This is a genomic window from Cyanobacterium sp. uoEpiScrs1 (assembly GCF_947331815.1).
Classification (GTDB): Bacteria; Cyanobacteriota; Cyanobacteriia; order Cyanobacteriales; family Microcystaceae; genus Rippkaea.
The window spans coordinates 2191512-2249182 of the sequence record NZ_OX373462.1; the positions used below are offsets into that span (position 1 = coordinate 2191512).

The following is a 57671-nucleotide window of genomic DNA, read 5'->3' on the forward strand; positions in this document are numbered from 1 at the left end:
AGAGTGGCAAGGACTTTCTACGAGAGAATACAAAAAACAAAAAGAAAGAGCCACTAATAACTTAATTGAAAGGTTAGAAGCGATTTTTCCAGGTTTAACACTAGCCATAGACTACCAAGAAGTGGGGACTCCCCGTACTCATAGACGGTTTTTAGGACGAGATGACGGAACCTATGGACCCATTCCAAAGCAGAAGTTGGCAGGGTTATTGGGAATGCCTTTTAATAAAACGGAGGTTCCTGGACTTTATTGTGTAGGAGACAGCACTTTTCCTGGACAAGGGCTAAATGCAGTTGCCTTTTCGGGATTTGCTTGTAGCCATCATATTGCTGTTGATTTAGATTTGTAATATATTTCTATATTTGGTCATGAGCATGATCAAAGTATGAATGTAATTGAATACAACTGAAAATTTATCAGCAGAGCAGATATTTAATTAAAATGAATGGAGTAAAAATTATTTAAAGTCATCAATTACTCGTTAGTCAATGGCAAACATTGATTTATTACATTAACAATAGAAAATCAAACTATAAAACATTAGCTCTATTATTATTCAACTTATCAAGTAGTAACTATTCTAGTTTGTTATCCTATTTACTAGGAGTACACCTCAAGCCTCTCAAGATATTCTATTATGCTTAAAAATCTTGGATAAACAAACTAACTAAAATACTTAAACTGAGAATAATCACTCGTTTCTTTATGAGGAAGTAATAAAAGAAGTAATTACTATTGAATAGTAATTACTTACAGTTGATTTATTTAAAATAATCTATTGTTATTTATTTATATGATTCGATAAGTTAATTATTAACTGATAATACAAAAATTGCAATAATATATTAAAAATGGTAAGCACTCAATTTAATAAAACAAAAAATAGGAGTTTGATTTTAACTTTATAAATAAACATTAATATTTTATAAAAGTAAGCGATTTAACAACAAACTTAGATATTTATTAAGTATAAAAAATAAGTTTTTATATAGTTTTAAAAAAATAAAAACTATATAAAAGTACTTTAGAATATAATTGATTTACTAAAATCAAACCGATATTTTTGGCATAAATTATTGTTTTTTGGGTAAATGTAAGCTTTTAATCTCTATTTATAGATAAATAGAGATTAAAAGCTTATATTTACATCTACTTTACTAAATTAGAGTGGTCATGTACTAAGAATAAGTAGGATAGTTACTTGATTACATAATTTAAAGAACTTATTGACTAATAGGTGATCTTGAATACAGTATAATTACTGTAGGATTAACAATTTTCGACCACTACTTAATAGCTATCCTCAAGTTTTATGCTTACCCAAAAGGTATTGTCTAAATCACCACGTTGGCAACGATCTAAACTTTCTCCTATAATGCGCCAATGGGAAATTTTTGGAGTTAGTTTTAAATTTTTTCTAGGGTTAGGGTGGGATAAACTAATTAAGAAGAATTCATCTAAACGTAGACACAAACGGGCAAGATGGTTAGTTAAGAATTTGTTAGAATTAGGTCCAACATTTATTAAAATCGGTCAATCTCTTTCTACTCGTGTTGATCTTATTCCTTTTGAATATATTCAAGAATTGAGTCAATTACAAGATCGGGTTCCTCCTTTTAATTCAGATGAAGCAATCAACGTGATAGAAACTGAACTAGGTAAGACAATTGATGAGTTATTTAAGAACTTTGAATCAATCCCTCTAGCCTCAGCCAGTTTAGGACAAGTTCATCGTGCCCAATTATATACAGGGCAAGAAGTTATTGTTAAAGTTCAACGGACTGGATTAGAGAAAATTTTTAATTTAGATTTTGAAGTATTACATCGTTTAATTCGTTTACTTAACCGCTATCTTTCTAATTTTAGACAATATCAGCTTGAAACAATTTACAAAGAGTTTTTTGAGCTTTTATTCCAAGAAATAGATTATATTCATGAAGGCAAAAATGCAGAGAGATTTAAAAAAAATTTTAGACAATACTCGCAAATTAAAGTTCCCAAAGTTTATTGGAGATATACAACTAAAAAAATATTAGTATTAGAATATCTCCCGGGAATTAAAGTAGATAAACCTAACAGTTTAAAGGATAATGGAATTGATTTAGATAGTATCATTCAACTAGGAATCTGTTCCTATTTGAAACAGTTGTTAATTGATGGTTTTTTTCAATCCGATCCTCATCCTGGAAATATGGCTGTAAGTAAAAAAGGGGAGCTAATCTTCTATGATTTTGGCACTATGGCGGAAGTCAAATTGATGGACAAAGAACAAATGAACCAAGCCTTTTTTGCTGTTTTAACAAGAGATACAGATAAAGTTGTCGAAACTCTAGTCTATATGGGGTTAATTGAACCCTTGAAAGATATGAGTCCTATCAAACGAATTGTTGGATTCGTTTTGGAAAATTTTCGAGATAAACCAGTAGATATTAAAGCATTTGAAGCTATTAGTAATGAAGTATATTTAATGTTTAAAAAACAACCCTTTCGGTTGCCTCCTCAAATGACATTTGTTATTAAATCTTTAACAACTCTCGACGGTATTGCTCGCACACTAGATCCTCAATATAATTTGTTAGTAGCAAGCCGACCTTTTGTTAAAAAAATTGCACTAAGTAATCGACAAGGACTAGTTCTTGGTGCCGCAGCTCAACAAACAAGAGCCTTTATCAAAAAAACTTGGCAAAACCCAAATTCAACTAATCGATTAATGAGAAAGCTAGTCCAAAAAATCGATCAAGGAGAACTTCAACTTAGTCTTTATTCTCTAGAAAATAAAAGAAACTTTAAACTTATTAGGTTAGGAATTAAATGCTTGATTTATACGTGTTTAACAGGATTTACTTTGTTACTAACTCTCCTACTAATTACCACAACATATTTTAAATTTGCTATAATCGGTTTTGGATTATCCGGACTATTTAGCTTGTTTTTGTTACATTCTATAATTGTTTTGATGAATCAGGAAAGAAAAAATAATTCCTTTGATAAAAAAAGTTAACCCATCAACTTTTTCTTTTTTTGTTCTTTATATAGAAAAAGAATTATTCATGCCAACTAGAACGCCAGGCAGTCTCGGCCTCCACTTTTGTATATTCCTGCTGTACTTGACGATAACTTTGGTGTATTTTTTTTAACTTTTCTAAAAACTTGCGAATCTCTTTACGTTTTAGACTTAAAGTCGCATTAGCAAAGACAATTTCTGATAGTTGTAACTGAATAGCAGAAAATCTAGTAACTTCTGATTCAGATTCTTCTTCTTTCTCTTTTTTTTCTCGATTAGTCTCTACCAAAAAATTAATAATGTTAGGTGTTCTTCCTGCAGATAATTCTCCTTCTTCAGCTTTGAAAGCCATTTCTAATAACTGAGGAGGCAAATTGGAAGGGATAATTTGAGATTGTTGCAAATAATTATTAGCTTTTTGAGAAAGACTTTCTAAAGTACTATTAATTCTCTGTTCTATTGTTTTACACCAGTTCACCAACTCTGCAGGATTTTCAATTGTTAGAATTTTAGATTCTAAATCTACTTCTGAATTATCTATCTTGTCTGAATTATCTATCTTATCTGAATTATCTATCTTATCTGAATTATCTATCTTGTCTGAATTATCTATCTTATCTGAATTATCTATCTTATCTGAATTATCTATCTTATCTGAATTATCTATCTTATCTGAATTATCTATCTTATCTGAATTATCTATCTTATCTGAATTATCTATCTTATCTGAATTATCTATCTTATCTGAATTATCTATCTTATCTGAATTATCTATCTTATCTGAATTATCTATCTCATCTGAATTATCTTCCAACTCGGATAATTGGTAAACTATTTGCTCTGGAACAGTAGAAGTGGGTTTTAAATAAAATAAAAGTTGGTCTTGAACCCCTTGACCTAATTGACGTAAACTGTTTTGTAACTTCTCTCTTTTACTAAAAGTTAACTTTAAAAATTGTTTAGGATAAATTTGAGTACAAATATGATAACAGGCTAAGATCAATTGTTGTTGAACTGATTGACTTAAAGATTCCAGGTAATCAATATAAAGTCGATTTAATTCAAGTGCAAGTTCCTTGGTTTTATTTTCAATAACTGTCATATCCTGTCGAAGTTGTTGGAGAGATTTAGCCATAATTTAATATCGATTGAGATAACTTTCTAACTAACAGTTTACTTAGTAGATTGATAATTAATATCAAAAAGGCAAAAGTATAGCAATACAGCTCTTTCTTTTGCCTTTGACATAGAATCTATACAAGAAAAAGAGTATCTTTTCTATTCTCTTGTTTGCAGAGAACCGTCGAGATATTCTAGCTTTAGAAGCTTTAGCTTAAAAGGAAACTCCTTCAACTTCAACTTATGACTTAGAATCTATTTGTCCAGTTTGTTCTGCCACTTCTTTTGCAAAATCAGTTTCCACCTTTTCGATCCCTTCTCCAAGAACAAACCGAATAAAACGGCGGACTTGAATATTTTCCCCCAACTTAGAAATGGTTTGTTTAATCAACTCCTCTACATTAATGCTCTGGTCACGAATATAGGGCTGATGCATCAAAGATAATTCTTTAATCCGTTTTTCAATACGTCCTTGAACAATTTTTTCCTTGATATTGTCAGGTTTGTTATTTAAATCATCCCGTCCCATCTCGATTTCTTTTTCCTTAGCAAGGACAGATTCTGGAATATCTTCTCCCTGAATATACTCTACATTGGGGCAAGCCGCAATTTGCATAGCTACATTGCGGACAAGATTTTTAAATTCATCTCGGCGAGCAACAAAGTCAGTTTCGCAGTTGACCTCTACGAGGACACCGATGCGGCCTCCCGTGTGGATATAACTTTCTACCAATCCTTCTGCCGTTTGTCGTCCAGATTTTTTCTCGGCTGATGTGATACCTTTTTGCCGCAGCCATTCTATGGCTTTAGTCATATCAGCTTGACTCTCTAGAAGTGCTTTTTTGCAATCCATCATGCCAGCACCCGTTTTTTCTCGAAGCTCTTTAACCAGTTTTGCTGAGATTTCCGCCATGTTAACTTTTAAGATTAGATTCCACTAAGATTTAGATTGTAGTTGCTGTCTTAGATTCTTAGCAACATCACTTCTAATACACCCTTTTTATCGAATTAATGTTACGATATATTGGATTTCTAGGCTGAACTAGATTCTTCTGAACATCTTTGCTAAATTACCCTATTGGCTCGACTGTTAAGCCTGACTTGTTGATTTACCCTCAGTAGGCGTTACATCACCTATTTTAGAATCCTATCACAAGTTATACTCCACAATCTCCCTTTAATCAAAAGTAAACTTCGTATTGATTGTTTTTATTTAGCTAGAGTGACGGGATATCTAAAATATTAGATATATATCCCATCAAATTAGTCCCAAAAAGGGGTCTATTTACTCCTCTTCGTGAGGTGTTTCAGCCGTGACTTCTTGTGAGTCTACATTTTCGATCTCATCCTTTTCTTCTTCATAATCATCATAGTCCTCGTAATCATCCCCTCCGAAGTGTTCTTCAAACTCCTCGTACTCTTTTTGGGAATCAAGTTCACCATGACGACCTTCATAAATAGCATCAGCTAACTTACCTAGAATTAGCTTAATTGAACGAATAGCATCATCGTTAGCCGGAATAGGAATATCAGCAAAATCAGGATCGCAGTTAGTGTCTAGAAGAGATATAATGGGAATTCCTAGCTTTTGACACTCAGAAATAGCATTATATTCCCGTCGCTGATCGACAACAACAACTATATCGGGTGGCTTACGCATGGTTTTAATCCCACCTAGATATTTATCGAGCTTGCCTAGTTCTCTTCGCAACATTGATCCCTCTTTTTTGGGACGGCGACCTAGATTTCCACTAGCTTCCATAGACTCTAATTCTTTGAGGCGTTCAACTCGGGTCCTTATAGTTTCCCAGTTGGTGAGCATTCCTCCTAACCAACGCTGGTTAACGTAATTTGCTCCACAACGAGAGGCCTCTTGAGCAATAATCCCAGCTGCTTGACGCTTGGTTCCTACAAAAAGAAACCGCTTCCCTTTGCTTGAAGAGATACGTACATATTGGTATGCATTTTCTATTAACTGGGCGGTTTGTACTAAGTCTATAATATGAACCCCATTACGGGCTGTGTAAATATAAGGGTCCATTTTTGGGTTCCAGCGGCGGGTTTGGTGACCGAAGTGAACTCCAGACTCTAGCAATTCTGCAAGGGAAACAACTGACATTTTTAATTTTCTCCTATTCGGGTTTACCCTCCATTCAGGTGTATTTCTCACAAGAAACACCCGAAATCCTGAATGTGCGATATGTGATATTCATTTTGACTATATCACATCATTATATCTAAAACTCTAAGTGCACTCACAAAATTCAATCTTATTCTAGTAGTGTTACAGATTAACAACAAGACTGATTGGGATATCAGTTCGTAGCTGAATTTAATTCACTAAATTTTAAAAATAGCTTCCAATAAATAAAAAATACTAAACAGGTAAATCACTAGAGGTCGATTATACAAAACAGTTTTTTTACTCACGATATAAAGCAAAGTTTAATAATTACTTAACTATTCTACTAATTGTTTTTCTAGCAATTATTTTTTTAATGTCAACATACACGATAGCAAGTATATCTCAAGTTCTCTTGTTTATTTATAAATTAATATCTCTTATTCAAAAAGATGTTAGGATGAGAGATTATCTGTCTAATTGCGAATAGAACTGATGGGAGAAACAATTACCTTATTATCGAAACGGGAAATAGAAAAAATGCGACGGGCTGGACGTTTAGCGGCCCAGTTATTGGATCATTTAGCCCCAATGGTGAGGTCAGGTGTAAGTACCTTATACTTGAATGACGAAGCAGAACGCTGGACCCAATCACACAATGCTACTAGCGCGCCCTTGGGCTATCATGGCTTTCCTAAATCAATTTGCACTAGCATTAACGAAGTTATTTGTCATGGTATTCCTAATGCAAAGCAAATTCTTAAAGATGGAGATATTATCAATATTGATGTTACACTTATCCTTGATGGTTACCATGGCGATACTTCCCGTACTTTTTTTGTCGGAACCCCTTCCTCAAAAGCTCGACAATTGGTAGAGATTACAGAAGAATGTTTAAAAAGAGGTATTGCTGCAGTTGTTCCTGGAGGAAGAATCGGGGATATTGGAGCTGCAATTCAAGAATGCGCTGAGCCCTGCGGTTTTTCGGTGGTCAGGGACTTTGTTGGTCATGGAGTGAGTCATATTTTTCATACGCCTCCTCAAATTCCCCATTTTGGACAACGGGGTAAAGGCAAACGAATCCGTCCAGGAATGGTATTTACTATTGAACCGATGATTAACGAGGGAACCTGGGAAGCAGTAGTCTTAGATGATGGTTGGACAGCAATTACTAAAGATGGTAAGCTCTCAGCTCAATTCGAACATACTCTAGCGGTAACAGAAGCTGGGGCAGAAGTGTTAACTCTACCTGATTAACAGTTTTACTTAGGGTTTTATATCTTATTTAAAATTAGCTAGTTTAAGAAAACAACATCAGAATGATATACAACCAAAAGAATGATATACAACCGAATAAGATTTAAATCTGATGTTAACTATCTATTGCTAACTGTATTCCTTTTATTTTGTTTAGTTTTGGGTGCTATAGACTAGGTTATGCTAGACTGTCGCGGACGTAGACTTAGGTTTTGAGGAGTGGTCCCGTACAAACTAAGGTTATCTGTGTAAATAAACTATTAATTGAGTCGGCAGGAATGAGTTGTTCCTATAGAAATCAGGCTTTAATTTTTTATCGGTTAGTAGTTGAATATAGTAAATGTGGTAAGAACGTTTTCATGCCAGTGTAAGGTATCAGTTCCAATTATCATATGGCATTTTCTCTTATGGTTACTATAAACCTTGAGCAAAAGTTAAATTTTACCTACAATTCTTGGCCTAATCTCCTAATCTCTGTTTTTTTGAACGTTATGCTTTTCAGATATTGCGATTATGGTTAGGAATTTTCCGTCCTAAATTAAGTCATCAAGAAAAGAGCTTCAACTTTATTAGAGGTATTATGAATCTCTGTTTAGAAATAGGGAACCTAGAAACAGTGATCGTTTAAATGGCTAAATTCAGTTATCTGATTCTATTACCATTGCTTATAACAGCAAGGAAATCTATGCTGATTACACTACAGGAAATCGACTGATATAATATCAATCTATTTCCTGGTTAATTATACAAATTACTCTCTAGATTAGATCATAATTAATGCTAATAAGTAAATTTAAAATTCTATCTAAAATCACTCCCTATTTATTTCTATTGCCGGCTGTTTTAGTGTTGGGAATAACTGTCCTCTTTCCAGCATTGCAAGCTTTTATACTAAGTTTTACCCAGTATAATTATGATATTACCCAAGCACCAAAATGGATTGGACTGGAAAATTTTCGACGTTTGACTAGAGATTCTGTTTATTGGAAAACCCTCTACAATACTTTTTTATACTTAATAGTTGTTGTTCCTGTTTTAGTAACTTTTCCTCTAGGATTGGCCATATTGGTTAATAAAAGAATTCGAGGTATTGGTCTATTTCGAGTCGCTTTTTACACTCCTGTCGTCATCTCTATGGTAGTAGCTGGTATTGCGTGGAAGGCCCTTTATCTTTCTGAGGGGTTGCTTAACCAATTTCTCAAAGAATTTGGGTTTTCTGAAAGAATCTCTTGGCTAACAAGTCCCCAGATTGCTATTTTTAGCGTCATGATAGTTACTATCTGGAAGGGATTAGGTTATTATATGGTTATTTATCTGGCTGGACTACAATCGATTCCTAATGAATTATACGAGGCTGCTGCTATCGATGGGTCAGATGGTTTGCGTAAACACTGGGATATAACTATTCCGTTAATGCGTCCTTATGTACTATTGGTTGGAATCATCTCTGCAATAGCAGCGACTAAAGTCTTTGAAGAAATTCATATTATGACTCAAGGAGGACCTAGAAATAGTTCCAAAACTGTTGTTTATTATTTATATGAGAGAGCTTTTCAAGATTTAGAGATTAATTATGCTTGTACCATGGGATTAACCGTATTTTTAGTAATTCTTATTCTTTCTATTATTAATTTAAAATTTTTTCAAAATCCCACTTTGTGAGAATTAATACTTTATCCAAACCTATCAAATATTGACAATTTATTTAAAGCATCTTGGGCTGCGGCTTTAGTAGCTTCCTGTTTTCGGCGACCTTTTCCAGTTCCTAATAGTTGTTCATTAATCTGTACTCCAAAAATAAATTCCTTTGCATGATCAGGTCCTAATTCCTCAATCAAAAAGTATTGAGGAACCTTTTTGTAGTTTGCTAATGACCATTCTTGAAGACGATTCTTAACATCAATAATTTTACTAGAAACCTTTTTTGATTCGGGGATTATTAGAGTATCAATTGCATCTTTAAAGAGTGACTGCACAAACTTCTGTACTGCCTCTATTCCTGCATCGAGGAAATATGCTCCTACTATAGCCTCAAAAGTATCACTTAATAAAGCAGGATTGTTTTGTCCTCCATCTTTGATTGCCCCTTGTCCAAGATACATAAATTTCCCTAAGTCTAAAACCTTTGCAAATCGAGCTAATTGGGGTTCATCAACTAATTTTGAGCGCAAACGAGTCAATTGTGCTTCACTTAATTCTGGATAGTGTCGATACAGTTCTTCACTCACGACAAGTTGTAAGACTGCATCACCTAAAAATTCCAAACGTTCATTATGTTCTTTAACTCCAGGATGTTCGTTGACGTAGGACCTGTGAGTTAACGCGCATTCTAATAACGCTTGATTTTTAAATCTAAGAAATATAGTCATAATTAAATGTTAACTATTAACTAATCATCCTAAGTTTTTAGGAAGTATTCTAAAATCACTCTCAAACTATTAAAATAGATAAACTGCCAAAGAATATAAATAATAAGACTTTTTAAAAGAATTAATGCTCAATTCCTTTTTTTAGAGAATAGTCTCTTTTTTCAGATGAGCAATAATTCTTTAAATTCTTCTTGTAGACTTTTTCTTAAAAAGAAATATCCTGTAAAGTATTATCGGGTTTACACTTCGCAAATTCGTTGGTAGTCCTCTTTGAGTTCTATAAGAGATAATTATGTGTTCTTGAAAACTTCTTCAAAAATCTCCATACGCCCTTCTGCTTGATTTGTGTTTTTGCTAACCAGCTGTGCAATAATTTTATATCCTCTGATTCTAAACTCTAGATTTTCTATGTCTCGAACTACTCAAGTTTCCAATCATGAACAAGCTCTAACTAGCAATTCCCTAGAACTTGCCAAGAAATTAACCGAAAAACTTACTATTACACCAAATAACTGGCATAGTTTTAAAAATAACCGTAAAGCACAAGCTCAGCAACAAATAGCTTCAGCACTAGTTTTTTTACTCAAAGGGAACGAGCAAGAAGCCCTAGACTGTTTAAATCAAGCGGTAGGTTGGTTAAACCGTTCTATTTCTGGTCTTCCTTGTCCAGATCATGAGACTTCAGCTCACATCCGACAGGAAAAATCATCCAAAGATTTAAGGTGATAATAGTTCAGTTGTTTTGTTTAATTACCTGCTTACATAATTTAACTCGAGTTCCATGTTGATCCCAGTAAACTTGATCAAAAATTTCGTGGAGTAGACATAACCCTCGACCGTGTTCTGCTTCTTCTGGTGGTAGATGTTGAGGAGTTAGGTTTTGACAATTGCACCCATGGGAAAATCCTAAACCTTCGTCTGAAATAACCCAAGAATAACCTTCTTCAGTTACCGAAAAGTTCACGACAATTGACTTACTGGGATCCAATTTATTGCCGTGTTTAGCAGCATTAACCAAAGCTTCCTGCAGACCTAATCTAATTTCTGGTCTTAAATAAATCGGGATATTAGTTAATAACAAGTCAAGTACTGGACATAAATAAAGAGTGGATGTAAAGCTCATTGTTGTACAGCTTTTCTTTCTTGGAGGCAGTGAAATAGAGATCACGTGTCTTACCTCAGTTGTTAATTTTTTAAAGGTTTTATCTACTTGAAATTTCTATCTGTATTATAGTTTAGCCCTTTGCTAATTAAGTTCTAGATAGAGAAACTTGATAAATATTAAGTCAAGTTTTTGGAAGTATTTAATTTGCAAATCAGGATGTAATTTATATAAATAATGCTTAAGGATTAGGAAAAATCAACTAACACAAACTTCAGAAAGTATCATTGCTATACTTCTTCTATCGTAATGGTAATTAGCTAAATATTTTCCGGACAATTTTTTAAAAAATAAAAGGTAGTCATTTCTGCAATTAACTCTTGGTTCATGGTTATTTAAAATCAATTGGTTTAATTAAGGTTGCTATATAATGATATTTAATCAAAGATTCAATGGTCTTAGAACTGACAACTATAGAAATGCAGATTGGGACTACTGACCACTATGGAAAAATGGATAAGAAAACTTTCATAGGTTAAAGCTCTCACGGTTATCATAACACACTTAAGAATTGAGTCTTAGCAAGGCTGCACATTCAACATGGACAGTTTGTGGGAAAAAATCACTCGGTTGTGCCCAAATTAGTTCATAGACCTCTTCTTGACATAATCTACGGAGATCTCGTGCTAAAGTTGACGGTTGACAGCTAATATAGACGACATAGGATGGTCGAGTGTTTCTAAGTATTTCAATAACTGATTGATCACAGCCTTTACGGGGAGGATCAAGAATTACAACATCGGGTAAAAATGGAAGTTTGGGTAATAAACTTTCGACAGTTCCCACTAGAAACGAAACATTATTAATTTCATTAAGTTGGGCATTTTTCCGCGCTTGAGTAACTGAATTAGAGTTCACTTCTAAACCGATAACTTTTTGTACCTTTTGAGCTAGAGGCAAAGTAAAAGTACCTATGCCACAATAAGCATCAACTAACTGTTCAGTTCCCGTTAGGTTAAGTTGTTCAATAATTCTGTTGATTAGTATTTCGGCTGCTTCAGTATTAACCTGAAAAAATGTATCGGCTCTTAAGTGTAGTTCTAGCCCTGCAAAAATTTCCCGTAGATAGGAACAACCAGCAATAGTGAGAGTTTCTTGTCCAAAAATAACATTGCCCCTATCAGGATTATAATTCAGGGAAACTCCGACTAAATTAGAATACCTTTTTAACCATATTTGTGCCTGTGCATCAACGTTTTGTAGTTTTTTTTCGGCACTGACCAAAGTCAAAAGAATTTCTCCAGTGTACCGTCCTATTCTTAGAGAAAGATGGCGAAGTCTTCCCTGATGATGTTTTTCATCATAAATAGACCACCCCTGTTCTTGAATATCTTTTTTTACCTCGGCCAGGAGAGGATTGAGACGAGAGTCTTGAATAGGACACTGATTAAGGTTAACAATTTGATGACTATTTTTGCGAAAATAACCTCCCTGGACGTTTCCTGCTGCTGAACGTCCTAGAGTATAGGTAGCTTTATTGCGATAGCCCAGCACTGTTTTCTCTGTCAAAATAGGGGCAACAGGAGGATTTTTAAATTTACCAATACGTTCTAAAGATTCTACGACATGGTTGTGTTTAACGATATGCTGGTAGGTCTCATTGATATGCTGCCATTGACAACCTCCACACTTATCAGCAACGAGACAAGAGGGACGAAGGCGATGTGGAGAAGGAGAAAGAAGTTGCTGTAATTTTCCGTATGCGTATTGCTTTTTGAGGTGAACTAGTCGAACCGAGACGCGATCACCTGTCACCGTGTCAGCGACAAAAATAGCACGCCCTTCAAAGTGTCCAACACCGTCACCACTGTTACTAATATCAGTAATTTCTAACTCAATGAGACTTCCTTGTTGGTAGCCTTGGTTCATAGAATGGAGATGAAACGTTTAACTTTCGCTAAAATTTTGAACAGTCTAATTCTAGCCTGTCCTCTTTCACTTTTGAAAAAAAATATTTAACTTTATCTGAATGAGCGCATTTAGATACAATCGGGTCTTAACTAATTAACCTTATCCTCAAAAGAATGTCTTATCCCCCGAAACTAAAATATGATCGCGGAACCTTGATTCTTCATCCTCCCCCTAGAGGAAAGGCTTGGATCGAATTGGCAACCTGGGATGATCGCATCGGAAAATTCCGTATTCAAGCCATTCACTATCGCCTTTTGGTGGAAACCCTGCAAGCGGACAGAGTTCATTTTATTGATGAAGCGAAAGCCTTTATTTCGTTAGAATTAAATCCTAATTTTCAACGAACTCCCTATCCCCATCAACTTGAAGCTCTTGCTGCTTGGAAACAACATAACCGTCAAGGGGTAGTTGTTCTTCCCACAGCAGCAGGAAAGACTTATCTAGCTCAACTAGCCTTGGAGTCTACTCCTAAAACCGCTTTGATTTTGGTTCCTACCTTGGATTTAATGCACCAATGGTATGTTAAGATTATTGGCGCATTTCCTAATGTAGAGGTAGGTTTATTAGGGGGGGGGTCGCGCGATCGTACTCCTATTTTAATCGCTACTTATAATAGTGCTGCCATTCACGCGGAAACTCTGGGAAATCAATATGCTTTTCTAATTTTTGATGAATGTCATCATTTACCGACAGATTTTTTTCGAGTCATTGCCGAATACACTATTGCTCCCTACCGGCTAGGATTGACAGCAACACTAGAAAGGGCTGATGGTAGTCATCGGGATTTGGAAACTCTTATCGGTCCTACTGTTTACTATAAGAAAGTAAAAGATCTCGCAGGAGAGACCTTAGCGCAACATCAAATTGTTCAAATTAAGGTTAAACTATCTGAATTAGAGCAAGAGAGATATGAGCAAGCAATCATCACTCGTAACGAATTTTTAAAGAGGTCGAATATTTCTTTGGGAAGCTTAAATGGTTGGCACTCGTTTGTTAAAATAAGTGCTAGATCTTCTTCAGGAAGACGGGCGATGTTGGCTCATAGGAAGTCCAAAGAAATTGCAGCAGGAACTGATGGGAAGTTAAGAGTACTAACGGACTTAATTTGTCAACATTCTGAAGAATCTATTCTTATTTTTACTAATGATAATGCCACCGTTTATCGCATTTCCCAAAAATTTTTAATTCCCGCCATTACTCATCAGACTCCTGTAAAAGAACGTTACGATATTTTGAATCGATTCCGAGAAGGAATTTACACAACTTTGGTCACTTCTCATGTTCTTAATGAAGGGGTAGATGTTCCCGGGGTTAATATTGCAATTATTCTATCGGGAACAGGTTCTACACGGGAGTATATCCAGAGATTAGGTCGAATTTTACGAAAAGGAACTAGTAAAAAGAAAAATACATTAGCTATTTTGTATGAGGTTGTAGCTGATGAAACAAGTGAAGAAAGAACGTCTCAACGACGACGAGGAGAAAATTAATATATATCCGAACTAACTGAATAAAGTCTCCGACCAATCCTAAAAGTTAGAATTACCCCAATAGTCACCCCTATAATTACATCTCCAACAAGTGCCATGAAGTGATGTAATATAAACTACATCTTGACGGTAATTTCCTCTGATTGAACGAATTAATTTAAATAACTTTTTTTCGTAACGTGTAAAATTTTAAGGAGCTAGGCGGTCAATCTCCCAAGTTTTATTGTCACGTAAACTATAGCAAAAGCGATCATGCAATCGATTAGGTCTACCCTGCCAAAACTCAAAATAATGAGGAACAATTCTATAGCCACCCCAAAATGAAGGGATAGGAATTTCTCCTTGATCGAACTTACGTTGCATTTCATTAAATTTAATTTCTAAAAGCTGTCTTGAAGAGATAATAGAACTCTGGGGAGAAGACCAAGCACCTAGTTGACTTCCTCTTGGTCTAGTAACAAAGTATTTAAGAGATTCTGCAGTTGAAACTTTAAGGGCTTTTCCTTTTATTTTGACCTGACGTTCTAGAGGAAGCCAAAGAAACAAAAGAGCAACGGAGGAATTTATTTCTATCTGTTTAGCCTTATTGCTTTTATAATTTGTAAAAAAAACAAAGCCTTGAAGATCAAAGTATTTTAAAAGAACGGTTCTTAATGAGGGTTCTCCTTTAGCCGAAGCAGTTGCCAAACTCATAGCGTTTGGTTCAGGCAGGTCAGCCTTAACAGCTTGTTTAAACCAGATCTCAAATTGTTTGAATGGTTCAGTCTCAAGGTTTTCACGAGATAAACCGTTATGGGTGTATTCTTCTCTTAAGGATCCAATGTCCATTAATCTTTGAAAATGCTGATAGTCAATAGTTCATTCTAGACTAATAACTCAGCAAATAACCATTGATGCTTACAATCAATTTTAAAATATTAGAGTGCTAGAATTGCCAGATGCTAGATAATTTATTACTTTTAATTGCCAGTGGTTTGTTTTCGGGTTTATTGGCTGGACTGTTAGGCATTGGGGGAGGAACTGTATTAGTTCCTCTATTAGTAACCTTGGGATATGTTCCTGTACAAGCTGTTGCCACAAGTAGTTTAGCCATTGTTATTACTTCCTTATCAGGAAGTTTTCAAAATTGGCGTATGGGTTATTTAGACTTACAGCGTGTTATTCTCCTAGGATCTCCGGCTTTGATCACAGCTCAATTTGGAGTACATACTGCTAATTTACTTCCCGATTATATGTTGTTAACTATTTTGGGCTTTTTGCTTATTATTAATATTTTATTGGGAAATTTGCGTCAACGGTTAGCCACTCGACGAACTTCCACTTCTACTAAGACCAGCAAAATATTTCCGATAATAGCTCGTTTAGGAACTGGAGGAACCGCCGGATTTTTAGCAGGTTTATTTGGTATTGGTGGGGGAGTAATTATGGTTCCGTTACAAGTTTTATTCCTAAAAGAAACCATTAAAGTCGCCATTCAGACGAGTTTAGGAGTTATTGTCATTACTGCCCTTTCTGCTACCGCAGGACACGCCCTACAAGGAAATGTTTTGTTTCCTATCGGGCTTATATTAGGAGCCGGAGGATTAGTCGGCTCACGAATAAGCACCAGTCTTCTGCCGAAGTTACCAGATAGATTGGTTCGGTTGTGTTTTTATGGACTTTTAGCTATGTTAGCAGTTTATACTTTTTGGCAAGCCTGGCAAAGCTATAGCAGAATGTAGGATTTGGAACAAACAATATTCTAAATTTAGTTAGTTTATTGATTACTTATTATTAGCGTAATGAATTTCCAGATTCTACCACTGTTTGAGCCTTAGTTCTATCTAACTTAAGAATCAAAACCCCTAAGGGCGGTAAACATAAATCTAGGGAACAGGGAAGGCTATGAAATGACCATCTATCAGTCCACTTACCGCCTAAATTTCCCATATTGCTGCCGCCGTATTTCCTAGCATCACTATTAAATAACTCAGTATAAAATCCCTCTTCAGGAACACCAATACGGTAATGACTATGAGGTTGAGGGGTGAAATTACAAACAACAATCACAAAATCTTTAAGTTTTTTACCCCATCGAATAAAGGAAACTACACTGTGACGGTTATCACTACAATCAATCCACTGGAATCCTTCTTCTTCAAAATCACGCTCATAAAGAGCAGATTCTCTTTGATAAAGGAAATTCAGTTCAGCAAAAAAACGTTTAAGCTGTTGATGTGGGTCATATTTCAATAGATGCCATTCTAAATCTCCCCAAACATTCCACTCACTCCACTGTCCAAATTCCATGCCCATAAACATAGTCTTTTTACCAGGATGGGTAAACATATAGCTAAATAACGCACGTACATTAGCATACTTTTGCCATTCATCTCCTGGCATTTTCCCCATCATATTACTTTTACCATGTACTACTTCGTCGTGGGACAACGCTAGCATATAGTTTTCACTGTGGTGATACCACATACTAAAAGTGATATTATTTTGGTGAAATTGACGGAGCCAAGGATCTATTCCAAAGTAGTCAAGTGTATCATGCATCCATCCCATATTCCACTTGAGGTTAAACCCCAATCCCCCAACATAAGTAGGCCAAGAAACCATTGGCCAGGCAGTAGACTCTTCAGCGATGGACAATACCCCTGGAAAATAGCTATACAGCACACCATTCACTTGTCGTAAGAAATCAGCCGCTTCTAGGTTTTCTCTGCCCCCATATTCGTTGGCTATCCATTCCCCATCTTTTCGTAGATAATCACGGTAAAGCATGGAGGCAACTGCATCTACCCGAATACCATCAATATGATACTTGTCGAACCAAAACAGAACATTAGCTACTAAAAAGTTACGAACTTCGTTACGGCCATAGTTAAAAACAAGGGTCCCCCACTCTTTATGTTCTCCTTCACGAGAATCAGCATGTTCATAGAGGTGAGTGCCATCAAAAAAAGCTAACCCATGACCATCTTTTGGGAAATGACCAGGCACCCAGTCTATAATGACTCCAATGTTATTTTCATGACACTTGTCGACGAAATACATGAAGTCTTCGGGACGGCCATAACGCGAGGTGGGAGCATAGTACCCTGTAACTTGATATCCCCAAGAACCATCAAATGGATGTTCAGCAATGGGTAATAATTCAATATGGGTGTACCCTAATTCCTTAACATAGGCAATCAGCTGATCTGCAAACTCATAATAGCTAAGAAAGCGCGCCTCTTTATTCCATTCTGAGACTGGTACAGGCTCTAACTCTCCGTTAAGGACAGAAGTTTTTTCTTTTGAAGAAGCGTGTAACCACGAACCCAAATGAACTTCATATATTGAAATAGGTTGATTGAGAGGATCTTGAGTACTACGTTTTTTTATCCAATCAGCATCTTGCCACTGATAACTTTCGAGATCGGCAACAATAGAAGCAGTTTTGGGACGAACCTCTTGAAAAAAACCATAGGGATCAGATTTTTCATAAATATGGCCTTCCCTGTTTTTAACTTCGTATTTATAGTGGGTTCCCTCGCCGATTTCGGGAATGAATAATTCCCAGATACTATTAAGACGTTTACGCATTTGGTGTTGACGTCCATCCCACTGGTTAAAATCTCCCAAGATGGAAACATTACGAGCATTGGGAGCCCATAAAGCAAAATGAACTCCTTTTACTCCGTTAACCTCAACTAAATGTGCCCCCAATTTTTCATAAATGCGGTGATGGTTGCCTTCAGCAAATAAATGTAGATCAAATTCAGTTAAGTGAGGGAAATAGAAAGAATAAGGATCATATATGATTCGCTCATTGTTTCCTTCTTTTACCCTTAGTTTATAATTGTTTAATTGAGAAGTTTCAATAATAACTTCAAAAAAGTTAGGGTGATGAACTGCTTCCATCTTATATTCTTGGTGTTCGGTAGAACAAACTATCCAAGCAGACTGAGCATTTGGTAAATAAGCGCGGACTACCCATCGGGGAGAAGAGCTATCACTGTTGAGAGGATGGCAACCTAACACTTCAAATGGATTATGGTGCAGGTTGTAGACAATTTGATTAACTTGATCAGGGGAAATAGTTGGGATCATTCAGTTACCAATCTTAACAAACTCCAAAGACAAAACTGTCCTAGTGAATCTTACTACTTACTTGACAATTAGCTGTCAAAAAAGCATACCAGTTCTAGGCACACTAATATGATTTGTTTCGATAAGGGAAGGGCTATCAGATAGTTTGACATGCTCCTTTTTAAGTAAATTGTTTTGGATTCACACATAAAGACCACTGACCTCTCCAATCAGACTAACCATCTTTACTTTCACAGAAGTTAGTCAGAGGCGAGATTTCCTTAGTCGTTTGTCCGGTTAAACTTAGTTTATGGACATTTTAGCGAAATCTGTATATGGTATTTAAGTGATCAACTCAAGTATAATAGTGGACGACCAATCTAAAATAATTAGTTTTTTAAAAGTTGAGGAGTTTTGATAGTCGCCGCTTTACTTTACTAACGTAAGGATCACCGGTCAACAATTTTGATAAAGCGCGACGATAGTCTGCAGTTGCGCAATTCCAATCTCCCCGAAGATAGTAAGTATACCCCCGTTCTCCATAAATTCTTCCCTGAAAAAATTTTCCAATCACTAGGCAAAGAGTAAAAGTCTCTAATGCTAGATCGTGCCATTCCAATTCTCGTAAGGTAATTCCTTTGTTAATCCAGGCTCTTTGATTATAAGGGTTTAATTCTAAGGATATTTCATAGTCTTCTAATGCTTTAACCAAATCGCCTAAATAGGCATAACAGTTACCTCGATTGTTATAAGCCTTGTCAAGGTAAGGATTAAGGGAAATGGCTTGTTCAAAGTCTTCTATAGCCCTGAGACAGTCTCCTTGTTTGCAGTACATTAATCCTCGGTTATTGTAATCTATAGCACTGTTGGGATGGCGATTAATTAATTGGTTAAGAAGAGTGATAGCCCCTCTATAGTCTTCTTGTTTAGCTTTTTCTCTAATACAGTCCCTTAACCCTTGATCCGAGACTTTCTGATGTTCTATTGAACGACCTAGAATTACAGAACACCAGTGATTCTCTTGAATTTGTATTGATGATTCAGATCTCCTTGAATTAGAGTTATAAACTGTATTAATTTCCATGATTTACTCTCTTTATCTTAACATTCACCGTACTTGACAACTTTTCTGAATAACTAGCTAAATTATGTCAATCTAACAATTGTCTCCAGTCAATTTATTAACTGTCGCAGAATAGACATAAAAATTACAGTAAATAATACTTGTAACCATCGCTTTGCAATGCTTACAAGACAATGACAATTAAATTCTTAAGTGTATAAAGTTACTTATAACTTTTTAAAAAGCCAGGATAATAGTCTTATTAGTTATTGGTCACTAATTTATCATACTTGGACTATAAGAGCCAATATATTTTTAAGTGAAATACTTTTTAAAAAACATTAGCCTCTTTAAAGATTTGATAAAGATTTTTCAAAAATCTATTTAGTTATATATATTTACAAATAATAGGGGAACAGAGAAATAAAAATTATATATCATATAGGATGATGTTGACTTTAGCCTTTATTTACTTATGTTATCATGATTAGTCTAGATTAATATTATAAATAAATAGTAACCAAATCATGTATAAATATTACTTAACTATAGTCGTCAACTTATTGTATAATATATAGTTTGAATTCTAATTGTATAGAAATGTAAAAATATAATTTACTTTGTACAGATTCTTTTATGTATAAAAACTGATAACTACAATTGATAAATTATTTTTTGTATTATTAATATGTAATTTAACAAAAAATTCTATAAAATATTAGGATATACTTTATAGACTAAACTTATTCAATCAAAGCTTTATAACTTTATCTTTTTGATTATGCCTTGTTCTATATGTTTTATAGTCATTAGGTATAATATATAATTATAGAAAATCATTACTAATAAATAGTATCTACTTAATATTGTTTAGTTATTTATCTTTATTCATTTAAACTAAAAATATAATTTGTATTAGACCATATTTATAGTACATGCTCTCAAAAATAGTCTATTTTTTTTAAATTTATATAAAGCATGTAATAAATGTAATATTTCTACATAAAAAAAGTCGTTCTTAGTTACTGGACTACTTTAAAAAGATAACCAATTAATTTAATTTAACATTAAAATATAATAAATTCTAAAAAAAGATTTTATATTACAGTAAATCAGCATAAAAGTTTATAGTTCTAATTAGAATAGATTAACTACCATGATAAGCTAGATAGCTATATATATACAATGACGTATGTGTTGATTTTTAACAAAAAAAAATCAACATGATTCAATTATACAAATAAATATAAAAGATCGGACTTAATATGTTAGACCATTCCCCAAAATCTATATAAGCATGGAAAATGACATAATAAAAACCTTCCGTATAATTTATCGCGTCGCAATAATCAATTTAATCCTTAAAAGTCTGCCTGAGACATCATAAAATATAGTGGCTACTCACAATCTCCTTAATTGCAACTGTTAACCATTATTTAGACTTGGTATTGTCTGCTCTACTTCTTACACTTATTCTTCTTACCTCCTAATCGTTTTCAAATAAATTCTAAAGAACTATTAACCAGAGCTAATAAAGGTCCGGTTTGTTCGGTTCCTTTTACGTTAAGATCACTGTGACACAAGATTATTTTTTCTTCAACGCGTCCTAACAGGTCCTTTAAAATTCGCTCCAAACGGGCTTTATCAGCTTTAAGTTCATCTTCGGTAGACAATGATCTTCTTGTCCATTCTCGCGCAAATAAAGGGGCGCCAAATAAAACTGATGCTCCTCCTTTTTCCCATAAAACTGAAGACGTATCTAACCAAAATTGCCAACGATGAAAATGACGTAACGAACGGTATTGAAAAATAGTTGCCAATGTAACAAAACCATACGTTTTGCCCAAATAATGAACTGGTTGGGAATTGGCTGTAATGGTTCCCCGACGTAACAATTGAATAAAATTTATTAAGGTCTCTCTGTGCGATTGAGGCGTAATATTTTCTTGATATAGACGGTGGTCAACTTCCCAAAAATGTTGGGCAGTTTCCATCAGTTTTCGTAGTGCTGCAATTTGATCATAAGGTATGTGACGTCTTGTCGTCACAAAGTGTTTAATTGCCTGATCTAATATAATTACTGGAATAGTTAATGGTTTTTCCTTTAACAAAGTCTGACTGTCGGTGATCCACTTGCGAATTGCTTGATAGGCTTTGGCCGCACGAGATCCTAGGCGATCCCAACCATGAAAAGTTTCAATAGACAATAATTTAGGGTATTCAGGATCAATATAGTAACAATAATCTGAGATCAAGCCTGCTCTAACTGGATCGATCACAGAAACTGAAGTTTTAGTTTCATCTACAGTTTGTTGACTCAATACTGTTAACATTTGGGCAATATCATCAGTCAACACTAATCTTCCTAACCCTGGATATACCAAACCCAATAAGGATAATAAAGCACGGACTATAGGATAACTAATTAAAGATCTTTGTTCATTTAGGAGTTGAATGGGAATTCCAGCGCCTGAAATAATTGAAATCAAGGTATAACGAGCAATTTCATCTAATCCAGGGGCAATAACTGCAATTTCTTCAGGATTAGCTCTATTATCTTTAATTAAGTCAATAATTAATTGTGCCGTTTTACGTAATAAGTCCGCACGGGAGATAGTTTGAATTGATGAAATACAACTAGGTAGATTACTCCTTGTTGAAGGATCAGTGGTTAATTTCACTAATAATTCCCCACATTTGGCAGCTAGTCCTGAAGGGGAGTGTAACACTTCTACCCGGCAGCGAGAGGCTAATTTAGATAGATATTTAGGATCAGCATCGAGTCCTAGACGAATTTGTCCATCATAATTATAGGTAAATACTCCAAATACTCCACTATCAAGTAGACAGTCGAATAGACTTTTAGTTATTGCAGGATAATCGTCAACGTCATCGGCGAAAATACATTGATAGCGATTAATTAAATGTTGTTGATATTTAGGGTTAGGAAGAAGATATCGCCAATAAAGAGTATAAACCAACCCATAAGTAAGTAAACCTTTATCTAAACACCAATTTTGCCATTTTAAAATTAACTTTTCTCTTAATTGCCAATCTAATTCTAACGGAGACTCCAGGTTATTTAAGGAATTATTATAGTGATCACCTTTAAGGAAACCCTGTTCTAAAATGTAGGGAATATCTTCGATAGGAATACCACTAGCCCCTGTAAGCTGTAATAAATCTAAGGTTTGACGTACAAAGCGAGACTCACTAGTTTTTGTTCGTTGAGCGTTGGTTTTCTCTAAATATGGCTGCCATAACCGAAGAGCTAATTCCTGTTCTGTTTCTGGACGCAATAATAAAGGAAATTGAGCCTTCAAGGTTAATTCCTCAAACAGAATTGGCCAAAAAAGAGTCACTTCCTTGGTAATAAATCCAAGAGGAGTTTTACAGATGATTGGATGACTGCCCTGAATAGATAAAGAGAGTTTATTTGCAAGTTCTCGGCAATTATCGCCATTTGCTGATAATACTAAAAGTGAAGATGCTAAATTTTGAGAGACGAAATCAGTCATCGAAATCGTTTGAAGAAAATCGTGTTTTTGGTTAATCCAATAACAAAATTCCTTAGTAAGATAAGTTGTTTTTCCACTACGGGTTGTTCCTTCAATCCAAAGGGGTTTGCTATCCACACAGACTCCTTGATTTAATTTGTTAGCATATCATACACAATTTTTTTATTTTAAGAATACAAGTTCCTATTCCCATGAAACTTAAATCTTTTATTCAAAATACTTCAGATTGGTTCTTAACAATTCCTGACAAATCATTAAGTAGCGCTTATAAATCTGCTTTAAAAATTAAGGAAATTGAGAACAAACATTTCGGAGGAAAAAAAGTATCTATAGAAAATTCTGACTATGGAACAAGTATCGTCACATATTTCGAAACAGAGGTTAACGGGCATTTACAAAAAATAAACACTGGATTAGCTTTTTTTAAGGCTAGTAGTTTTTTTTTAAATATATCCGATTTGCAAGATAAACAACCTCACCTCAGGAATCAACAAGATCACCAATGTCAAGATACAAATACTTCTATTATTTGTGACAAGCTTAAGTTTATTGATGAGATAACAAGCCACTATCAAGTTTCTAATCCTAATTTAGGAACAGACTCTGAAAATGAGAAAATAACTCCTGAAGAAAATATAGACAAAAATAAGTTAGCTACTACAAATAATGAAAACTTTAATGAACTTAAAAAAACTTCCCTTAGTCAGAAGAAAAATAACAATAATTCTAACTTAGCCTCTGCGTCAAAAAAGACCGGAGTACTTCCAAGATCCTTTATTAATACTCTCAACCGAATTAAACAGGAAATTGACCCTAAATCAGGAGAAACTGAAGAGGAGGTTTTAGTCAAATATCGTAAATCTCGTTACCGAACTGCTTTATCAATTAAGTTTATTTTGTTGTTGATTATTGTCCCTTTACTTACTCATCAATTGACTAAAACTTTTTTCTTGACACCTATTGTTGAAGGATATTTTACAAATCATGAACAAATTATATTTATTAACAGAGATTTAGAGGAAGAGGCACTAAGTGAATTACAACATTATGAAGAAACTTTAAGATTTAGAGGGCTTATTGGATTAGGTCCAGAATTTACACCTGAAAAAATGAGGGAAGAAGTCAGACACAAAGCTGAGGAGATAACCTACGAATATAGACATCACGGAATTGATTCTATTGCCAATATCTTTGCTGATATTTTTTCTTTTATTTCTTTCTTTATAGTCATAGTAACCAGTAAAAAGGAAATAGAAGTTGTTAAGTCTTTTCTTGATGAAATCCTTTATGGATTAAGTGATCCCGCTAAAGCTTTTTTAATTATTCTCTTTACTGATATGTTTGTAGGATTTCACTCTCCCCATGGATGGGAAGTGATTTTACAGGGAGTTTCTCGTCACTTTGGGCTCCCCGAAAATCAAGAATTTAATTTTCTATTTATTGCGACCTTTCCCGTGATCCTAGATACAGTATTGAAATATTGGATATTTCGTTATCTCAATCGTATATCACCCTCGGCAGTAGCGACCTATAAAAACATGAATGAGTAACAGCAATTTTTAAAAATTTTTTCGTAAAAATAGTTATTTAAACTATAGTTTAAATCAATTATAAATAAAGCATTACTATTAGCAAAACTCGTAATATATATTGCGAGTATAGCCAGCTAGCTACTCAATGAAATTCGAGCTTAAAATATAATTAACAAGCGAATATCTTTACAGAAATAGGTTAGATTAACAGAACAATCAGTTGAATTAGAGAATAAACAATGACAGTCGATCAACTCGCCTTGCTAATAGCCTTACTGTTCCCTGGAATTCTGTTATCTGCTTTAGTTATGGGCAGTTTTGCAAAGGGAGGATAGGTCAGTTATCAGTCAGCAGTCATCTGTAAAAAAACTTATATCTGTTGACTGTTGACTGTTTAACTATGTGACTATAAAGAGTCTGTATTAGACAAGTTAGCTTCTAAGTTTTTACGTTGTTCCATCTGTCCCAAAAAATAGCCTGTCATCATAGCAGAAGCTAAAAGATTAGCCAAACTTTCCCGATCTGTTGTTACTTGAATGTTAAAATCCTCAGAGGGAAGCATTCCCACTAATCCTTGTACGTTTTGGGTGATAATCTGCCTAATTTCGGGACTGGCAGATTGGGCGATGCGAGCTAATGCCTCAGGATGTTGTTGTCGTAGGTATTGGATAAGGGCGTTAGCGTCTTGTTCTCCTTGTTCAGAAGCAAAAAAATCAAAGTTGAATGCCATTAGAACTCCAAAAATGGGGGTTGCCTGTTTTTCAGGGTTACATGTTCTCTACTTTAACACTCTTAGTGATTACACGTCAGGGACTAATTACACGCTAGGGGAACTAGAAACTTAATAATTATCTATGTCTGGTTTTTTGATCTGTCAATTACCAGTACAATGAAGTACGGTCTATAAAGTCTGATTAAGGAGAAATACTGTGATTGAACCCCTACTGTTAGGTATTGTTTTAGGATTAATCCCTATCACCTTGGCTGGTTTATTTGTTTCGGCTTATTTACAATACAAACGCAGTAATCAATTTAATCTCGATTAATTTAATTTAAATAATGTGTAAAAGATCTTTAGGGTAAGCTAAAGATGAAAGTAGGGGTCAACTAGCCGTTGCCCCTGCCGTTGATCGACTGTATTAGCATTTTATTTTATTGGCTCAGCCTTCTAATAACAAACCTAAGCTTTCAAAAAAATTAGCTGAAAGGTGATTCCCTATCTCCTTCAAGACAGCTTGACGCCTGCTTAGTTTAGGTAGGTTGATCAACTGAATCTCCAAGTAATCTGATGGTTGATAGATAAGCCGTTGTGCCCATTCGATTGCAGTAATTCCTGGAGGGACTTCTTTCCCTTCCCAATAAAGTTCGGGATATAACCTCTCAATCTCTTGTAATTTGAGACGATATAAATCCATGTGATACAATTGCAGCCGTCCTTCAGTATATTCGTTTATGAGATTAAATGTAGGACTAACAATTGGTTCTGCTATGCCTAATCCTCTCCCTATTCCTTGTACTAAGGTAGTTTTTCCTGCTCCCAAATTTCCTCTTAAGAGGATAACTGTTCGGGCTGATAATAATTTTCCTAATTGCTCTCCTAGGTGTAGGGTCGCATCTGTTGAGGGTAACTCAATAATCACTATTAATTAATACTACTTGCTACCATACCAACGTAACAAAACTTTAGCTAATCGCTGAGGATCATGACTAACTTTTCCAGTAATTTCATCTTCGTCCATCACGTTGCCTAAGATAATACGACAACCCAATTTAGCTACCTCTTCACGATCAGGAAAAACAGGATGACAATTTTCTAAAGCATAACGCTTTAAGGCTTTCGGAGACGGAAGTCTATGTTGAACCAAAACCGCATCAAATAACCGTTGCTCGCAAACGTAATCAATAGCTTTGAGGTGATCACTTACGGTGTAGCCGTCAGTCTCCCCAGGTTGAGTCATAATATTACAGATATAGATTCGAGGAACTTTCGCTTTAATCAAAGCTTTTCTAATATCTGGAACTAAAAGATTAGGAATCACACTTGTATACAAACTCCCAGGCCCGATAATAATATAATCCGCATCTTTAATAACATTTACAGCAGCAGGTAAGGCTAAAGGATGAGCAGGAATGCAACCAATACGCTCAATTTTTCCCCTAGCCTCGGTAATATTAGATTCTCCTTTAATGAACCGTCCATCACTTAACTCTGCCCAGAGACGGACATCATTGAGAGTAGCAGGGAGAACTTTCCCCCGTATGGCTAAAACTTTAGAACTGGCTGCAATTGCCTGTTCCAAATCTCCGGTAATATCGGTTAAAGCTGTGAGAAACAAGTTACCAAAACTGTGTCCAGTGAGTCCATCCCCAGCTTGAAAGCGATATTGAAACAATTCCGTTAAAAGTTTTTCTTCATCTGCCAAAGCGGCGACACAGTTGCGGATATCTCCTGGAGGAAGGACACCAATTTCCCGTCTAAGCCGCCCAGATGAGCCACCATCGTCAGTTACCGTGACAATAGCAGTTATATTACTACTATATTGTTTAAGTCCTCTTAAAAGAGTTGAAAGTCCAGTACCTCCTCCAATAGTCACTATCTTCGGTCCTCGATTTCGACGACGATGAGCTAGAAGACGATCAACAAGTTCTTGATTTCCTTCAGGATGCAATGCCTCGGTAATTGATCCTACCGTGCGACTTTGTCCCCAAAGTAATAAAAACAGCCCTAAAAGAATTGCTAATGGACCAGAAATATAATTTGGCACATAAGTAGTCAGGAATTCTAATAAGAAAGAGATGAACTCTAGTAATCTATAAACTGGGGTTAACTTAAGAAAGACAGCTAACCCGAAGAAAGTTAAAATTAGACCAGTGATACTAATAAGTAACCAGCGTTTGACCAAGAGGCCAGGGGATAACCATTTAAACCATCGATTCACCTGTTTAGGCGTATATTGTCCAACAGCCACCCATTTTCGTTGTTTTGACTGAAGTTTATGTATTGCCTGTTTTAAAGGACTCTTGGGCATGAGATAATGACCAAATAAATCTTTTTTTTCGGAATTGTTATTTTAGGCATTGTAACGGATGTCAATACTCAAAAGATATGCTCGTCATTACAGATTCAAGTGACCTGACTTGTATCAGCCTTACTTTTTTTAGAGTATTAACGATGGGTCACTAAGTTAAAATATTCATATAATTATTGACTTTAGGTGTAGTTCAAGAAATATTATTAATAACTAAGTTAGCAAGTAAAATATTTTTAATTCTTTAACAGTTAATATTACCTCATAAATAGCTCGGTTAATTCAGAAATATAATTAAGTAATCTTTGAGAATAGTTAAGTTTTACACAAAGAATAATTACGGACAAAATGGGAGTCTATAGAAAGCGGGCAGATTTTAATCATTTTGATATAACTAGCCTTCTTAATTCGCTATTCACACGGATAGAGTGGTTATTAGAGCATACACAGAAATATTTTGTTTTATTGTCTGTTTTCTATATTTTTTGCAAACTAGGTCTTTAGTCTCTAGCTGTTTTCCTTGAGATGAACACAAAATTATCGTATTTTAGGGAAATATATTAACGATTTTAAGCAACTTTTGTAGTCTGTTACGGATTACATTATTAATGCAAGGAATCCTTAAAACATAAAATTACTCAAAATATAATTTTTTTGTATGGTTCGTAATGATTGAATTTAACGACTAACTCTAATTACTTATAGCTATCTTATCCCTGCCTGCTGTATTTATTCTAAAATAGAAAGGTTTGAGAATAAGATTGGTTTGTTTATCCTAACGGCTAAAATTGACTCTAATGTTATAGCCTAGCAATTACTGGCATAGATTGTTTGTCATACTGCCATTTTGTTTTGATAAATCCCAAATAAAACACCAGTTATTTTTGTTATTTAAATTACGACTACGACTATAAGAAATCTATTTAATTTTACCAAAATTCTATTTAGATAGCTACTCCTTAGTCTGAGGGCTCTGGCTTTGCTGTGTATTAGACATCATAGGTTATAAGAACGAGAAAAAATATTAATAATTATTATTGACAGGGTATAGTAAAAATATAATCAAAGGTGATAGTTTTTCAAAAATTGAAACTAAATTTTTGAGAATATTTAACGCTTAACTGTATGTAAATACACTAATTAATCTCAGGATTTTACCAAAAAGGTTAAATCTATAGCTTGTTTTTTAACTATTTACCTAAAAGTAATTTTCTAAATATTAAGATTATATATTGTTTCTTCTTTTTAATTAGATTAAATAAAAAAATCAAATATGTGAATAATAAAAGTTTATATCTTATATTCTACAATCACAAATAAAGAAGAATAACATGATATCATTTTTTATTTGCTTATTCTTGCCTTCTACTTTTTTTGGACTTATTGTATAATAAAAATATCGACATAAATCCAGTTTATAAAGTAAGTAAACAAAAAATTATGACATTTTCGATTACTCTCAAGAAAGAGCAATACTTAACATATTTTCTCTCAGACTCTGAAGCTATCTCTCAAATAGCAGTTGTTCCTGAACGAGGAGGCATGATTATCCTGTGGAAAGCTCAGGGTCAAGATATTCTTTATTTAGATAAAGAACGGTTTTCCAATCCAGAAATGAGTGTTCGAGGCGGAGTACCTATTCTATTTCCTATCTGTGGAAATATTCATGATAATACTTATAATTATCTCAATAAGACTTATAGTCTTAAACAACATGGATTTGCTAGAGATTTACCATGGGAAATAACGAAACAAGAGACAAGTAACTGTGCCAGCTTAACTACAACGCTAGAAAGTAATGAACAAACTCTCTCAGTTTACCCATTTGAGTTTCGATTAGACTTTACTTATGAATTAAAAGGTAATTCTTTAATCATTCGTCAGAAATATACTAATAAATCTGAGAAAAGAATGCCCTTCTCCTTTGGGTTCCATCCTTATTACTATGTTCCCAATAAAAGCAAAGTTGTTTTTGATATTCCCTCTTCAGAATATCAAGATCAGGCGACTAAAAAGGTTTTTTCCTATGACGGAACCTTTGATTTTGAGCGAGATGAAATAGATATTGGTTTTCAATCTTTGACTTGTTCTTCAGCTACCATGGTTGATAACCACCGAAAATTGAAATTAGTCCTTAGTTGGTCAGATGTCTATTCTACCTTTGTCTTTTGGACTCTAAAAGGTAAAGATTATATATGTCTTGAACCTTGGACGGCACCCCGTAATGCATTAAATACGAAGAAAAAACTAACAGAACTTGATCCTGGTGCAACTTGTGAGGCAATGTTTGAAATGAGTGTCGAATCAATTTAGGCATTTTTTAAAAGTCACAACTTTCTGATGTCTTCTAACTCTAACTTTGTCAAAATTCTAGGAATTTTTAGGCAGGTTCTTCAAAGGGTCTTGCATTTATCTCAAATCACTGTTATTATTGACAGCAGTGTGTAAAAAAGCACTGATGGGTCGCTAGCTCAGCGGTAGAGCACTCGGCTTTTAACCGATTGGTCTTGGGTTCGAATCCCAGGCGACCCACTGGCTCTAGTTTTTATCACAGTTGGCAGGCGTTTACTCCGTCGTCGGGTACTTATTTTTTTGTAATTTCTACAACTATGTGACTCAAATAGTTAAACGCTTGATTCCATGACTCGATTTAATTATATGTGTGCCTCATTTTTATTCTGAATCCGCTACTATTTTAGTCTTAAATTAGAGTGTTTTATTAATTCCAATTATTTATAGTTACTATCATCTTTCGGTAATTGTTATAGTTTTAAGTATTACAAGGGATTTGATTTATCTTCTCTTCTATAAGATAGGAAAGAGAAAATAGGAAATAGATTTTGACTGTTTAGTTTTCCAACAAACTTAATAGTTATTCTATTTTGCTTGAGTGTAGCCCTAACTTTTTGAGATAAAAAGAGAGCAGTTTCTTTACTACGTCAACTAAATATTGCAATATAGAGGAAAATATGACATATTTTCCTCTATATTCTTCTCTACATGCTGCTGCTATATTAGCCTTCATTAATACAGTAATTTTTATCATATTGCACTATATATCAATCTATTGATAGGTTTTTAGTAGAATGAAGGCACTTTTCAGTAAAATTTAGAATCTTTTTGCCATATTTTTAAGTATTTAAAATTATTAATATATTACATTTTTTGATTTTTTCCCTTATACTATTCTCTGTTCCTAATTCCCAACCGTTAGTCTACTGTCCTAAGTTTGACAAAACTGATTTGTATTTAAACCTAACCTATGCCTAATCCTATTTTATCTCCTGTGTATCATATCAGTCCCTTAACTTGGGTAAAGAAGAATCTTTTTAGTACCTGGTATAATATCCTTCTTACTTTTATTAGTATTCTTTTTTTGTACTGGATTGGTTCAGGTTTAATCCATTGGTCTTTTGATCAAGCACAATGGGAAGTCGTTGGGGCAAACCTAAGATTATTTTTTGTAGGAAGATATCCTGTTACTTTGTTGTGGCGCACTTGGTTAAGTCTGGGAATAATCACCACCTTGGCTGGATTTTCTTGGGGAATCCTATACTGTAGAACGAAACTGTTTAATAGAGCTGCTCTTGGTTTAATTTGTCTATTAGCAGTGGGGTTTTCTCTATTAGCCATTCCTGTGAGTGTTAGGTCGAGTCTATCACTTTTGGGATTACTAATTTTATTGATTATCAGTGGTTGGAAGGGACAGAAACTAGGACAAGAATTTCCCGGATTAAAAACTTGGTTAGGATTAACTTGGGTTTCAACTTTTTTTGTTATCCTCTTGGTTCTTCAAGGGGGACTATTCTTCCAAACTGTTAAACTCGACGACCTGAGTGGATTAATGCTTACTCTGTTAACTGCTGTTGTAAGTATTACATTGTCTTTTCCTTTCGGAGTTTTATTAGCTTTAGGGCGACAAAACGATTTACTTGTAGTCCGATGGTTATCTATTGCTTATATTGAAATAATTCGTGGGTTACCCCTAATTGGTATTCTCTTTATGGTTCAAGTTATGTTACCTCTAGTTTTACCTATGGAGGTACGTCTAGATCGGGTTATTCGAGCGATTGCGGGATTAACGTTGTTTAGTTCAGCCTATTTAGCAGAAAATATCCGAGGAGGTTTGCAATCAATTCCCAAGGGACAAATAGAAGCTGCTAGAGCCCTAGGATTGAACACGATCTTTGTATCGACATTAATTGTTTTACCTCAAGCATTAAAAGCTGTTATTCCAACTATTGTTGGTCAATTTATTAGTTTATTTAAAGATACCTCTTTACTAGCTATCGTAGGATTAGTTGACTTGTTAGGCATCTCTCAATCAATTCTGGCGAACCCTAAGTTTATCGGTCGTTATGCAGAGGTTTATTTATTTATTGCTGTAATTTATTGGCTGTTCTGCTATTTGATGTCCTTAGCTAGTCGTCAGTTAGAACAAAAACTAAATACAAGTAAAACTTAGACTTTACTCTTCAACACCGAATCTATAAATATCCTGTTGACATCATTGATTTGACGGGATATTGACAGTAATTATGTCTATGGGTACATTGCATTTTCTTCTTCTTTTGCAAGATTACCCATATCAATAACTCGCTTTCTATCTAATAAAAAATTAAAATAATACCGAAAAGTTTCCTTAGGAATATGAGATTTTGCTTTTATTTGTGTCTTGTAAGTTCGAACTGATATTACAACCATTTCGGTAAAATTGTCGCATAATTTAGCATTACTAGGAAAATATATGGGTTTGTATAATACTTCGTTTTTTCTAATTTATCCTACCGATCTTGTACAGACTAATTAATAATAAGTAAGGATACCTTTTAACATGGACTCTAATGCAGCTGAAGGAATAGGTCCTATTATTTAAAATCCAAAAAATCTCTATCTTCCTTTATATAACAGATGGCTAATTCTATAGAAATTAGATCAAGACCTGAATCATTATCATGTTCATATTTAGGAATCACTGCTTGGACAAAAAACACAGTAATCATCCTTTGAAATGTCAGGTTCGTTAGGAAGTAAAATTACAGTGTCTATAGGCGCGAAGTGAAATCAATTCTGTCAAAAAACAAATCAGACAATATCATCAGTTATTAGCAGTAGTTATTGTATCTTTTAATTCATCTCGCCGCATATAAGGCTGCACCAATTAAGCCAACTTTAGGGTTTAAGACTATATATACGGGAATTTTTTGCATTAACGTTTTCATTCGTCCTTTAGCATGAAATGCTTTAAGAAAGTCTCCCTGTTGCATCAGAGGTAAGATTTTGGTTGCAAAACCTCCAACAACATATAATCCCCCATAAGGTAGTAATTTTAGGGCTAAGTTTCCTGCTTCCGCACCGTAAGCTCCAACGAATAATTGCATCGCTTGCCGACAAAGGAAATCGTCTCTTTCTATAGCTTTTTTAGAAATTTCAGCCGATAAATCAATATTTGCTCCCGGTTCCTCTTGCCAAGAGCGATAGATTTGAGCTAATGTTTTTGATTCTTGATCAGGATAGTGTTCCCGCAAAAACTGATAAACAGTGGCAATTCCCCGTCCAGAAACCACTCTTTCTACTGACACTCGCTCTAAATGATATTTTTCCCTGATGTAGTTAAGTAATTCAAATTCTAAGACAGAACGAGGAGCAAAGTCTGCGTGAGATCCTTCTGATGCAAAAACGCGAGTATTTCCTCCATTCGAAGGTACTAGAAAGCATTCTCCTAAACCAGTCCCAGCCCCTAAAATGGCAACTGGAGCTTGAGGATCAGACTGGACATCTTGTAAAATATAAAAGTCATCAGAAGTCAATCCTGAAATGCCATAGCCTATAGCAGCATAGTCGTTAATTAGAGTAACTTTATTTAAAGATAAATCTTGTCGTAAGAGATCACCATCTAAATACCAATTTAAGTTAGTCAGTTCTGAGGTATTATTCACAACAGGACCTGCTATCCCAAAGCAAGCTTTTTCTACCTTGAAAGATTTATTTGAGTTATCAGTTGCTTCTTGTATAAACTCTTGTAACATTGGCACAAGAGCAGAGTATTTTTTACTTGGATAAGTTTTTTCATATAAGGTTATTTGCTGTGGCAGACTATTTATATTATTGGAAGATTTTGAGTCAACTATACGTAAACTTGTTTTAGTTCCGCCAATATCTCCGGCTAATAAAATACTCATAATAAAACTTCTCTCCATTTTAAATTAGAAGTAAGAGTTCAAGAGAGAGTGATGTTCCCTACAATCTCTTAGGACTCAGTTTAAAGTATATTGCAAAAATACAATTGGGGGAAGACTAGAACAATGGAGATTATATTAATAATTAATATTAAAAATAGTTATTGATATTAATAACACATTAATATCAATAACTATTTTTTCTAATTACTTATATTTATCTTTTACCTAGTAATTGATGTTGGGTTTAGTAGAAACAATGAGGCTCGCTGTGCCATCTGTTTAGAAAGTCTAATTTTGGTCATAGTTATTAAACCATCACTAAGAAAGGAATCCTTAACCAAAAATTTAGATCTACTATTAAATTCGGTTTCGTAAAAAACTTCTTTTATGCCAGCAGAAATAAGCAGTTTTAAACAGGAAATACAGGGCTCTAAAGTAACATAAACAACTGAGTCGTTAGTAGTAATTCCATGTCTTGCTGCTTGAGCAATTGCGTTTGCTTCTGCATGAACTGCGCGTGATGGTAAGTCGCTAGAGACATTACAACTGCTCAGTTCAGTATAGCAAAATCCTTGGGCAGTACAGTGAACTGAGCCTGAGGGAGAACCATTGTACCCTGTAGCTAGCACTTGTCGATCTTTTACAATAACTGCACCGACGGGAAAAGCTAAACAGGTTGATCTGGTCGCTGCAAGTTTGGCCATCATCAAAAAGTATTCATCCCAGGTTGGCCGTTGTTCTTCTGATAATTGCATTCTCTGTTTTGAAGTAATTTTTTATAATTTGTTATTTTTGTTTATAAGTTACTTATTAACCTTAATTGCTTAAAATTTTACCTAAAAACCAGTTGAACCGAACCCTCTAGATCCCCTGATTGTGTTACTCAGACTATCTACTTCTTCGATTTTAACTCGAATTACTGGAACAATAACCATTTGAGCAATTCTCATGCCTTGTATAACTTGAAAAGATGTTTGTCCATGATTAATTAAGATTACCCCGATTTCTCCTCGATATCCCTCATCGATAGTGCCCGGAGCATTTAAAATAGTGACTTTATGCCTTAACGCAAGTCCACTTCGGGGACGTATTTGCGCTTCGGTATTCGGAGGTAATTCAATAGAAATTCCTATTTTGACTAATTGACTATCTCCAGATTCAATTTTTACATTTTCTATAGAAATTAGATCAAGACCTGAATCATTATCATGTTCATATTTAGGAATCACTGCTTGTTCTCTTAACTTGATAATTTTAAGTTTCATACACTTACATTTCCTTGAGAAAGTTTTTTGTATATTTTTAATCCTTTAAATAATTTAATCAAAATTTTAAGGTTAAGAGTTTAGAATTTGAGTATTTTTCAAATTATTGAATATTTTATTTCGACTTTTACTAATGGGATACTCTCTATAATTTGTACGTTTACATAATTTCTATTTTTTCAAAGAAGAAATAGTCTTATTTTGAGTTACTGATAAATAATTATCTTTCACTTTTTTACTTCAATTGATTTAAATTAAAGATGTTCCATTTATCGTACGAACAGATTACATTTGACTTACTACTTGTTAATGGTTAGTGGCTTTCTTTTTTATATATTATAACACAATGTCCTGTTAAAATCAAAAAATTAGCGATATATCCTGTTGATAACAATCTATTTTTTTAACCAAACATAATTCTGCTTTTTGTAGCTCTGTTCCTAGATACATTGCATGTTCAGTTTGAATACTAGGAGAATCTAAAGCAATTTTTTTATATATTTTACGAGCAATTTTTCCTGAATAACATTTAATAACTTCTCCTGAACCTGGTGTTATATGTTCGACAACAATACAATTGTCCTTGACTGAAATCAAAAAACTGCCACTAGGATCATTAAAATTTTTTTCCTGATTTATTTTTGTATATTCTGTATCAATAATTTGCTGTGTATTTTCCCAGCAGTCACTATAAATATGTGCACTTTGACTAATAACAATTAGAGGACCTATAGTAAGGTTATGATTAGATTTTTTAATAATTTTATCTAGAATAAACTGCTGTAGAAATCTTAATCCCATTGCATTGGCTGGCCAAGCAGAGAACATATCATTACTACGAAATGTAGCAGTTAAAGATAATTCATTATCAATAATTCTGACCCAAATATGATTGAGACAGGGAGGACTATCATTATTTTCATAATCTCTTACATCCCACAATGACATGACGGCTCTTGATGAGTTAATATCTCCTGCCAATTTATCAATCAGTTGTTCAATTTGGTCTAGTCCAAACCATGATCTTAACCGTTGTCCATATGTATATTTAACTCCCTCTTTCTCTGGTTTATCATCTAATATTTGTCCAATATAATCTCTGAGAAAATCTCTTCTAATAGGCAAATAATTAGGCTCAGGGAAATAAAACTCTGGTGGTTCATCTGTAACAATAGCTATCAAATCAATTAATTCTTGCCATTGCCCATATGTTGTCTGTCTAATTGTACCTGTTGTTTTAATTCTATGTAATACTCTAACCCAAGTCTCTGCAATAGTTTTTCCTTCAATCCTATGACCGTATCTAGGTCCTGGTAAAACTGTTGTAGAAATTTCTTTTTGAGGAAAAGTTAGTGGTTTTCCCCAAGGTTTTGTTTTTAATTGGTTAAAATCTTGTACTATATTTACTACTTCTTTAATTGATTTTGCTTCTTTATATTTTAAAGATTGACGTAAATTTTCTGAGACATCGGCAGGAATTTCAATGTCAATGTATCCTCTAATCGTAGAATTGATTACCCATATGTTTTTGCCAGTATCACTGATTCCTTGTTTACAACCTTGTTGTAAAAAATCTAATAAACATTGACATCCTCCTGCATTTTTATCCTCTTTTGTTATCTGTAAAATAACTAAATATCGAACATGAGGGTTTGCCAATAAATTACGAACTAATGGACTAATTCCTCGAGTGGGACTATACAAATTACCAATAACTGCATAGTCTTCTGGCTTTAAATATTTGGATATTGACTGTCTAACTGTCCATCCAGCAATTATAGCAACATGTCCATAACCACAGATAAGTTGGTTCGGTTGATAAGGAGGAATATATTCAACTTTATACTTTGATTGAGTGGTTCTCATGAATTAATTATTAGTAATTAATTTGTTTTTGGTGAGCTTTTTATATAAAAAATTAACATGTGGAGGCAGATTCTAACTATCAACAATTGCTTTGTAAAAAACTGTAACCACTATATGAATAGTATTCTATCAGGTTTTATGTTTAAGTCAAACTATATCAAAATCTGATATTAAAATATAACTTATCCTTATATTATTAAATACTTAACTCAAGTTAATAAATAAAACTGTAAATTGAGATCAATGTAGTTTCATTGATAGATAAATAGATATAACAGCAATTTATCTCAATTAAAATATGACTACTAATATAAAAAAATAATTATAATAAATATTTAAAATTATTTTTTATCTCTAAACAAGTAGATAAATTGCTAAAAATTAATTCATATAAATAAAACAAAAATTATTGTATGAATCTTAAATAAAAATATTTACATTACAAATAAAAAACAACTAAGTAAGTAAACAAGGGATAGAAAAAGTATAAACCAATCAGATAAAGTATTACAAATATACTTATCTAAGAGACACAAATAATTAACAATTTTATTAATTACTATTAATTACTATTAATTACTATTTAAAAGCTTTTTTGTGTTATTCAGTTTACTTAAATCAAAAACTAAATTTTAAACTATACAGATAAAACAATGAATTACAAACTAAACAAAAGTTACATAAAAATATATTTATACTTAATTTGTACACTTGACAAGTATAGATATTAGTGATGTTTATCATCTCACATCATATCATATCATATTAATTAATATCATTTACCTCTATACTTGTTAACAACAAACTATAAAATAATTTTTTTTAAACATAAAATATTAATAGAGATAAATTGTTACATATATTTTACCCAAAAACTAGTTAAAGTTTTCTAAAAATGTAATTTATTGGTTGGGTTTATATAATTTAGTAATTTTAAAGCTTAAAGTATTTTGGTTTTGTGCTTTACTATTTGACTATATGTTATTAGCCATGGTATAACGTTACATTTTAAAAATCACCAAAGTTTTCTCTGAGATAAATTAAAATTTTTTGATGTATTTTTTGTATAGATTCTGTGCCATCCAATTTCAATATTCTTCCTTTGTAAGATTTGAAAATATTTTCATAATTTTGTATGACTTGTTTGAGCTTTTTTTTTGTCTCATATATTTCTTTTAGAGGATATTTACTAAGTCTAGACAAAGCACTTTCTAAGGAAATATCAATATAAAAAACTACATCAGGCTCTGGAAAATTTCGGTTTAATGTCGATACAAAAACAAACTCATTTGGAGTATTACAGTTATAAGCTAAAGATGAAAAATAATAACGAGTTGCTATAACATGAGTATAGTCTTTATTAATTAATTTATAAACTCCATTTAGGTCATTATATAGATGATAATGCCTATCGGCTGTAAATAAATAAGCCATTTGCTCATCAAAGCTTTCCTTCTGTTCAATTGCAAGGATTTTGTTTTGCATAGCCTTACGAATTAATCTACCAATTGGTCCATCAGTAGGTTCAGAGCTAATAACAGCTGAGTGCTGGTGACTAAGAAAATAGTTTTTTAATAATTCTGCTTGGGTTGACTTTCCTGCTTTGTCAACTCCCTCCAATACAATAAATAATGATTTCATGCTTATATCTTATTAAACAGGTTTAGTAATTTAAACGGCTCTAATCACAGCTATAATTTCATCTTAGACGTTTTTTGTCAATACAAAGCTTTTAAAGATATTATTGTTTTTCTCTGTTTAGATAGAGTAATCATATTGGGGATAAAAACTTCTACTTAATTCCACTTATAACAAGAAGATAGAAAAGACTACAATCCCCGATGTGCAGAGTTTTGGGACTGACATCACTTATGTTCTCTTATATAGTGAAGACGTTCAGATAAAGGAGCAATCACTAAGATGTTTACTAAAATGACTACCGTTAGCGAAAACTTCATCATCATTCGTAACTATATCATTCTTACGGCTACTGTCATGATAATGAGTTCTGGTTTAGTCGATACTTTTGTATCTCCTTTTCGTGCTGCTCAACAGGATCGTCTTGATAATTATGGACGTTATGTGAGTGCTGGACTAGTTGCTCAAGCTCAAAAATTTAGTCGTTAATTGATTAAACTTAGTTAAATACTAAAAAATAATCAAAGTTAATAGCCCTAAAAAGATTATCACAAAAAACAATAAATTTTTCAGGCAAACCAATTTATTTTTAAAATTAATAAAAAACAATTTATCTAAAATTAATAGTTGTGCCTAGCTTAAGATGTGGAATAAATAAGTTAAATATTAAGCTTATAAATTTTGTGATTTTTATAGTGTAAGGGTTATAAACCTATCTACTTTTTCGCCATTGTTAACATTTTATACTGCCTTCAAATTGTTTTCTACTTAGAATAAATAGTAATTCTTTATAATTTAACTTATCATTTTTTAAAAATTCAGCATTAATTAGTAATGGTTTGATGTTACATATTAAACTCACATAGTTTAATATATAATCTTTTTTATAAACTACTAAATTATTTTTCAAGTTAGTAATTTATAAAAAGATAGCAATATATATGGTTGAGCGAGAATAAATACGACATTCTAATTTCAGAAAAAATGAATAGTCTATATACTTAATATATTACTAGTGTATATTCTTGATATTTTCTGTTAATTAATAGCTTATTTTAAGGTTATATTTTAATGTTTGCACTTAAATATATCTTACTTTGTTGATTATATTAGATTGTTTTTTGCCAATACTTCATTAGTGATTTTATATTTTTGAGAAAGTTACTAACTAAGTATTAAGCTTTTAATGCTTAATTATATAAACCCAACTCTAAATAGTAGGGGTAACCGTCTAAACATAATAATCTATTGCAATTACAATATTTCATATAGCTTTACTATAATTACTTCTAAACTATGCAGCCAACTAATCCAAATCAATTTACAGAAAAGGCATGGGAGGCTATTGTCCGAACCCCCGATATTGCTAAACAACATAGTCATCAGCAAATAGAAAGTGAACATCTGATGGCGTCTCTTCTAGAGCTAGAAGGGTTAGTGATAAGTATTTTTAATAAGGCAAATATTAGTATCCAACGTTTACGAGACTACACCGAAGAATTTATACGTCGTCAACCCAAAGTGTCTAATCCGGGCAAGTCTATTTACTTGGGGAGGAGCCTGGACAGTCTTCTTGACAGGGCTGAACAATTTCGTAAAGACTTTGCAGATGATTATATTTCTATCGAACATTTGCTGTTAACTTATGCTAAAGATGACCGTTTTGGTCAGGCTTTGCTACAAGAATTTGGTCTCAATGAAACTAGATTAAAAGAAATTATTCAACAAATAAGAGGAAATCAAAAAGTGAATAGCCAAAACCCTGAAGAAACATACGAATCGTTAGAAAAATATGGTAGAGATTTAACTCAACTAGCACGAGAGGGTAAACTTGATCCTGTTATCGGACGAGATGATGAAATCCGTAGAACTATTCAAATTCTTTCTCGTAGAACCAAAAATAACCCTGTCTTAATTGGGGAACCAGGGGTTGGTAAGACTGCTATTGTTGAAGGGTTGGCACAACGAATTATTAACCGTGATGTTCCTGAGTCTTTACGAGATCGAAAATTAATTGCCTTGGATATGGGGGCATTAATTGCTGGAGCAAAATATCGCGGAGAGTTTGAAGAACGTCTTAAAGCGGTGCTTAAAGAAGTAACGGACTCTCAAGGGGAGATTATAATGTTTATCGACGAAATTCATACCGTTGTTGGAGCAGGAGCAACCCAAGGAGCTATGGATGCAGGAAATCTCTTAAAACCAAAGTTAGCGCGGGGAGAATTACGCTGTATTGGAGCAACAACCCTCGATGAATATCGTAAATATATCGAAAAAGATGCTGCTTTAGAAAGACGTTTTCAAGAGGTCATAGTTGATGAGCCAAATGTAATCGATACTATTTCTATTTTACGGGGACTTAAAGAACGTTATGAAGTACATCATGGAGTAAAAATCGCTGATACCGCTCTAGTTGCTGCTGCTATGTTATCTAACCGTTACATTAGTGATCGTTTTTTACCAGACAAAGCTATTGACTTAGTAGATGAATCAGCGGCTAAATTAAAGATGGAAATTACTTCTAAACCGGAAGAATTAGATGAGGTAGATCGTAAGGTTATTCAATTAGAGATGGAAAGATTATCTTTAAAAAAAGAAGTAGATGTAGTTTCTTTAGAACGATTGGAAAAACTTGAAAAAGAACTTGCAGATCTCAAAGAGGAACAATCTCAACTCAATGCTCAATGGCAATCAGAAAAAGAAGTTATTGATGAAATTAGTAAGATAAAAGAAATTATCGACCAGACAAATCTAGAAATTCAACAGGCAGAGCGAGATTATGATCTTAACAAAGCAGCAGAACTGCGATATGGAAAACTAACAGATTTACAACAACAAGTTAAAGAACTTGAAATAAAAATTGCAGAGCGTCAAACTACTGGAAAAACTTTATTACGAGAAGAGGTTTTAGAATCAGATATTGCTGAAATTATTTCTAAATGGACGGGAATCCCCATTAGCAAACTGGTGGAATCAGAGAAAGAAAAACTACTTTATCTAGAGGATGAAATCCATGAACGATTGATTGGACAAGAAGAAGCCGTAACTGCTGTCTCAGAAGCTATTCAACGTTCTCGTGCTGGACTTTCTGATCCTAACCGCCCTACTGCAAGTTTTATTTTTCTCGGTCCTACAGGAGTAGGTAAAACGGAGTTAGCTAAGGCATTAGCAGAAAATCTTTTTGATACAGAAGAGGCTTTAGTTCGTATCGACATGTCTGAATATATGGAGAAACATGCGGTATCGCGTTTGATGGGTGCACCTCCAGGATATGTTGGTTACGATGAAGGAGGACAATTAACTGAAGCTATTCGCCGTCGTCCTTATTCTGTAATTCTGTTTGATGAAATCGAGAAGGCCCATAATGATGTCTTTAATGTTATGTTACAAATTCTTGATGACGGACGATTAACTGACGCTCAGGGTCACGTAGTAGACTTCAAGAATACCATTATTATCATGACAAGTAATATTGGATCACAATATATTTTAGACGTTGCTGGAGATGATTCCCATTATGAGGAAATGCGTTCCCGTGTGATGGATGCGATGCGTCATAGTTTTCGTCCTGAATTTCTTAATCGTCTTGATGAAATTATTATCTTCCACGGACTACAGAAATATCAGTTAAGAAAAATTGTTGAGGTACAAATTCAATCATTAAAAACACGGTTAGCTGAGCAAAAAATATGTTTACAATTATCAGAATCAGCTTTAGATTTTCTAGCTGAAATAGGCTATGATCCAGTATATGGAGCCAGACCCTTAAAACGAGCAATACAAAAATGTTTAGAAACAACAATAGCTAAGTCCATTTTGCAAGGAAAATTTAAGGCAGGAGATACTATTGCTGTAGATCTAGAAAGTGAACGATTGATATTTGAACGTCTGTCTTCTAAAATGCAAAAAGTCTAAATTATAAGGGGTAGTATTTACTTTGCTTTATCTAGTAAAACATAGAGATCATAAATCAAAAGGAATATTAGTTTTTTTAGATCAATAGTAATGAATCTATATCTGATAATTGTTAAAATTCTTACTTTGCATAGTAAGACTTTTAACTTCTGTTTATTAAATTAGACTAAACATTTTATGCAAAAGCACAAAATATATAAAAAAATTTATTTATACATATAGTATTAAATACTCACCTAAGTTTAATCAATAAGATTCTAAATTCTAAATGACCTATAATTTATTTATAAAAATATTTATGACTATAAAATAATGGTCAGATTTGTAAAAAACATGTCAAATAAACAATTTGTATTGATTGCAGTTTAAATATATTAAAATCAATTTTAGTCTTATCTAGAATAATATTTTATAATTTAGGACAACTAATATATAAGGATAGTCAAAGTATCTAAGCGTCTTTTTCTTTATATACTTTTTAAAAAAAGTATATAAGTTTTTCAGTGAATACATCAGTCTATTTTATTTTGGTAAAAATTTGTTTATTTAAACTTTATAGTTATTTGACTATTTCTTAAACAAACAAAACTATATTTTTGAACTTAAACTAACTTATCTTGTATACTTCATGTCTAATTACAGCAGGTAATAGCCAATATTTTCCTAGTTAGAAACTTATTAAAATTCAAAGCAATCTATACTTCGTTATTTATGAAATATTTAATTCATGCTATCTCCCTTTGATTAATAATCATAATCAAAGGGAGATAGCATGAATTATTAGCTGTCTAATACTAACTGACTAGTCACCTATTGACAACTGGTCACTATTAAATATTAATTATTTCCTAAGTCATTACCATTCCGCCATCGACATTAAATACCTGCCCAGTAATATAAGAAGCTGCTGGATCAGTGGCTAGAAAACAAACCATTCCGGCTACTTCTTGAGGTGTTCCATAACGACCAAGAGGAATAAACTTAACGATCTCTTGAGATTTAATATTTTCAGTCATATCCGTCATAATAAACCCTGGTGCAACCGCATTAATTGTTACACTACGACTAGCTAATTCTTTAGCTACAGTTTTTGTTAAGCCAATTACGCCGGCTTTAGCTGCGCTATAATTGGCCTGACCTGGATTACCCATTTGTCCAGAAACTGAAGCAATATTGATAATTCTTCCTTGCTTCTGTTTTAACATAACTTTAGTGACCGCTTTTGTGCAGATAAACACCCCCGTCAGATTAAGATCTATTACTTCCTGCCATTGTTCTAGTTTCATCCTCATAAGAAGAGCGTCACGGGTGATTCCAGCATTATTTACCAAAACATCGATTCTTCCAAATTGATTTAAAGTAGTTTTAACTAGAGTATCAACATCTTTAGTTTTGGAAACATCTCCTTGAACTGCAATTGCATTTCCCCCGTTATCAATAATACTTCGTACTACTTCTTCAGCTGCTATGCTAGAACGAGCATAGTTGACTACCACTTTTAGACCTGTAGATGCTAAAGATAGAGCGATCTCCCGACCAATTCCCCGTGATGCTCCTGTAACAATCGAAACTCGTTCTTTTAAATCAACTTGATTATCTACCATATTTACTCTCCTCAATTGTATAGTTATAAACACTATCTTACGGGTTCAGTGAACGTTTATTCGAAAATAATTGGGAAACTACAGACACTTTTTGTTAAAAATCATAATTTTTGCCTCTGCATTTCATTCTCGGGTTGTCAAGTACTCTATTTTAATGAAAAAATAATTTGTTTTTTTGTATTTTTATAACTTAATAAACATCATTATAATCAGGCAATTTGTACTTTTTGATATCTATCATATTAATGATAAATTTTATCATTCTATTCATTAAATTAGATATATTAATATTTATATTTATATAAAACTTTTTTAGATCTATCTATAAATAGATCTAAAAAATTAACTCTTGCAAAGACTGTTTACTACAATTAGTACACTTTCATTTCTTAAAATCCTTGGTAATTAAGTCTACAAAATCTTTGTTTTTACCAATTTGGTTACTCATCTCACACTCTTAATAGATACTATTCACTCTTATTATTTGAATAATATAGATAAAAAACGATAATATAAGTATTTTTTGTTCTTAAGAAGAAATAACGCTTTAAAAAAGTACTTAAATTATATCTATTCTCAAGAGAGATAGACTGTTATTACTTATTTTCAACACTACTTCTTTTGTCATAAAACATTAATATGAGTAACATATGATTTGACGACAATAATGGCAGCATCGATCATAATCATGTATGATTTTTAGTAGAAAGATTCTTGCTACTATCATTTGAAACTCTTAACTAGAAAGTTGAGCAATAATGTAATAAATGAGTTTATTATATAAAGATAAGTGATTAGTCTTATCGGCAAGTTTTAAGCAACGATAACTATTTATATCACTCTACTACTCTTTTTCTCTTCGTTTCTCCTAAACAATCCTCTATGATTAATCCCTTTAGCTCAGAAGAAATCGCTGCAGAAGGTATCGAACCCCAAGAATATGAAGAAATTGTTCACAGACTGGGACGCCATCCTAACAAGGCAGAGTTGGGGATGTTTGGGGTTATGTGGTCAGAACACTGTTGCTATAAAAATTCTCGCCCATTGCTAAAACAATTCCCTATAAAAGGGGATCGTATTCTCGTTGGTCCAGGGGAAAATGCAGGAGTTGTAGATTTGGGAAATGGACTACAATTGGCCTTTAAAATTGAATCTCATAATCACCCTTCTGCAGTTGAGCCTTTTCAAGGAGCAGCTACAGGAGTCGGTGGTATTCTCAGAGACATCTTTACCATGGGAGCACGTCCCGTAGCTTGTTTTAATTCTCTACGTTTTGGTAATTTAGAGGATACAAAAACCCGAAGATTATTTGTTGGGGTAGTTGAAGGAATCTCTCATTATGGCAATGCAGTTGGAGTTCCCACTATCGGAGGTGAAGTTTATTTTGATACTGCTTATAACGGAAATCCCCTAGTTAACGCTATGGCTTTGGGGTTAATGGAAACTTCCGAAATCGTTAGATCTGGGGCATCAGGTATTGGCAACCCAATTTTATACGTTGGTTCAACTACTGGGAGAGATGGCATGGGAGGAGCTAGTTTTGCTAGTTCAGAACTTACAGACCAGTCAATGGACAATCGCCCTGCAGTACAGGTAGGGGACCCTTTTTTAGAAAAATCTTTAATTGAAGCTTGTTTAGAAGCCTTTAAGACTGGTGCAGTTATAGCAGCTCAGGATATGGGAGCAGCAGGAATTACCTGTTCTACCTCAGAAATGGCTGCTAACGGAGGGGTTGGAGTCGAATTAGACTTGGATAAAATTCCTGTACGAGAAACCGGAATGGTTCCCTATGAGTACCTATTGTCAGAGTCCCAAGAAAGAATGTTACTGGTTGCCCAGAAAGGTAGAGAACAAGAATTAATCGAAATTTTTCATCGTTGGGAACTTCAAGCAGTAGTTGCTGGAACCGTTATTGATGAACCTATTGTTAGAATTTTATTTAAAGGAGAAGTTGCTGCCGAGATTCCGTCCACGGCCTTAGCCAACAATACTCCTATTTATCATCGAGAACTATCAGAGAACCTCCCTGAGTATGTCCAAAAAGCTTGGCAGTGGACAGCTGAAAGTTTACCTGACTGTACGGTAAATGGGATTGAGATCAATGGCCAATTAAGAACTTGGAATAAAGTCCTTTTAGACTTGTTAGATACTCCCACTATTGCCTCTAAAAAATGGATCTATCGTCAATATGATCAACAAGTTCAGAATAATACTGTAATATTACCTGGAGAGGCTGATGCGGCGGTAATTCGTATCCGTCCTATTGAAGCAAGCCCAACTACTTGTAAAATTGGAGTAGCGGCTACCACTGATTGTAATTCTCGTTACGTTTATCTAGATCCCTATGAAGGAGCAAAAGCCGCTGTAGCTGAGGCTGCGAGAAATCTAAGTTGTGTTGGGGCAGAACCGTTAGCGGTCACAGACAATCTAAATTTTGGCAGTCCTAAAAACTCTACTGGATATTGGCAATTAGCTTTAGCTTGTGAGGGGATCTCTGAGGCTTGTCGACATTTAAATACTCCGGTAACCGGAGGGAATGTCTCCCTTTATAATGAGACCCTTGATTCCGCAGGAGATCCTCAGCCTATTTATCCTACTCCAGTAATAGGAATGGTGGGATTAATTCCTGACATCACAAAAGTATGTGGTCAAGGATGGCAAAGTGTAGGTGATTTAATTTATATACTAGGGATAGAAAATCAGCCTACCTTAGGAGGTTCAGAATATTTAGCCAGCTTGCACGGAACAGTAGCAGGCAAACCTCCTAAGGTTAACCTTAATACTGAAATGTTAGTGCAAAAAGTATGCCGTAATGCTATTCGTCAAGCTTGGGTAAAATCTGCTCATGATTGTTCAGAGGGTGGATTAGGTGTCGCTTTGGCAGAATGCTGTATTAGTGGCAAGTTGGGCGCAGAAATTTTTATACAAGCAAAAGACAAACAACGATTTGATGAATTATTGTTTGGAGAGGTAACTGGGCAAATAATTGTTTCCATTAGTCCCATAAATCAAAATAAGTGGGAGAGCTATTTGAATCAAGAATTAGAGCAAAATTGGAGAAAAATAGGTCACACTTCTGCTAAGAGCTTAACGATTACTATTTCTGATAACTTGTCTGTGATTAATTTAAATGTTAAGCAAATGTTTGAAATTTGGTCAAAAGCAATTGAAAGGCGTTTGGTAGTTTAAAATTAAGTAAAAGTATAAATCTATGAATTTTTAATAGAAATATTTATTGTGATTTTTTTATGTTCGACAAACATAAGACATGGTTTCCTCCTATAAAAATCAAGATAATTCACGGATAAATACATTAGTGGTTGATTAAAAATTCTTGATTAACGTTATAATCGTTCTCATGCGAACTTAATGAGTCCTTTCAAGCATCCGATCTTAATAACTTAAATTAGAAGCGATTTAAATTGATATCACCGAGCCTATACAAATTAGAGGGCTAAACTTGAATAATCATCTAAATCTTAGATAAAAACTTTGATAAAGTTGAGTTAAACAATTGTTAAAGTCTGTTCGTATATTCTTATAAGCTAGATCGATTTCAGCTAAAACTGCCAGATTGACCCTTTCAGGAGCGAAATCCTATCCATGACTGCTAACGACCAGATTCTTGATTCTCATCAGCAACTGACCGATTTCATTAACTCTCTTTATGGACTTTCTGAAAAACCTGAAGAGGCTTGTGGTGTATTTGGAATTTATGCTCCAAAAAAAACTGTTGCCAAATTCACATATTTTGGAATTTATGCCCTACAACATCGAGGGCAGGAATCAGCCGGAATTGCTACTTTAGATGAGAATGGTATTCACAGTCATAAAGATATGGGTCTAGTATCCCAAGTTTTTACAGAATCTATTCTAAATGAACTGACTGGGAACACAGCCGTGGGGCATACTCGCTATTCCACCACAGGAGCTAGTCACAGAGCTAACGCTCAACCTGTTATTCTCAACACCCGTTTAGGTCATCTAGCTTTGGCACACAATGGTAACCTTGTTAATGCTGTAGAATTACGTGAAATTCTACAAAAGCGGGGCTGCAACTTTGCTACTAGCACTGATTCAGAGATGATTGCAGTAGCGATTGCCCAAGGAGTTGATGAGGGCAAAGACTGGTTAGAAGCAGCTATCAGTTCATTTCAATTATGTTCTGGGGCCTATAGCTTAGCTATTGGAACTCCGGTGGGATTAATGGGGGTAAGAGATCCTAACGGTATCCGTCCCTTGGTTATCGGTATTTTAGAAGGGGATCCCGCTCGTTATGTCCTTGCTTCAGAAACTTGTGCCTTAGATATTATTGGGGCAGACTATTTACGAGATGTAGAACCGGGAGAATTAGTTTGGATTACTGAAAGTGGTTTATCGTCCTTTCATTGGGCGACTCAACCTCAACAAAAATTATGTATTTTTGAAATGATTTATTTTGCTCGTCCTGATAGCATCATGCATAATGAAACTCTGTACAGTTATCGGGTACGTTTAGGGCAACAATTAGCACGAGAATCTATTGTTGAAGCTGATTTAGTAATGGGAGTTCCTGATTCTGGTATCCCGGCTGCCATTGGATTTTCTCGGGTATCAGGAATTCCTTACGGGGAGGGGTTAATAAAAAACCGTTATGTAGGAAGAACGTTTATCCAACCCACTCAATATATGCGAGAGTCGGGGATTAAAATGAAGTTGAATCCCCTTAAGGATGTGCTTGCAAACAAACGGGTTATTATGGTGGATGATTCTATTGTGAGAGGAACTACCAGTCGTAAAATTGTCAAAGCTTTACGTGATGCTGGTGCTAAAGAAATACACATGAGGATTTCTTCCTCTCCTGTTACTCATCCATGTTTTTATGGTATTGACACTGACAACCAAACCCAGTTAGTGGCGGCTACTAAATCTGTTGCTGATATTGCAAGACAAATAGGAGTAGATTCTTTGGCTTATCTAAGTTGGAAAGGAATGTTAGAAGTAACGGGCAAAGATCCTAATAGTTTCTGTTCTGCTTGTTTTACCGGAGACTATCCAGTTGATATCCCTGAAGTAATTAAGAGCTCCAAATTTATTTTGGAAGAAGTAAATATGTAATTTATAAGAGAATAACTAGTATATTTATCCTATTATTCTAAATAATTAGACAGGACTGAGACGCTTTTAAACTTCATCTACGGGATTATCTTTAAGTTTACTGAAAATAATTATTTGATACATTGCTTAAATAAATACAGTAATAAAAAATTTTAAGTAATTAATTAACTTTAATGACTTAAAATTTTTCTTAAATTGACAGAACTAGTAAAAGTATTAAATTTAAATCCAATAGAATGGAAAATAAAAAAATGATAGATTTGTAAAATTTATCATTTTTTTTAAAAATAACGATTGTGATAATTTCTGAGAAATGAAAAAATAATTATGAAAGAAGAATATGTCATATATCTTAAAAAGTAGACATGAAAAAAGTATAAATTAGCGAAGTTAATAAGTTTATTAACTTCGCTAATTTATACTTTTTAAAATTTATTGAATTGATATTAAATAATTGATAATATATGGTGATTTACTTTAACAGGGTTAGCACAAAAAATATAAATTACAGTAGACTAAATCAAACGATAATTATCGATTATTTAGATATGTAAAATAATTTGCTTCACTTTTACAGGATGTATTTGTATTTATTTGCTTAATTCACTAACTCTAATTTAGATCCTTGATTATCTTTATGTACTTCAATACGACACTGAAAAGCTTCTTTGAAGTGTGGCATGTGAGTGACACTTAAAATACAAGAAAAATCTGAAGCAATAGCATTTATTGCGGCAATTAATTGCTCACAACCTTGAGCATCCTGTGTTCCAAATCCTTCATCTATAATAAGCATTTGAAGGGAAGTTCCTGCTTGTTGTGCTAATAATTTAGCTAAAGCCAAACGAATGGAAAAGTTGATTCTAAATGCTTCACCACCTGAATAAGTTTCATATGAACGAGTTCCTTGAGAATCAGAAATTAAGATATCTAAAGTATCAATGACTTTTGTAGTTCTCTTTCGAGAACTACCACTACGTCCTTGTTTTTGAGTAATGAATTGAATATGGAGTTGATTATTTGTTAATCTGGCAATAATTTGGTTGGTTTCAGCTTCTAATTGGGGTAAAATATTCTCAATCATTAATGCTTGAATACCATTTTTTCCAAATGCTTTTGCTAGTTCTGTATAAACACGATATTTGCCGTAGATAAATTTAAGTTGTTTTTTATTATTAGTGTATTGTTGTTTTACGCTTTCTAATTGAGAGATAGATTGTTCTAATCTTCCTTGATTTGCTAATAATTTATCTAGTTTTTGTCGTTGAACTTGTATGCTTTTTTCTATAGTAGTAATTGCTGGTATTTTATTAACTATAGAGGTTATTTTGAGATGTAAAATATCAATTTCTTTGCTGATTTTATTTTGCTCTGTACAGTTATCATTTAAGTCGGTTTCTACAATTGCTAATCTTTTTTGTAATTGAGGATATTGTTCTTTTACTTGTTGTAATTCTTGAAATTTGAGTTCCCAAGACTGAGATTCACGAAGTGATTTTAATAATTTTTGGTGATCCAAATTTTTATAGTCTAATTCTTTGATTGATACTTCTATTTTATTAATTTCTTGTTTAATATTTGAGTTTTTATGTAAATCTTCTATTTTTTGTCTTAGATCATATATTTTGCTAATAAGTTTAGGTTTTTGCTGTGAAATAATTGACTGACGATGATTAGCCTCTTCTATTTGAGCTTGTTTGATCTCTGCTTTACGCAATCGTTCAACTTCTCCTCTAACTAAAGCATGAGTTTGCTCATCATAATTAAGCTGTTTTAATTCTTCATCTAGAATATTAAGTTCAGAATGTAGATCTACAGCATAGCTATTGTTAGTTAATTTTAATTCTATTTCTTGAATTTCGTCTTTAACTTGTTTCAGTTTAACATTGACTGTTTCAATAGTTTCTATTTGTGCTTGAAGCTGTCCAAACTTTTGCTGTAATAAAGGATGAGCGGCTAAGTCTTTATTTAATTGAGTATATTCTTCTCGCAGTATTTTTAACTCTCTTTCTATAGAGGACATCTGTTCTTGTAACATCCAAATTTTATCTTTGATTTTCTGTTCCTGTAATTGAGTTTTATTAATAATATGATTAAGATGGGTTTCATTTAGTGATTGTTCACATAAAGGACAGCTTGAATTTTGGACGTTTAGTTTCTGTAATTTTTGTTTTAATTCCTCAATTGTTTCCTCAAGAATTCGTTGATTTTCTTTAAGTCTTTCTTGGTTTTCTTTTTTTTCTTGACCTTTTTCTTCTATTCGTTTCTGGTAATTTTTTTTATTATCAAGATTTTGTATTTTAGCATCAATTTCTGAGGCGGCTTCTCGTAGTTTCGGTATTTTTTCTAGTTGATTCGAGCAATCAGTTTCAGTAATATAAAGTTGTTCTAGCTTGGCTTTTAAATTTGCTTTGATTTGCTCAATTTCAGCCTGTAAATTGTAGTATTTTCGTTGAAGTGGTGTAACTTGATACTGTAGTTTATCTAACTCAGATAAGTGTTTACGATAACTAGATAAATGTTGCAAATCAGTTTTTACGTCATCAGCATCTCTCAGAATATATTGTAGTTCTTTTTCTTGCTGTTCTAATATATCTAACTGAGTTTGGACCTGATGAATTTGTAACTCAATCACATTATGTTTTTTATTTAGCTTTTGAACTAATAATTGCTGTCTTTTAGTTTTGTTTTGATAATCTTCAAATTTAAGAGATAGTTTTTTTTCTTCTCGTCGCAATTGTAATAAATTCTGGTAACCTTTAATGATCTTACTTTCTTGATTATTAATCATTAACATACGATCCAGTCGTTGATTGATCTCATCCTTTTCTTTCTGCAGTCTTTGTTTATCTTTGACTAGTTTTTTGTATTGTTGTTCATGCCAATCTAGTTGATTAGACCAAGTTTTTCGGTGTCGTTCTTTTTCTTTTAGTTGCCATAATCTGTCTTTTTGTTTATCTTGATTAAGTTTAATTTTTTGCATACGTTCATTTAATTTTTTTTGTCGTTCTTGAATATATTTTTTATTTTCCAGTTTTTCTTGAAGAGTAACTAAACTAAACTCAATTTGTTGAGCTTGTCCTTGAAATTGTTTAGATAAATCTTTCGCTCGATTAGACAGTTCTTGATATTGTTCAAGCTTCAATAAATCAACTAGTATTTGTTTTCGTTCTGTTGGACGACGTAGCATAAATTCATCAGCTCTTCCTTGACGCAAATAGGCTGAATTAATAAACGTTTCGTAATCTAGTTTTAAGGCAGCAACTATTTTTTCTTGAGTAGCCCGTATTCCTTTACTCGTTAATGAACGAAATTTTCCTGAATTTTCTATTTGAAATTCTAGATGGCTACTACGTCCCCGATGACGATTACGTATAATTCGATAGACTTCTTTATTACTAATAAATTGAAAATCTACTCGTACATAATCATATCCTGTATGAACAACATCATCGTCAATTACAGCACGACTTTTACCCCAAATTACCCAGGTAATTGCTTCAAGTAAAGATGATTTTCCTGCGCCATTTGCACCACAAATACAAGCAGTATGTAACCCTCGAAAATCTAGGGTTGCTTCTTGATAACTAAGAAAATTTTTTAGGGTAAGTTCGAGGGGAATCATTTAAATCCTTATTAATAGATAGTTTTTTATACTCAAAAGAACTAAATTCTTTGGTATGATTACTTATGTAAAATAATCATATGTTATTATTGCTTAGTCTATCTAATAGTTGCTAAATAACTATAGGTTTTTCTTCCAGAACTATACAGGTATTTATCTGACTGTTGATAACTTGATTAATTAATATATGCTTGTTATTGAGATTTGGGGCAGGAATCATTTCCCCTCTAATATCGAGCAATTGTACTAAGACGAGATAAGCAATTGCTAAAAAAATAGAAACTGCTCCTGTGATGATAGCAACGATTCTTCCTGAGTTCATTAACAGTTACTCAATGACTTGATTTTATCAATATAACTTATTAATCCTAATTAACGATCAATATAAAACGAGTCAATCTTTAGAATTGCTCCCACAAATGATTGTTGTTATCATTTAACTTCCGTCAATAAAGTCTTAAGTAGAAATATCTCGATTAATATTTATCAAATAATCTTATGTATTTTTAGTTTAATTTTTGAAAAATTAGCACTATTATCCAAAATCAATTAATTTCAGAACTTCACTTGGGGTGGCAGATATAACAATGTCCATATCTGCAGAATACAGCTTAGTTTATTATCAAGTATTAAAAAATAATCTGCTTAATTAAGTTACTTTAGTTTCTATATAGAATAATTGATTATAAACAATTATTCTCTTGTTCTTACAATATCAGGAATATCAATAGAGGAAATATTTGCGAGTTTTTTAAGATGCTGACAACGAATCAACTCCGTAAAACCGAGATCGGAACGCCCTTCTAGTTGAGAAGACGCTTCAAGTCCGTCAAGGAGGTTTTTTGAAGCATCTATCGTGTTATAGCCCCGTCTAAAAGCAATTTTAATGGCTTTTTCATCAGTATCGAGTTCTCGTTGTACACTTAAATTGCTGCGCCAAATTTGATAGACCGCGATTACGGTTAATCCTCCAGAAGCCATCATTCCTGAAATATCCCCTTGAGCTATTTGAATTGTCAGTCCTAATAATCCAGCCACAGTGATTGCCTGATATAAATTTGGCTTAAACCATTTAATCTCAATTAAACTAGCAGTTGCTCTTAAAAGTAGTAAATCTCGTTGTCTTTTTGGTAATCTCCACCATAAATCAAAGTTAATATATATGGGACGTCCACTTCGACTCCAAGGAGGAGAAAATGGTGCATCAATTACTTTTGACTGTTGGGGTTTACTAATAATTTTGGTTAACATTCGCCCAGAAGCTGGCATAAGATCCAATAAACGTCTAATCTCAGATTCAATACTCATATAAGAACCCTATCGGAAGGAGACCTTTTATTGAGTATAATCTCATTGGAGATGAGCTATTGTGCTTTAAAGACTTTTCTAATGCTAAGACTTTCTAAGAATGCCAGAGACAAGTAAACCTCCAGATCCTCAATATTTTATACTTAAAAGGCAACTAATTGGAATATTACCACGTAGCCATTTTAATCTATTTAAATTTTTAAATCTTAACTTTCTACGTCATTATTTTTCAACACTATGGAAGGGTAAAAGTAGAAATATTTAAAATCGTAATTGGGGATGGGACTGAAAACCTTTCCTTGAATTATTCTTGCATTGGCAAAACTAAGTAATTTATTCTCAATTTATTGAACTACTTGACATAGAATATATATTTATGATTAATAGTGTGTCTATTGTGCTATTTACTTGTATTCTAAACCAAAAATTTTTCCATAGATTTATAATTAAATTTTATATTTAGATCTGGCTTTCCTAACACAGGTAAAGATTTAGTAATTATTTAGTTTTCTTGTTATATCAATGGTAATTTTCCCATTAAAATCAGCAATAGGAGCTGCTAGTTTACTCAGTCGAACTCTAACCTGTTGAACTTTATTTAAAGTTAGTATTTCTTGAGCAATCACTTCAGCTAGTTTTTCAAGTAGCGCAAATTTATGGGTAGAAATGAGATACTTTACACCGTCGACTACTTGACGGTAATCTAATGTATCTTTAATTTGGTCGCTGTTTCCAGCAGAGGCTAGGTCAATCCCTATAATTAGGTCAACTTCAAACCACTGACCCAATGCCTGTTCTTCTGGTAAATATCCCGTGTAGCCGTAAGTTCTAATCTCTGTAATTTTGATGAAATCCATAGTTTTTTACAATTTAACTAGAAATTTTATAACAAAGCTTAAATCTTATAATACATAATCCTTAATGTTCTTTAGTATACTCAGATTAAAGTCAACTTAAAGGGTAAACTTCCTTAAATATAACCCCTATGAATTACCGTAAATATAATAGTATTTTTCGTAAAATAAAAAGCCATGTTAACATCTTGATGGGATTTATTAGTATTTTTTGGGTTTCAGAATTTTTAGATGTATTAATTTTTAAGGGAAGTTTAGATAAGTTTGGTATTATTCCTCATAATTTAATTGGATTGAGAGGAATTTTGTTTGCTCCATTTCTGCATGCCGGATTAAATCATTTAATTGCTAATACTATTCATTTTATAGTTTTGGGCTGGCTTGTGATGTTACAAAAAATTAGTGACTTTTGGATTGTCACTTTGCTAACGATGATAGTAGGGGGCATTGGGGTTTGGTTATTTGGTGGTCCTGGTTCAGTTCATATTGGGGCTAGTATTATTATTTTTGGTTATTTGGGATTTTTACTATTAAGAGGATATTTTCAACATAATTTCGTTTCAATTTTTTTATCCATTGTTGTGTGTTTTTTTTATAGCGGATTAGTGTTAGGTATACTACCTTCCCGCTCTGGAATTTCTTGGGAAGGCCATCTATGTGGGTTTCTCAGTGGAGTCTTTGCTGCTAAACTAATCGCTAGTGAAAAGTAAAATTCCCTAAGTTAGGTAGATAACTTTAATAAGCTGTTTATTATATTTCCTTAATTTACTTAAAAATACTTGCTAGATAAAGATGAATTTTCCTACCTTAGTTACAGTATCACGTTTGTTAGGATTGCCATTGATATTTTATTTCTTGGACAATCCAACCCCATCTCATTGCTGGATTAGTGTAGCAATCTTTTTAGTGTCAGCAGGAACAGACTGGTTAGATGGTTATTTAGCAAGGCGACTCAATCAAGTTACAGAATTAGGAAAGTTTCTTGATCCTTTAGTAGATAAGTTGTTGGTTCTTTCTCCACTATTAAGTCTAATTGAATTAGACAAAGTTCCTCCTTGGGGAGTTTTTTTAATTATGGGTCGGGAATTAGCAATTACTAGCTGGCGAGTTAATCTCACTTTAACTCAAAATAGAAGAGTTCAAGAGGCAAATTATTGGGGTAAATTAAAGACTGTAAGTCAAATAATAGCCATTGCTCTATTAATTGCTCCTCTTAGTCCTCAGTGGAGTACTTTGTGCTCGATTGTATTCTGGACGGCCGTCATACTAACCTTAATTTCCGGGGTTAGCTATTTGCTACCACAAATATTATCAGGACTTAAGTCATCTAAGTCTTCTGAAGAAACAAACCCTGAAAATAAAGCAGGAAATATTCGTTAGAATTATACGAGTTTACCTTGTAACAACTTAGTAAGTATATGAAAAACAATATTGAACTAATCCACCAATATTTTGTTATTTTTCTTATCTAAGATAATACATAGCGGGGTCTACAATGAACTAAAATAGCGACTGCTAACAATTTAAACTGTACTAGTTATTTAAAACTAGTATGAGTTCAAGTATATTTGCCTTTTAATCCTAAATTTAAATGAAGTTTTTTGAATAAAGTAAGCATAAATTATTAGTCAGTAAAAGAGTAAAGCAAATAATTCTAAAACATTTTAAACTCTCGAATGTTCAATTTGAGATATAGTTTTAAACTAATCGTTAGTTATTTTACTAACAAACCATTTATATAAGTTTAAATATTCTTAATTAATCCTACAGCCTAAAGTAAATCTGAAGGTCAATAGTTTACTTTAATAATTTAATGCATTTAGAATTCTTAATAGAAGTCATCACATAATATAAAATTCCAATAAATCCGAATTACCTTTTCTATTTATATCCATAGTCAGATATGAATTCTACTGACATATTTCTTCTTTAACTATGTATTACCGATAAGCTAGTTTAGATTTTCTATATTAAACATTCTAACTCCTCCTTAAAAATTTAAATTAATAACTACTATTATCTTAAATAAAAGCTTATTTCTATTAATTTAAACATACCTATATTACAGATTAATTCATAAAAAGAACAATTAGATCAAGAATAATAATTAACAGAAAGAAAAAAGAGAGATACTAGCATACTATCTCTCATCGCTGAGATAGACATTATCAACAGCTATAGAATAAACCCAAATATTATTTGCTCGCTAAGCACAACCATCCTATCCTTTTCTATAGAAAAGGATAGGATGGTTGTTGAATCTTACAATTTAACTTCAATTTCAACCCCTGCAGGTAAATCCAATTTCATTAGAGCATCAATAGTTTTGGAAGATGGCTGATAAATATCAATAATTCTTCGGTGAGTTCTGGTTTCAAAGTGTTCACGGGAATCTTTATCTACGTGAGGTGATCGTAAAACACAATAAATCCTACGTTTAGTAGGTAAAGGAATGGGTCCTATTGCAGTTGCATCTGTTCGATTGGCTGTATCAACAATCTTCTCACAAGAGGTATCAAGTAAACGACGATCAAAAGCTTTCAAGCGAATCCGAATTTTTTGTTGCAGTGTAGCCATAGTTTTTAGTTGTCAAGGTTCGGTGGTAATTAATAGATTTAGCCGTTGTTGGTCGGCGACCAGTTAATGATTTATAACTGGTCGCTAGTCAAGGTTAAATTGTTC

General features: G+C 33.4%; 41 protein-coding genes, 1 tRNA gene and 1 pseudogene (2 of these 43 cut by a window edge). 18 read left to right on the forward strand and 25 right to left on the reverse strand.

Annotated features, from left to right (window positions below; all coding sequences use genetic code 11):
- Together crtH and OXU93_RS07555 are read left to right on the forward strand one after the other, a co-directional pair.
- Positions 1 to 349: the 3' end of a carotenoid isomerase gene (gene crtH / locus OXU93_RS07550; RefSeq protein ID WP_267383592.1), read on the forward strand. It extends 1196 nt beyond the left edge of the window; 349 of the gene's 1545 nt are visible here — the last part of the coding sequence; its start codon lies off the left edge, out of view; the stop codon is at positions 347 to 349.
- 963 nt (positions 350 to 1312) lie between these two features.
- Positions 1313 to 3001 carry an ABC1 kinase family protein gene (locus tag OXU93_RS07555; protein ID WP_267383593.1) on the forward strand — a complete coding sequence of 563 codons (1689 nt, stop codon included), beginning with the start codon at positions 1313 to 1315 and terminating at the stop codon, positions 2999 to 3001.
- A gap of 43 nt (positions 3002 to 3044) precedes the next feature.
- Here the strand turns inward: OXU93_RS07555 and OXU93_RS07560 are convergent, their stop codons facing one another.
- The 3 genes from OXU93_RS07560 to rpsB form a co-directional block, all read right to left on the reverse strand.
- Positions 3045 to 4139 (reverse strand): hypothetical protein, encoded by a 1095-nt coding sequence (locus OXU93_RS07560; protein ID WP_267383594.1) that lies wholly within the window; start codon positions 4137 to 4139, stop codon positions 3045 to 3047.
- 225 nt (positions 4140 to 4364) lie between these two features.
- Positions 4365 to 5036: a translation elongation factor Ts gene (gene tsf / locus OXU93_RS07565; RefSeq protein WP_267383595.1), complete on the reverse strand. Its 672-nt coding sequence runs from the start codon at positions 5034 to 5036 to the stop codon at positions 4365 to 4367.
- Positions 5037 to 5408: 372 nt separating this feature from the next.
- On the reverse strand, positions 5409 to 6242 hold the full coding sequence (rpsB, locus tag OXU93_RS07570; protein ID WP_267383596.1) for a 30S ribosomal protein S2: 834 nt from the start codon (positions 6240 to 6242) through the stop codon (positions 5409 to 5411).
- A 498-nt stretch (positions 6243 to 6740) separates the two neighbouring features.
- Between rpsB and map the strand changes: the two genes are divergently transcribed.
- Together map and OXU93_RS07580 are read left to right on the forward strand one after the other, a co-directional pair.
- Positions 6741 to 7502 carry a type I methionyl aminopeptidase gene (map, locus tag OXU93_RS07575; protein ID WP_267384851.1) on the forward strand — a complete coding sequence of 254 codons (762 nt, stop codon included), beginning with the start codon at positions 6741 to 6743 and terminating at the stop codon, positions 7500 to 7502.
- Between the two features lie 777 nt (positions 7503 to 8279).
- Positions 8280 to 9164, forward strand: coding sequence for a carbohydrate ABC transporter permease (locus OXU93_RS07580; RefSeq protein ID WP_267383597.1), 885 nt, complete (start codon positions 8280 to 8282; stop codon positions 9162 to 9164).
- 11 nt (positions 9165 to 9175) lie between these two features.
- Here OXU93_RS07580 and rnc read toward each other — a convergent pair whose 3' ends face one another.
- Positions 9176 to 9871, reverse strand: coding sequence for a ribonuclease III (gene rnc, locus OXU93_RS07585; protein ID WP_267383598.1), 696 nt, complete (start codon positions 9869 to 9871; stop codon positions 9176 to 9178).
- Positions 9872 to 10279: 408 nt separating this feature from the next.
- Between rnc and OXU93_RS07590 the strand changes: the two genes are divergently transcribed.
- Positions 10280 to 10597 (forward strand): DUF6439 family protein, encoded by a 318-nt coding sequence (locus tag OXU93_RS07590; protein WP_267383599.1) that lies wholly within the window; start codon positions 10280 to 10282, stop codon positions 10595 to 10597.
- A 7-nt stretch (positions 10598 to 10604) separates the two neighbouring features.
- Here OXU93_RS07590 and OXU93_RS07595 read toward each other — a convergent pair whose 3' ends face one another.
- Complete coding sequence (locus OXU93_RS07595) at positions 10605 to 11039, reverse strand: ATP-binding protein (protein WP_267383600.1); 435 nt, start codon at positions 11037 to 11039, stop codon at positions 10605 to 10607.
- A 498-nt stretch (positions 11040 to 11537) separates the two neighbouring features.
- The gene (gene rlmD / locus OXU93_RS07600) at positions 11538 to 12902 is read right to left on the reverse strand and encodes a 23S rRNA (uracil(1939)-C(5))-methyltransferase RlmD (protein ID WP_267383601.1); all 1365 of its coding nucleotides are present in this window, start codon (positions 12900 to 12902) and stop codon (positions 11538 to 11540) included.
- 155 nt (positions 12903 to 13057) lie between these two features.
- Between rlmD and OXU93_RS07605 the strand changes: the two are divergent.
- Positions 13058 to 14428 (forward strand): annotated as a pseudogene (locus tag OXU93_RS07605) (DEAD/DEAH box helicase); the annotation flags it as partial.
- Positions 14429 to 14623: 195 nt separating this feature from the next.
- Here OXU93_RS07605 and pdxH read toward each other — a convergent pair.
- Positions 14624 to 15262 carry a pyridoxamine 5'-phosphate oxidase gene (pdxH, locus tag OXU93_RS07610; RefSeq protein ID WP_267383602.1) on the reverse strand — a complete coding sequence of 213 codons (639 nt, stop codon included), beginning with the start codon at positions 15260 to 15262 and terminating at the stop codon, positions 14624 to 14626.
- A 110-nt stretch (positions 15263 to 15372) separates the two neighbouring features.
- On the opposite strand from pdxH, the gene OXU93_RS07615 reads away from it, so the two are divergent.
- The gene (locus OXU93_RS07615) at positions 15373 to 16155 is read left to right on the forward strand and encodes a sulfite exporter TauE/SafE family protein (RefSeq protein ID WP_267383603.1); all 783 of its coding nucleotides are present in this window, start codon (positions 15373 to 15375) and stop codon (positions 16153 to 16155) included.
- 52 nt (positions 16156 to 16207) lie between these two features.
- Here the strand turns inward: OXU93_RS07615 and glgB are convergent, their stop codons facing one another.
- The 3 genes from glgB to OXU93_RS07630 all read right to left on the reverse strand — a co-directional run bounded on the left by glgB (position 16208) and on the right by OXU93_RS07630 (position 23191).
- Entirely contained in the window at positions 16208 to 18514 is a 2307-nt protein-coding gene (gene glgB / locus OXU93_RS07620) for a 1,4-alpha-glucan branching enzyme (RefSeq protein ID WP_267383604.1), read from the reverse strand.
- 376 nt (positions 18515 to 18890) lie between these two features.
- The gene (locus tag OXU93_RS07625; protein WP_267383605.1) at positions 18891 to 19577 is read right to left on the reverse strand and encodes a tetratricopeptide repeat protein; all 687 of its coding nucleotides are present in this window, start codon (positions 19575 to 19577) and stop codon (positions 18891 to 18893) included.
- A 1475-nt stretch (positions 19578 to 21052) separates the two neighbouring features.
- The gene (locus tag OXU93_RS07630; RefSeq protein WP_267383606.1) at positions 21053 to 23191 is read right to left on the reverse strand and encodes a recombinase family protein; all 2139 of its coding nucleotides are present in this window, start codon (positions 23189 to 23191) and stop codon (positions 21053 to 21055) included.
- 74 nt (positions 23192 to 23265) lie between these two features.
- Between OXU93_RS07630 and OXU93_RS07635 the strand changes: the two genes are divergently transcribed.
- On the forward strand, positions 23266 to 24624 hold the full coding sequence (locus tag OXU93_RS07635; protein WP_267383607.1) for a proton extrusion protein PcxA: 1359 nt from the start codon (positions 23266 to 23268) through the stop codon (positions 24622 to 24624).
- A 388-nt stretch (positions 24625 to 25012) separates the two neighbouring features.
- Here OXU93_RS07635 and OXU93_RS07640 read toward each other — a convergent pair whose 3' ends face one another.
- Positions 25013 to 25336, reverse strand: a complete 324-nt coding sequence (locus OXU93_RS07640) for a DUF760 domain-containing protein (RefSeq protein WP_119260176.1) — start codon at positions 25334 to 25336, stop codon at positions 25013 to 25015.
- Between the two features lie 199 nt (positions 25337 to 25535).
- On the opposite strand from OXU93_RS07640, the gene petG reads away from it, so the two are divergent.
- Positions 25536 to 25652, forward strand: coding sequence for a cytochrome b6-f complex subunit V (gene petG / locus OXU93_RS07645; RefSeq protein ID WP_267383608.1), 117 nt, complete (start codon positions 25536 to 25538; stop codon positions 25650 to 25652).
- 114 nt (positions 25653 to 25766) lie between these two features.
- Here the strand turns inward: petG and tsaE are convergent, their stop codons facing one another.
- Both tsaE and OXU93_RS07655 read right to left on the reverse strand, forming a co-directional pair.
- Entirely contained in the window at positions 25767 to 26246 is a 480-nt protein-coding gene (gene tsaE / locus OXU93_RS07650; protein ID WP_267383609.1) for a tRNA (adenosine(37)-N6)-threonylcarbamoyltransferase complex ATPase subunit type 1 TsaE, read from the reverse strand.
- 12 nt (positions 26247 to 26258) lie between these two features.
- Positions 26259 to 27635, reverse strand: coding sequence for a gluconeogenesis factor YvcK family protein (locus OXU93_RS07655; RefSeq protein WP_267383610.1), 1377 nt, complete (start codon positions 27633 to 27635; stop codon positions 26259 to 26261).
- Between the two features lie 1440 nt (positions 27636 to 29075).
- On the opposite strand from OXU93_RS07655, the gene OXU93_RS07660 reads away from it, so the two are divergent.
- The 3 genes from OXU93_RS07660 to OXU93_RS07670 all read left to right on the forward strand — a co-directional run bounded on the left by OXU93_RS07660 (position 29076) and on the right by OXU93_RS07670 (position 32100).
- Entirely contained in the window at positions 29076 to 29948 is an 873-nt protein-coding gene (locus OXU93_RS07660; RefSeq protein WP_267383611.1) for an aldose epimerase, read from the forward strand.
- Between the two features lie 147 nt (positions 29949 to 30095).
- Positions 30096 to 30167, forward strand: a tRNA-Lys gene (locus OXU93_RS07665).
- A gap of 730 nt (positions 30168 to 30897) precedes the next feature.
- Positions 30898 to 32100 (forward strand): amino acid ABC transporter permease, encoded by a 1203-nt coding sequence (locus OXU93_RS07670; RefSeq protein WP_267383612.1) that lies wholly within the window; start codon positions 30898 to 30900, stop codon positions 32098 to 32100.
- Positions 32101 to 32767: 667 nt separating this feature from the next.
- Here OXU93_RS07670 and OXU93_RS07675 read toward each other — a convergent pair.
- From OXU93_RS07675 to tmk, 5 genes are all read right to left on the reverse strand, one after another.
- Positions 32768 to 33817 carry a glucokinase gene (locus OXU93_RS07675; RefSeq protein ID WP_267383613.1) on the reverse strand — a complete coding sequence of 350 codons (1050 nt, stop codon included), beginning with the start codon at positions 33815 to 33817 and terminating at the stop codon, positions 32768 to 32770.
- A 221-nt stretch (positions 33818 to 34038) separates the two neighbouring features.
- Positions 34039 to 34572: a deoxycytidylate deaminase gene (locus tag OXU93_RS07680; RefSeq protein WP_267383614.1), complete on the reverse strand. Its 534-nt coding sequence runs from the start codon at positions 34570 to 34572 to the stop codon at positions 34039 to 34041.
- Positions 34573 to 34653: 81 nt separating this feature from the next.
- Positions 34654 to 35082 (reverse strand): dUTP diphosphatase, encoded by a 429-nt coding sequence (gene dut, locus OXU93_RS07685; RefSeq protein ID WP_267383615.1) that lies wholly within the window; start codon positions 35080 to 35082, stop codon positions 34654 to 34656.
- A 360-nt stretch (positions 35083 to 35442) separates the two neighbouring features.
- The gene (locus OXU93_RS07690) at positions 35443 to 36948 is read right to left on the reverse strand and encodes a thymidylate synthase (RefSeq protein WP_267383616.1); all 1506 of its coding nucleotides are present in this window, start codon (positions 36946 to 36948) and stop codon (positions 35443 to 35445) included.
- A gap of 1008 nt (positions 36949 to 37956) precedes the next feature.
- Positions 37957 to 38589, reverse strand: a complete 633-nt coding sequence (gene tmk, locus OXU93_RS07695) for a dTMP kinase (RefSeq protein ID WP_267383617.1) — start codon at positions 38587 to 38589, stop codon at positions 37957 to 37959.
- Positions 38590 to 38868: 279 nt separating this feature from the next.
- Here tmk and OXU93_RS07700 point away from each other — a divergent pair, with 279 nt between their 5' ends.
- Positions 38869 to 39075, forward strand: a complete 207-nt coding sequence (locus tag OXU93_RS07700) for a hypothetical protein (protein ID WP_267383618.1) — start codon at positions 38869 to 38871, stop codon at positions 39073 to 39075.
- An 807-nt stretch (positions 39076 to 39882) separates the two neighbouring features.
- On the forward strand, positions 39883 to 42501 hold the full coding sequence (clpB, locus tag OXU93_RS07705; RefSeq protein WP_267383619.1) for an ATP-dependent chaperone ClpB: 2619 nt from the start codon (positions 39883 to 39885) through the stop codon (positions 42499 to 42501).
- A gap of 848 nt (positions 42502 to 43349) precedes the next feature.
- Here clpB and fabG read toward each other — a convergent pair.
- Positions 43350 to 44105, reverse strand: coding sequence for a 3-oxoacyl-[acyl-carrier-protein] reductase (fabG, locus tag OXU93_RS07710; RefSeq protein ID WP_267383620.1), 756 nt, complete (start codon positions 44103 to 44105; stop codon positions 43350 to 43352).
- A gap of 882 nt (positions 44106 to 44987) precedes the next feature.
- On the opposite strand from fabG, the gene purL reads away from it, so the two are divergent.
- Together purL and purF are read left to right on the forward strand one after the other, a co-directional pair.
- The gene (purL, locus tag OXU93_RS07715) at positions 44988 to 47294 is read left to right on the forward strand and encodes a phosphoribosylformylglycinamidine synthase subunit PurL (protein WP_267383621.1); all 2307 of its coding nucleotides are present in this window, start codon (positions 44988 to 44990) and stop codon (positions 47292 to 47294) included.
- A 414-nt stretch (positions 47295 to 47708) separates the two neighbouring features.
- Positions 47709 to 49202: an amidophosphoribosyltransferase gene (purF, locus tag OXU93_RS07720; protein WP_267383622.1), complete on the forward strand. Its 1494-nt coding sequence runs from the start codon at positions 47709 to 47711 to the stop codon at positions 49200 to 49202.
- 598 nt (positions 49203 to 49800) lie between these two features.
- Here purF and sbcC read toward each other — a convergent pair.
- From sbcC to folB, 4 genes are all read right to left on the reverse strand, one after another.
- On the reverse strand, positions 49801 to 52827 hold the full coding sequence (sbcC, locus tag OXU93_RS07725; RefSeq protein WP_267383623.1) for an exonuclease subunit SbcC: 3027 nt from the start codon (positions 52825 to 52827) through the stop codon (positions 49801 to 49803).
- A gap of 112 nt (positions 52828 to 52939) precedes the next feature.
- On the reverse strand, positions 52940 to 53149 hold the full coding sequence (locus OXU93_RS07730) for a hypothetical protein (protein WP_267384891.1): 210 nt from the start codon (positions 53147 to 53149) through the stop codon (positions 52940 to 52942).
- 371 nt (positions 53150 to 53520) lie between these two features.
- Positions 53521 to 54135, reverse strand: coding sequence for a DUF3318 domain-containing protein (locus tag OXU93_RS07735; RefSeq protein WP_267383624.1), 615 nt, complete (start codon positions 54133 to 54135; stop codon positions 53521 to 53523).
- A 491-nt stretch (positions 54136 to 54626) separates the two neighbouring features.
- Positions 54627 to 54992, reverse strand: coding sequence for a dihydroneopterin aldolase (gene folB, locus OXU93_RS07740; RefSeq protein WP_267383625.1), 366 nt, complete (start codon positions 54990 to 54992; stop codon positions 54627 to 54629).
- Positions 54993 to 55120: 128 nt separating this feature from the next.
- Here folB and OXU93_RS07745 point away from each other — a divergent pair, with 128 nt between their 5' ends.
- A complete protein-coding gene (locus OXU93_RS07745) occupies positions 55121 to 55699 on the forward strand; it encodes a rhomboid family intramembrane serine protease (protein WP_267383626.1) in 579 nt (192 codons plus the stop codon).
- A gap of 82 nt (positions 55700 to 55781) precedes the next feature.
- A complete protein-coding gene (gene pgsA / locus OXU93_RS07750) occupies positions 55782 to 56369 on the forward strand; it encodes a CDP-diacylglycerol--glycerol-3-phosphate 3-phosphatidyltransferase (protein WP_267383627.1) in 588 nt (195 codons plus the stop codon).
- Positions 56370 to 57251: 882 nt separating this feature from the next.
- Here pgsA and rpsJ read toward each other — a convergent pair.
- On the reverse strand, positions 57252 to 57566 hold the full coding sequence (rpsJ, locus tag OXU93_RS07755) for a 30S ribosomal protein S10 (protein ID WP_044107444.1): 315 nt from the start codon (positions 57564 to 57566) through the stop codon (positions 57252 to 57254).
- A 104-nt stretch (positions 57567 to 57670) separates the two neighbouring features.
- Position 57671: a 1-nt sliver of an elongation factor Tu gene (gene tuf, locus OXU93_RS07760; protein ID WP_267383628.1), read on the reverse strand. Its footprint extends 1229 nt past the window's final position; just 1 of its 1230 coding nucleotides falls inside the window; its start codon lies beyond the right edge, outside the window; only part of the stop codon is in view: it crosses the right edge, with 1 base visible at position 57671.

Bases quoted from the DNA above. Each gene is read 5' to 3' on its own strand.
- OXU93_RS07745 (WP_267383626.1), top strand. From the start codon at position 55,121: ATGAATTACCGTAAATATAATAGTATTTTTCGTAAAATAAAAAGCCAT.
- OXU93_RS07560 (WP_267383594.1), bottom strand. From the start codon at position 4,139: ATGGCTAAATCTCTCCAACAACTTCGACAGGATATGACAGTTATTGAA.
- fabG (WP_267383620.1), bottom strand. From the start codon at position 44,105: ATGGTAGATAATCAAGTTGATTTAAAAGAACGAGTTTCGATTGTTACA.
- purF (WP_267383622.1), top strand. From the start codon at position 47,709: ATGACTGCTAACGACCAGATTCTTGATTCTCATCAGCAACTGACCGAT.
- purL (WP_267383621.1), top strand. From the start codon at position 44,988: ATGATTAATCCCTTTAGCTCAGAAGAAATCGCTGCAGAAGGTATCGAA.
- dut (WP_267383615.1), bottom strand. From the start codon at position 35,082: ATGAAACTTAAAATTATCAAGTTAAGAGAACAAGCAGTGATTCCTAAA.
- sbcC (WP_267383623.1), bottom strand. From the start codon at position 52,827: ATGATTCCCCTCGAACTTACCCTAAAAAATTTTCTTAGTTATCAAGAA.
- OXU93_RS07640 (WP_119260176.1), bottom strand. From the start codon at position 25,336: ATGGCATTCAACTTTGATTTTTTTGCTTCTGAACAAGGAGAACAAGAC.
- OXU93_RS07590 (WP_267383599.1), top strand. From the start codon at position 10,280: ATGTCTCGAACTACTCAAGTTTCCAATCATGAACAAGCTCTAACTAGC.
- OXU93_RS07660 (WP_267383611.1), top strand. From the start codon at position 29,076: ATGACATTTTCGATTACTCTCAAGAAAGAGCAATACTTAACATATTTT.
- tsf (WP_267383595.1), bottom strand. From the start codon at position 5,036: ATGGCGGAAATCTCAGCAAAACTGGTTAAAGAGCTTCGAGAAAAAACG.
- OXU93_RS07615 (WP_267383603.1), top strand. From the start codon at position 15,373: ATGCTAGATAATTTATTACTTTTAATTGCCAGTGGTTTGTTTTCGGGT.
- OXU93_RS07675 (WP_267383613.1), bottom strand. From the start codon at position 33,817: ATGAGTATTTTATTAGCCGGAGATATTGGCGGAACTAAAACAAGTTTA.
- rlmD (WP_267383601.1), bottom strand. From the start codon at position 12,902: ATGAACCAAGGCTACCAACAAGGAAGTCTCATTGAGTTAGAAATTACT.
- rnc (WP_267383598.1), bottom strand. From the start codon at position 9,871: ATGACTATATTTCTTAGATTTAAAAATCAAGCGTTATTAGAATGCGCG.
- rpsJ (WP_044107444.1), bottom strand. From the start codon at position 57,566: ATGGCTACACTGCAACAAAAAATTCGGATTCGCTTGAAAGCTTTTGAT.
- map (WP_267384851.1), top strand. From the start codon at position 6,741: ATGGGAGAAACAATTACCTTATTATCGAAACGGGAAATAGAAAAAATG.
- OXU93_RS07555 (WP_267383593.1), top strand. From the start codon at position 1,313: ATGCTTACCCAAAAGGTATTGTCTAAATCACCACGTTGGCAACGATCT.
- OXU93_RS07580 (WP_267383597.1), top strand. From the start codon at position 8,280: ATGCTAATAAGTAAATTTAAAATTCTATCTAAAATCACTCCCTATTTA.
- OXU93_RS07655 (WP_267383610.1), bottom strand. From the start codon at position 27,635: ATGCCCAAGAGTCCTTTAAAACAGGCAATACATAAACTTCAGTCAAAA.
- pdxH (WP_267383602.1), bottom strand. From the start codon at position 15,262: ATGGACATTGGATCCTTAAGAGAAGAATACACCCATAACGGTTTATCT.
- OXU93_RS07700 (WP_267383618.1), top strand. From the start codon at position 38,869: ATGTTTACTAAAATGACTACCGTTAGCGAAAACTTCATCATCATTCGT.
- OXU93_RS07635 (WP_267383607.1), top strand. From the start codon at position 23,266: ATGAAACTTAAATCTTTTATTCAAAATACTTCAGATTGGTTCTTAACA.
- tmk (WP_267383617.1), bottom strand. From the start codon at position 38,589: ATGAAATCATTATTTATTGTATTGGAGGGAGTTGACAAAGCAGGAAAG.
- OXU93_RS07730 (WP_267384891.1), bottom strand. From the start codon at position 53,149: ATGAACTCAGGAAGAATCGTTGCTATCATCACAGGAGCAGTTTCTATT.
- clpB (WP_267383619.1), top strand. From the start codon at position 39,883: ATGCAGCCAACTAATCCAAATCAATTTACAGAAAAGGCATGGGAGGCT.
- pgsA (WP_267383627.1), top strand. From the start codon at position 55,782: ATGAATTTTCCTACCTTAGTTACAGTATCACGTTTGTTAGGATTGCCA.
- folB (WP_267383625.1), bottom strand. From the start codon at position 54,992: ATGGATTTCATCAAAATTACAGAGATTAGAACTTACGGCTACACGGGA.
- OXU93_RS07735 (WP_267383624.1), bottom strand. From the start codon at position 54,135: ATGAGTATTGAATCTGAGATTAGACGTTTATTGGATCTTATGCCAGCT.
- OXU93_RS07690 (WP_267383616.1), bottom strand. From the start codon at position 36,948: ATGAGAACCACTCAATCAAAGTATAAAGTTGAATATATTCCTCCTTAT.
- OXU93_RS07625 (WP_267383605.1), bottom strand. From the start codon at position 19,577: ATGGAAATTAATACAGTTTATAACTCTAATTCAAGGAGATCTGAATCA.
- OXU93_RS07680 (WP_267383614.1), bottom strand. From the start codon at position 34,572: ATGCAATTATCAGAAGAACAACGGCCAACCTGGGATGAATACTTTTTG.
- rpsB (WP_267383596.1), bottom strand. From the start codon at position 6,242: ATGTCAGTTGTTTCCCTTGCAGAATTGCTAGAGTCTGGAGTTCACTTC.
- glgB (WP_267383604.1), bottom strand. From the start codon at position 18,514: ATGATCCCAACTATTTCCCCTGATCAAGTTAATCAAATTGTCTACAAC.
- OXU93_RS07670 (WP_267383612.1), top strand. From the start codon at position 30,898: ATGCCTAATCCTATTTTATCTCCTGTGTATCATATCAGTCCCTTAACT.